This window comes from Collimonas arenae (assembly GCF_001584165.1).
Lineage (GTDB): Bacteria > Pseudomonadota > Gammaproteobacteria > Burkholderiales > Burkholderiaceae_D > Collimonas > Collimonas arenae.
The window spans coordinates 4,488,483-4,544,605 of the sequence record NZ_CP013233.1; the positions used below are offsets into that span (position 1 = coordinate 4,488,483).

55 protein-coding genes, 3 pseudogenes and 1 riboswitch (1 of these 59 only partly in view) are annotated in these 56,123 nt (G+C 58.9%); of the genes and pseudogenes, 30 read left to right on the forward strand and 28 right to left on the reverse strand.

All coding sequences use genetic code 11. The features are described 5' to 3' along the window. From CAter10_RS20540 to CAter10_RS20550, 3 genes are all read left to right on the forward strand, one after another. Positions 1-845, forward strand: the 3' portion of a protein-coding gene (locus CAter10_RS20540; RefSeq protein ID WP_061534911.1) for a DUF2891 domain-containing protein. Its footprint begins 166 nt before the window's first position; only the last 845 of its 1,011 coding nucleotides appear in the window; its start codon lies beyond the left edge, outside the window; its stop codon occupies positions 843-845. Positions 846-915: 70 nt separating this feature from the next. Then, positions 916-1,575 (forward strand): pyroglutamyl-peptidase I, encoded by a 660-nt coding sequence (pcp, locus tag CAter10_RS20545; RefSeq protein ID WP_061535485.1) that lies wholly within the window; start codon positions 916-918, stop codon positions 1,573-1,575. Between the two features lie 192 nt (positions 1,576-1,767). Further along, positions 1,768-2,184 (forward strand): F0F1 ATP synthase subunit epsilon, encoded by a 417-nt coding sequence (locus CAter10_RS20550; RefSeq protein ID WP_061534912.1) that lies wholly within the window; start codon positions 1,768-1,770, stop codon positions 2,182-2,184. A 70-nt stretch (positions 2,185-2,254) separates the two neighbouring features. On the opposite strand, the gene CAter10_RS24070 is transcribed toward CAter10_RS20550, so the two are convergent. After that, positions 2,255-2,737 (reverse strand): SH3 domain-containing protein, encoded by a 483-nt coding sequence (locus CAter10_RS24070; RefSeq protein ID WP_261340456.1) that lies wholly within the window; start codon positions 2,735-2,737, stop codon positions 2,255-2,257. Next, positions 2,728-2,892, reverse strand: a complete 165-nt coding sequence (locus CAter10_RS23840) for an SH3 domain-containing protein (RefSeq protein WP_236905422.1) — start codon at positions 2,890-2,892, stop codon at positions 2,728-2,730. Before CAter10_RS23840 ends, CAter10_RS24070 begins: the two co-directional genes overlap by 10 nt. A 111-nt stretch (positions 2,893-3,003) precedes the next feature. On the opposite strand from CAter10_RS23840, the gene CAter10_RS23845 reads away from it, so the two are divergent. After that, positions 3,004-3,669: a TVP38/TMEM64 family protein gene (locus CAter10_RS23845; RefSeq protein WP_231879081.1), complete on the forward strand. Its 666-nt coding sequence runs from the start codon at positions 3,004-3,006 to the stop codon at positions 3,667-3,669. Positions 3,670-3,762: 93 nt separating this feature from the next. Here CAter10_RS23845 and CAter10_RS20570 read toward each other — a convergent pair whose 3' ends face one another. The 8 genes from CAter10_RS20570 to CAter10_RS20605 all read right to left on the reverse strand — a co-directional run bounded on the left by CAter10_RS20570 (position 3,763) and on the right by CAter10_RS20605 (position 10,148). Further along, complete coding sequence (locus CAter10_RS20570; RefSeq protein WP_231879083.1) at positions 3,763-5,019, reverse strand: alkaline phosphatase family protein; 1,257 nt, start codon at positions 5,017-5,019, stop codon at positions 3,763-3,765. A gap of 305 nt (positions 5,020-5,324) precedes the next feature. Beyond that, positions 5,325-5,774 carry a cyanase gene (gene cynS, locus CAter10_RS20575; protein ID WP_061534916.1) on the reverse strand — a complete coding sequence of 150 codons (450 nt, stop codon included), beginning with the start codon at positions 5,772-5,774 and terminating at the stop codon, positions 5,325-5,327. A gap of 55 nt (positions 5,775-5,829) precedes the next feature. Beyond that, the gene (locus CAter10_RS20580; protein ID WP_061535487.1) at positions 5,830-6,309 is read right to left on the reverse strand and encodes a nuclear transport factor 2 family protein; all 480 of its coding nucleotides are present in this window, start codon (positions 6,307-6,309) and stop codon (positions 5,830-5,832) included. Positions 6,310-6,361: 52 nt separating this feature from the next. Further along, positions 6,362-6,925, reverse strand: a complete 564-nt coding sequence (locus CAter10_RS20585; RefSeq protein ID WP_061534917.1) for a TetR/AcrR family transcriptional regulator — start codon at positions 6,923-6,925, stop codon at positions 6,362-6,364. Positions 6,926-7,381: 456 nt separating this feature from the next. Then, positions 7,382-8,389, reverse strand: a complete 1,008-nt coding sequence (lipA, locus tag CAter10_RS20590; RefSeq protein WP_061534918.1) for a lipoyl synthase — start codon at positions 8,387-8,389, stop codon at positions 7,382-7,384. Between the two features lie 68 nt (positions 8,390-8,457). Next, on the reverse strand, positions 8,458-9,132 hold the full coding sequence (lipB, locus tag CAter10_RS20595) for a lipoyl(octanoyl) transferase LipB (RefSeq protein ID WP_061534919.1): 675 nt from the start codon (positions 9,130-9,132) through the stop codon (positions 8,458-8,460). Between the two features lie 52 nt (positions 9,133-9,184). Next, positions 9,185-9,826 (reverse strand): glutathione S-transferase family protein, encoded by a 642-nt coding sequence (locus CAter10_RS20600; protein ID WP_231879085.1) that lies wholly within the window; start codon positions 9,824-9,826, stop codon positions 9,185-9,187. A gap of 4 nt (positions 9,827-9,830) precedes the next feature. After that, complete coding sequence (locus CAter10_RS20605) at positions 9,831-10,148, reverse strand: DUF2917 domain-containing protein (protein WP_082798010.1); 318 nt, start codon at positions 10,146-10,148, stop codon at positions 9,831-9,833. A gap of 158 nt (positions 10,149-10,306) precedes the next feature. On the opposite strand from CAter10_RS20605, the gene gcvA reads away from it, so the two are divergent. Then, the gene (gene gcvA / locus CAter10_RS20610; protein ID WP_061534921.1) at positions 10,307-11,233 is read left to right on the forward strand and encodes a transcriptional regulator GcvA; all 927 of its coding nucleotides are present in this window, start codon (positions 10,307-10,309) and stop codon (positions 11,231-11,233) included. A 19-nt stretch (positions 11,234-11,252) separates the two neighbouring features. Here gcvA and CAter10_RS20615 read toward each other — a convergent pair whose 3' ends face one another. Together CAter10_RS20615 and CAter10_RS20620 are read right to left on the reverse strand one after the other, a co-directional pair. Beyond that, on the reverse strand, positions 11,253-11,540 hold the full coding sequence (locus tag CAter10_RS20615; RefSeq protein ID WP_061534922.1) for a DUF493 family protein: 288 nt from the start codon (positions 11,538-11,540) through the stop codon (positions 11,253-11,255). A gap of 167 nt (positions 11,541-11,707) precedes the next feature. Then, positions 11,708-12,556, reverse strand: coding sequence for a D-amino acid aminotransferase (locus tag CAter10_RS20620; protein ID WP_061534923.1), 849 nt, complete (start codon positions 12,554-12,556; stop codon positions 11,708-11,710). 305 nt (positions 12,557-12,861) lie between these two features. Here CAter10_RS20620 and CAter10_RS20625 point away from each other — a divergent pair, with 305 nt between their 5' ends. Both CAter10_RS20625 and ycaO read left to right on the forward strand, forming a co-directional pair. Then, complete coding sequence (locus CAter10_RS20625; protein WP_061534924.1) at positions 12,862-13,440, forward strand: DNA-3-methyladenine glycosylase I; 579 nt, start codon at positions 12,862-12,864, stop codon at positions 13,438-13,440. A gap of 187 nt (positions 13,441-13,627) precedes the next feature. Next, on the forward strand, positions 13,628-15,355 hold the full coding sequence (ycaO, locus tag CAter10_RS20630; RefSeq protein ID WP_061534925.1) for a 30S ribosomal protein S12 methylthiotransferase accessory factor YcaO: 1,728 nt from the start codon (positions 13,628-13,630) through the stop codon (positions 15,353-15,355). Between the two features lie 12 nt (positions 15,356-15,367). On the opposite strand, the gene CAter10_RS20635 is transcribed toward ycaO, so the two are convergent. After that, positions 15,368-15,715, reverse strand: a complete 348-nt coding sequence (locus tag CAter10_RS20635) for a low molecular weight protein tyrosine phosphatase family protein (RefSeq protein WP_061534926.1) — start codon at positions 15,713-15,715, stop codon at positions 15,368-15,370. Positions 15,716-15,854: 139 nt separating this feature from the next. Here CAter10_RS20635 and CAter10_RS20640 point away from each other — a divergent pair, with 139 nt between their 5' ends. After that, on the forward strand, positions 15,855-16,571 hold the full coding sequence (locus CAter10_RS20640) for a pseudouridine synthase (RefSeq protein ID WP_061534927.1): 717 nt from the start codon (positions 15,855-15,857) through the stop codon (positions 16,569-16,571). A 60-nt stretch (positions 16,572-16,631) separates the two neighbouring features. On the opposite strand, the gene argB is transcribed toward CAter10_RS20640, so the two are convergent. Next, positions 16,632-17,534 (reverse strand): acetylglutamate kinase, encoded by a 903-nt coding sequence (gene argB / locus CAter10_RS20645; RefSeq protein WP_061534928.1) that lies wholly within the window; start codon positions 17,532-17,534, stop codon positions 16,632-16,634. 560 nt (positions 17,535-18,094) lie between these two features. Between argB and CAter10_RS22195 the strand changes: the two genes are divergently transcribed. Next, positions 18,095-18,286: a cysteine-rich CWC family protein gene (locus CAter10_RS22195; RefSeq protein ID WP_082798011.1), complete on the forward strand. Its 192-nt coding sequence runs from the start codon at positions 18,095-18,097 to the stop codon at positions 18,284-18,286. On the opposite strand, the gene CAter10_RS23850 is transcribed toward CAter10_RS22195, so the two are convergent. The 4 genes from CAter10_RS23850 to CAter10_RS20665 are packed head-to-tail and all read right to left on the reverse strand — an operon-like array spanning position 18,283 to position 20,638. Next, positions 18,283-18,615: an SPOR domain-containing protein gene (locus CAter10_RS23850; protein ID WP_061534929.1), complete on the reverse strand. Its 333-nt coding sequence runs from the start codon at positions 18,613-18,615 to the stop codon at positions 18,283-18,285. The two genes, CAter10_RS22195 and CAter10_RS23850, sit on opposite strands and share 4 nt — an antisense overlap. Positions 18,616-18,665: 50 nt before the next feature. Then, positions 18,666-18,980 carry a hypothetical protein gene (locus CAter10_RS23855; RefSeq protein WP_061534930.1) on the reverse strand — a complete coding sequence of 105 codons (315 nt, stop codon included), beginning with the start codon at positions 18,978-18,980 and terminating at the stop codon, positions 18,666-18,668. After that, positions 18,974-19,762 carry a type III pantothenate kinase gene (locus CAter10_RS20660; RefSeq protein ID WP_061534931.1) on the reverse strand — a complete coding sequence of 263 codons (789 nt, stop codon included), beginning with the start codon at positions 19,760-19,762 and terminating at the stop codon, positions 18,974-18,976. Before CAter10_RS20660 ends, CAter10_RS23855 begins: the two co-directional genes overlap by 7 nt. Positions 19,763-19,765: 3 nt before the next feature. Next, positions 19,766-20,638, reverse strand: coding sequence for a biotin--[acetyl-CoA-carboxylase] ligase (locus tag CAter10_RS20665; RefSeq protein WP_061535489.1), 873 nt, complete (start codon positions 20,636-20,638; stop codon positions 19,766-19,768). Positions 20,639-20,823: 185 nt separating this feature from the next. Between CAter10_RS20665 and CAter10_RS20670 the strand changes: the two are divergent. From CAter10_RS20670 to CAter10_RS20720, 11 genes and pseudogenes are all read left to right on the forward strand, one after another. Continuing rightward, a pseudogene (locus CAter10_RS20670) lies at positions 20,824-21,943 on the forward strand (MlaE family ABC transporter permease). After that, complete coding sequence (locus CAter10_RS20675) at positions 21,943-22,725, forward strand: ABC transporter ATP-binding protein (RefSeq protein WP_061534932.1); 783 nt, start codon at positions 21,943-21,945, stop codon at positions 22,723-22,725. Before CAter10_RS20670 ends, CAter10_RS20675 begins: the two are co-directional and overlap by 1 nt. Then, the gene (locus CAter10_RS20680; protein WP_335340173.1) at positions 22,700-23,737 is read left to right on the forward strand and encodes an MlaD family protein; all 1,038 of its coding nucleotides are present in this window, start codon (positions 22,700-22,702) and stop codon (positions 23,735-23,737) included. Before CAter10_RS20675 ends, CAter10_RS20680 begins: the two co-directional genes overlap by 26 nt. A 47-nt stretch (positions 23,738-23,784) precedes the next feature. After that, complete coding sequence (locus CAter10_RS20685) at positions 23,785-24,390, forward strand: ABC-type transport auxiliary lipoprotein family protein (RefSeq protein WP_061534933.1); 606 nt, start codon at positions 23,785-23,787, stop codon at positions 24,388-24,390. Then, the gene (locus tag CAter10_RS20690) at positions 24,387-25,556 is read left to right on the forward strand and encodes a VanZ family protein (RefSeq protein ID WP_061534934.1); all 1,170 of its coding nucleotides are present in this window, start codon (positions 24,387-24,389) and stop codon (positions 25,554-25,556) included. The genes CAter10_RS20685 and CAter10_RS20690 overlap by 4 nt, the downstream gene beginning before the upstream one ends. A 119-nt stretch (positions 25,557-25,675) precedes the next feature. After that, positions 25,676-25,995 (forward strand): annotated as a pseudogene (locus tag CAter10_RS20695) ((2Fe-2S) ferredoxin domain-containing protein). 121 nt (positions 25,996-26,116) lie between these two features. Beyond that, positions 26,117-26,752 (forward strand): alpha/beta hydrolase, encoded by a 636-nt coding sequence (locus tag CAter10_RS20700; RefSeq protein ID WP_061534935.1) that lies wholly within the window; start codon positions 26,117-26,119, stop codon positions 26,750-26,752. Positions 26,753-26,971: 219 nt separating this feature from the next. After that, positions 26,972-28,117, forward strand: a complete 1,146-nt coding sequence (locus CAter10_RS20705; RefSeq protein ID WP_061534936.1) for a D-alanyl-D-alanine carboxypeptidase family protein — start codon at positions 26,972-26,974, stop codon at positions 28,115-28,117. Between the two features lie 595 nt (positions 28,118-28,712). Beyond that, complete coding sequence (locus CAter10_RS20710; protein ID WP_061534937.1) at positions 28,713-29,642, forward strand: hypothetical protein; 930 nt, start codon at positions 28,713-28,715, stop codon at positions 29,640-29,642. Positions 29,643-29,743: 101 nt separating this feature from the next. Then, positions 29,744-30,271 (forward strand): nuclear transport factor 2 family protein, encoded by a 528-nt coding sequence (locus tag CAter10_RS20715; RefSeq protein ID WP_061534938.1) that lies wholly within the window; start codon positions 29,744-29,746, stop codon positions 30,269-30,271. Between the two features lie 37 nt (positions 30,272-30,308). Next, positions 30,309-31,022, forward strand: coding sequence for a DsbC family protein (locus CAter10_RS20720; RefSeq protein WP_061534939.1), 714 nt, complete (start codon positions 30,309-30,311; stop codon positions 31,020-31,022). 39 nt (positions 31,023-31,061) lie between these two features. Here CAter10_RS20720 and CAter10_RS20725 read toward each other — a convergent pair whose 3' ends face one another. The 6 genes from CAter10_RS20725 to CAter10_RS20750 all read right to left on the reverse strand — a co-directional run bounded on the left by CAter10_RS20725 (position 31,062) and on the right by CAter10_RS20750 (position 39,207). Next, positions 31,062-32,126, reverse strand: coding sequence for a 5'-methylthioadenosine/S-adenosylhomocysteine nucleosidase family protein (locus CAter10_RS20725; RefSeq protein WP_231879087.1), 1,065 nt, complete (start codon positions 32,124-32,126; stop codon positions 31,062-31,064). A gap of 67 nt (positions 32,127-32,193) precedes the next feature. Then, a complete protein-coding gene (locus CAter10_RS20730) occupies positions 32,194-32,745 on the reverse strand; it encodes a CcdC protein domain-containing protein (RefSeq protein WP_061534940.1) in 552 nt (183 codons plus the stop codon). A 17-nt stretch (positions 32,746-32,762) separates the two neighbouring features. Beyond that, complete coding sequence (locus CAter10_RS20735) at positions 32,763-33,359, reverse strand: transglutaminase-like domain-containing protein (protein ID WP_061534941.1); 597 nt, start codon at positions 33,357-33,359, stop codon at positions 32,763-32,765. A gap of 40 nt (positions 33,360-33,399) precedes the next feature. Beyond that, the gene (locus CAter10_RS20740) at positions 33,400-37,020 is read right to left on the reverse strand and encodes an ATP-binding protein (protein ID WP_061534942.1); all 3,621 of its coding nucleotides are present in this window, start codon (positions 37,018-37,020) and stop codon (positions 33,400-33,402) included. After that, positions 37,017-37,781, reverse strand: a complete 765-nt coding sequence (locus tag CAter10_RS20745) for a DUF4194 domain-containing protein (protein ID WP_082798013.1) — start codon at positions 37,779-37,781, stop codon at positions 37,017-37,019. The genes CAter10_RS20740 and CAter10_RS20745 overlap by 4 nt, the downstream gene beginning before the upstream one ends. Then, a complete protein-coding gene (locus CAter10_RS20750) occupies positions 37,768-39,207 on the reverse strand; it encodes a Wadjet anti-phage system protein JetA family protein (protein WP_061534943.1) in 1,440 nt (479 codons plus the stop codon). Before CAter10_RS20750 ends, CAter10_RS20745 begins: the two co-directional genes overlap by 14 nt. 415 nt (positions 39,208-39,622) lie before the next feature. On the opposite strand from CAter10_RS20750, the gene CAter10_RS20760 reads away from it, so the two are divergent. Next, a complete protein-coding gene (locus CAter10_RS20760; RefSeq protein WP_061534945.1) occupies positions 39,623-40,654 on the forward strand; it encodes a DUF2804 domain-containing protein in 1,032 nt (343 codons plus the stop codon). A 129-nt stretch (positions 40,655-40,783) separates the two neighbouring features. Further along, positions 40,784-42,034: an Hsp70 family protein gene (locus tag CAter10_RS20765; RefSeq protein ID WP_061534946.1), complete on the forward strand. Its 1,251-nt coding sequence runs from the start codon at positions 40,784-40,786 to the stop codon at positions 42,032-42,034. A 9-nt stretch (positions 42,035-42,043) separates the two neighbouring features. Here the strand turns inward: CAter10_RS20765 and CAter10_RS20770 are convergent, their stop codons facing one another. Continuing rightward, positions 42,044-43,360, reverse strand: coding sequence for a voltage-gated chloride channel family protein (locus CAter10_RS20770; RefSeq protein WP_061534947.1), 1,317 nt, complete (start codon positions 43,358-43,360; stop codon positions 42,044-42,046). 88 nt (positions 43,361-43,448) lie between these two features. Then, positions 43,449-43,547: riboswitch (Fluoride riboswitch) on the reverse strand. A 62-nt stretch (positions 43,548-43,609) separates the two neighbouring features. Continuing rightward, positions 43,610-44,521 (reverse strand): LysR family transcriptional regulator, encoded by a 912-nt coding sequence (locus tag CAter10_RS20775; protein WP_061534948.1) that lies wholly within the window; start codon positions 44,519-44,521, stop codon positions 43,610-43,612. A gap of 193 nt (positions 44,522-44,714) precedes the next feature. On the opposite strand from CAter10_RS20775, the gene CAter10_RS20780 reads away from it, so the two are divergent. Then, positions 44,715-45,098 (forward strand): DoxX family protein, encoded by a 384-nt coding sequence (locus CAter10_RS20780; RefSeq protein WP_061534949.1) that lies wholly within the window; start codon positions 44,715-44,717, stop codon positions 45,096-45,098. Between the two features lie 42 nt (positions 45,099-45,140). Continuing rightward, positions 45,141-46,001 carry a pirin family protein gene (locus CAter10_RS20785; protein ID WP_061534950.1) on the forward strand — a complete coding sequence of 287 codons (861 nt, stop codon included), beginning with the start codon at positions 45,141-45,143 and terminating at the stop codon, positions 45,999-46,001. Positions 46,002-46,055: 54 nt separating this feature from the next. On the opposite strand, the gene CAter10_RS20790 is transcribed toward CAter10_RS20785, so the two are convergent. Then, positions 46,056-47,441 (reverse strand): amidohydrolase family protein, encoded by a 1,386-nt coding sequence (locus CAter10_RS20790; RefSeq protein WP_061534951.1) that lies wholly within the window; start codon positions 47,439-47,441, stop codon positions 46,056-46,058. 220 nt (positions 47,442-47,661) lie between these two features. Between CAter10_RS20790 and CAter10_RS20795 the strand changes: the two genes are divergently transcribed. Further along, on the forward strand, positions 47,662-48,303 hold the full coding sequence (locus CAter10_RS20795) for an alanyl-tRNA editing protein (RefSeq protein ID WP_061534952.1): 642 nt from the start codon (positions 47,662-47,664) through the stop codon (positions 48,301-48,303). A gap of 554 nt (positions 48,304-48,857) precedes the next feature. On the opposite strand, the pseudogene CAter10_RS20800 reads toward CAter10_RS20795, so the two are convergent. Then, positions 48,858-49,348 (reverse strand): annotated as a pseudogene (locus CAter10_RS20800) (Lrp/AsnC ligand binding domain-containing protein). Positions 49,349-49,573: 225 nt separating this feature from the next. Here CAter10_RS20800 and CAter10_RS20805 point away from each other — a divergent pair. The 5 genes from CAter10_RS20805 (at position 49,574) to CAter10_RS20825 (ending at position 55,896) form a co-directional block, all read left to right on the forward strand. Then, on the forward strand, positions 49,574-50,860 hold the full coding sequence (locus CAter10_RS20805; protein WP_061534953.1) for a D-amino acid dehydrogenase: 1,287 nt from the start codon (positions 49,574-49,576) through the stop codon (positions 50,858-50,860). A gap of 74 nt (positions 50,861-50,934) precedes the next feature. Then, a complete protein-coding gene (gene alr / locus CAter10_RS20810) occupies positions 50,935-52,041 on the forward strand; it encodes an alanine racemase (RefSeq protein WP_061534954.1) in 1,107 nt (368 codons plus the stop codon). Between the two features lie 94 nt (positions 52,042-52,135). After that, the gene (locus tag CAter10_RS20815; protein ID WP_061534955.1) at positions 52,136-53,374 is read left to right on the forward strand and encodes an ArgE/DapE family deacylase; all 1,239 of its coding nucleotides are present in this window, start codon (positions 52,136-52,138) and stop codon (positions 53,372-53,374) included. A gap of 437 nt (positions 53,375-53,811) precedes the next feature. Beyond that, entirely contained in the window at positions 53,812-54,363 is a 552-nt protein-coding gene (locus CAter10_RS20820; protein ID WP_061534956.1) for a sterol desaturase family protein, read from the forward strand. Between the two features lie 294 nt (positions 54,364-54,657). Next, entirely contained in the window at positions 54,658-55,896 is a 1,239-nt protein-coding gene (locus CAter10_RS20825; RefSeq protein ID WP_061534957.1) for a Bcr/CflA family multidrug efflux MFS transporter, read from the forward strand. Positions 55,897-56,123: the final 227 nt, after the last annotated feature.

Sequence of the window (56,123 nt, forward strand, 5' to 3'; positions counted from 1 at the left end):
CAGTACACGGCTACTGGTTGCTGGCGCGTTGCGCGCGCCAGTATCCGGCGCTGCCGCAGCAAGCGGAAATCGCGACGCTGTTCGAGGAACATTTCACCGCCGCCAACATGCAACAGGAACTGGCGTATTTCACGGCGCCCGGCCGCACTTCTTTTGAACGTCCATATGGCTGGGCCTGGCTGTTGGCGCTAGCGCAAGAACTGGAAAGCTGGCCGCATCCACGCGCGGCAGCCTGGCTGGCGGCGATGGAGCCGCTGGTGGCAGATATACGCAACCGGGTGCTGAATTTCTTCCCACTGCTGAGTTACGCAATCCGCGTCGGCACGCACTACAACAGCGCCTTCGCACTCAGGCTGATATTGGATTTTGCCCGCCACCGCAAAGACGCCGAACTGGAAAGCGCTGTAGTCGCAGCCGCTTGCCGCTACTTCATTGCCGACAGCAATTACCCCGCACACTACGAGCCGGGCGGCGATGAATTCCTGTCGGCAGCGCTGACCGAAGCACTGTTGATGGCCGATGTGCTGGAGCCGGATGTCTACGTCGACTGGTTCGCGCAGTTCCTGCCATCCCTGCCCGATGTCGACCGGCTGATGAACCCGGCCGAAGTCAGCGATCGGAGCGACCCCAAGATCGCCCACCTGGACGGGCTCAACCTGAGCCGCGCCTGGTGCATGAAGCGGATCGCGCGGCGCCTGCCGGAACATGATGCAGCAGCGGCCACCTTGACGGCGGCAGCACAACGCCATATCCAAGCCAGCCTGCCGCATGTCGCCAGCGGTCACTATGCCGGCGAACATTGGCTGGCGACGTTTGCCATGCTGGCAATGGAAGCACCGGCTTAAACACCGTAGGAGGATGGCGGAATTCATGCCGCCATCAATCTTTGCTGCATTTCCCATTCGCAGGAATCCCATGGAAAAAACTTCACAGAACATTTTGCTGACCGGCTTCGAGCCCTTCGAACGAGAGCCGCTGAATCCCTCCTGGGAAGCGGTACGAACGCTGGACGGCTGGCAATGCGACGCTGCTCGTGTGGTCGCACGCCAGTTGCCGTGCGTGTTTGGCGAAGCGCTGCAAGTGCTGGATCAACTGATCGCCGAACTCAAACCAGTGCTGGTGATCTGCGTCGGGCAGGCCGGTGGACGCAGCCAGATGTCGCTGGAGCGGGTAGCGATTAATGTCGACGATGCACGGATTGCCGACAACGCCGGCCGTCAGCCGATCGACCAGCCGATAGTCGACGACGGTCCCGTGGCGTATTTTTCAACGCTGCCGATCAAGGGCATGGTAAAGGCGATGCGCGACGCCGGCGTACCAGCGGAAGTATCACAAACCGCCGGCACTTTCGTTTGCAACCACGTGTTCTACGGCTTGATGCATCGGCTTGCCACACAGGCGCCGAACGTGCGCGGCGGCTTCATTCACATCCCCTATATTCCATCGCAGGCGGCGCGCCATCCCGGCCAGCCTAGCCTGGCGCTGGAAACCGTGGTCGAAGGTTTGCGCAGCGCGTTGCAAAGCGCAATGAATCTGCAAAAGGATGTCAAGGAAGGTGGCGGCCAGTTGCACTAATGGTGCGTTAAATGCCGGCCCATTTTTGTAATCCGTTGGACCAGCCTTTTAAATTCCTGATCTTCCTGAAGCCGATCTTGTATGATGGACGAGACTCAAGGACGTCTGTACCGATTCCGCCAGCGGCATGTGCAGGACTTCCTTGGCAGGGTGAAAATGCCCTGATAACGCAGTCTTGCCACAGGAACCTGTATGTCGGAAACCAAAGTCGTCGTCGTCAGCCCGGAAGGCGAGTTGTACGCCGGTAGTGCCGGATTGGTCACCCTGCCGGGCATCGCCGGCTCATTGGGCATCCTGCCGGGTCATACCCCGCTGCTCACACGCCTGAAACCAGGCGCCGTCCATATCAAACGCGTATCCGGCGAAGACGACTTCATCTATGTCGCCGGCGGCTACGCCGAAATCCAGCCGTACTCGGTCACCATTCTGGCCGACACCGCTATCCGCGGCAAGGACCTCGACGAAGCCAAGGCCACCCTGGCCAGGCAACAAGCCGAGGAACGCCTGCACAACCAGACATCGAATATCGATTACGCACTGGCGCAGGCCGAACTGGCCGAAGCGGTGGCGCAATTGTCCACGCTGGCGCAGATGCGGCGCGGTAAATAGTTTGGTTTGGATTATCCGGCGTAGGCTCGTTGATCCTCCTACGCCGCTTGCTGCAAAAAACGCGCTCGAATTACCGCGGTTGCGGTCGCGCTCCGCCATGCGGCCTGCCGCCGCCGTGGTTGCCGCCATTTGGCGGTCTGACGTGACCGCCGCCAGGTGGTTTGCCGCCACCCGGTGGCCTGACGTGCCCGCCACCTGGCGGCCTGGTATGTCCACCGCCAGGCGGTCTGACGCCTATCGGCGGACGGGCGCCATGTCCGGGAGGAGGCCTTACACCGGGGCGATGTCCACCGCCAAATCCAGGCCGGATATGCGACCAATGCGCCTGATTACGGTACCATGGACGGCCACGATAATATTGTCCCCAATAGGCGCCAATGGTGAATGCCACAATCGGCAATCCGATCGCACTACCGTAACTCATCAACGGCACCTGGCTGCCCTGGTACGGATAATTCAGATTCTGCGCATAGACCCAGCCGCGATTACCGTCCGGCAGGTACACATCGCACCAGGTATAACCGTTGATACAGCCCGCCACCGTCACAGACATGCCGGGAGGTAACTGGCCACAAGCGGGTAGTCGCGCGCCGGGCCGGCGCGCAGGTTGACAGGCTTGCTGGTAAAAGCCTGCTGTTGCGCAGATGCGGCAACAGGAAGGATGAGGCAGGCAGCTGCGATCAACGGAAACAGCCTGGTGCGGATCATGAGCATCTCCAGTAGGTTGGCGACCGATACCGCGTCCTGCACAGTCTGCAATTCCGGTCTACATTGTCGTATCAAAAAGCCGAGTCAAGCATACCCCTAAACAAATACCCCGTGGCCGCTTTACAACACACTGCCGTATCATTCCAGCAGAATACTATTGGCGCACCGCCCAGAAGGTGGGATGCCGTCAGCCACAATCATTTACGAGATCCCACCATGCGCCCTTACAAACGGCTATTGATCGTTGTTCTGTTTCTGGCGGCACTGCTGGCCTTATTTCAATTTTCCGGGTTGCGGGAACATTTCAATTTGGCGTTTCTTCGTCAACAGATCATCGACAATAAAATCAGCGGCCTGCTGATCTTTGTTCTGCTGTTTTGCCTGGGTAACATGATCCAGATACCGGGCTGGATATTTCTCGCTGCCGCGGTACTCTCTCTGGGAAAAATCTGGGGTGGCCTGGCGACCTATATCGCGGCAGTCATCTCTTGCGGCTTCACTTTCCTGACAATACGCTTCATCGGCGGTGATGCGATGCGAGGGTTGAAGAACCCTTATGCACTGAAAATGCTCCGCGGTCTCGATGCGCACCCAATCAAAAGCATCGCGTTGTTGAGGGTGCTGTTTCAGACCGTCCCCGCCCTGAATTACGCGCTGGCGTTATCTGGCGTGAAATTCTATAAGTACCTGATCGGCACCATGCTCGGTTTGCCATTGCCTATCATGCTGTATTGCCTGTTTTTTGATTATATTGGCAAGCTGCTACATCTGTATTGAGCCGCCGCGTGGCCTGAGGCCAATGCCATATTTCCTTCACAAGCGCGCGATGGTTCGCCAAAAAATCGCACCGCGCTCATGTCAATCACAGAATTAATTCAAGGTAGACATCAATGTCGGGCCGCCATCCGACGGCAGCGGCTTTAGACCAATCAACCGCATCACAAGAGGATAAACGTCAACGTTGTCGAATGGCGCCACCACGATGTCTGATTTAAATGACGGCCCTGCAGCGATAAAGATCGCCTGCATTTCCGGAGCCTGGTTGTCGTAGCCATGTCCGCCGGCCGGCGTGTGTTCTGCGGCCTTGTCGCTGGCGGCAATTTGCCAGCCGACTTCCGCAAGGCAGATGAAGCGCGGTACGCGCGCATTGCTGCCATAGTGAAAGCGTGCCGGTATCTCTTCCTTGCGCCAGCACTGCATGTGATCGTGCGGTTTCAACAGTGCGAGCGCCAGCGTATTTTCTTGCCCCGGCTCGGCTTCCAATCCGGCATAGGTGCCGCTCGTGATCAGCCGATAGCTTGATTTTTCTGCGATCTGGTCCAGCCGGATGACACGCTGCCTGCTCATTGCCGCCATGCCATGATCAGACACAATGACGATGTTGGCCTTCATGTTGCGTGCCTTCAGTCCAGCCATCAGACGCCCGATCGCCGCATCGACGTGAGCCGCCGCCTGGGTAGTTTGCGGCGCGTCAGGACCATACTCATGTCCGGAGTGATCGACTTCGTCAAAATAGAGCGTCAGGAAAGCGGGGCGGGACGAGATCGGTTGATCCAGCCACCCAAGTACGGTGTCCACGCGATCATTCGCAGGCACCTTGCTATCGAAGCGGCGCCATTGGCCAGGGCGGACACCTTGGATTGCTGTCTCGGATCCAGGCCAGAACATGGTCGCTGTACGCACGCCGTTTTTCTCCGCTGTACTCCACACCGGCTCAGCTTCATCCCACCAGCGGCGATCCGCCAAAGCTTCTCGATTGCCGAGGCTAAAACGCACGTTCGGTATCTCTTTATCCTCCATCGTATTGCCGACAACGCCGTTGCGGTCCGGCCTCAAACCCGTTACCAGCGCGTAGTGGTTAGGAAACGTGATGGAGGGAAAAGACGGCAGCATCGCCTCTGCGCGGGCGCCCTGCTCCGCCAAGCTATTGAGATGCGGCGTGACCCCGCGTTTAAGATAATCCGGTTTGAAGCCATCGATCGACACCAGAATCACCGGGACAGGCTGCGGCGTTTTATCGTCTTGCGCGACCGGCTTGGGCGCAATCTGCGCGCAACCAGTAATCAAGACAACCAACACTACGCAGAACAATTCGCGCAAGGACAGATCGGCAATAATATTTTTCACGGCATTTTCTGTAAAAAAGGAGCGATGACAGAAGATAGCAACAATTTATTACCGTGACATGAACCAGCTGGACGGATCGACGCGGCATTGCTCGACGCCGGCGCACTTGACCGATGCGTTTTCAATCTTTTGAAAAAAAGCCTCCGAAGAGGCTCTCAATACATTCGAGATATTAACGTTCATCGAAACCATGCTGGAACTGGCGACTGAGGCCTGGACCGCCCCATTCAGCTTGAAAATTGTTCAGGCCGAAGGCCGACGACGCATTCGGCCCCCTCGCCAAATGATCAGGAGGGGCCGCACCGTCAATAGCTCTTGTAGGGAAGGAATTTTCCCGACAACACGACATTGACGCGATCGCCTTTGGGGTCGGCTTCACGCTGGATGTCCATTGAAAAATCGATTGCACTCATGATGCCGTCACCGAATTCTTCGTGGATCAATTCCTTGATCGTGGTGCCGTAGACGCTGACAATCTCGTACCAGCGATACAACAGCGGGTCGGTCGGTACCGCCGTCGGCAGCGAGCCTTTGTAGGGCACCACCTGTAGCCAGGCAACCGCCTCGTCGGACAAGCCGAAAATCTCGCCGACTCGTTCGGCTTGGGCCCTGTTGAAGGTCATCTGGCCCAGGCAGCCGGCCGTTGTCCATTCCTTGCTCATGCCAATGGCCTCAGCCACTTGGTGCCATTTGATGCCTTTGCTGACTTTCGCTGACAGGATCATGCTGGTTACTTCATTGCGATCGGAAATCATAGATACCTCAAGAAATGTTCAAGGAAAAAAGACCCACTGGCGATGACACTGAAAGTTAAAGGCCTAGCTCGGACAAACCCGGATGATCGTCGGGACGCCTTCCCAATGCCCAACGAAACTTGCGCTCCGCTTCCTTGATCGGCATATCGTTGATGCACGCGTAACGTTTTTGCATCAGGCCATCTTCGCCGAACTCCCAGTTTTCGTTACCGTACGAGCGAAACCAGTTGCCGGAATCATCATGCCATTCGTACGCGTAGCGCACCGCAATCCGATTGCCTCCAAAGGCCCACAATTCTTTGATCAACCGGTAGTCCAGCTCTTTCTTCCACTTTCGATCAAGGAACGCTTGCGCTTCGTCGCGATTGTTCGCGAATTCCGCGCGGTTGCGCCACCTGGTGTCGAGTGAATAAGCCAGCGCTACCTTGGCAGCATCTCGCGAATTCCAACCGTCCTCGGCAAGGCGTACCTTTTTGATGGCCGTCTCAAGTGTGAACGGCGGAAGTGGCGGACGAAGATTGCTATCGGATGACATGAAAACCTCCAGATCGTGAGTGAGTTGATTGAAATTCGACTCCGGCGAAAGATCAAAGACCCAGCAATTTGCGAGCAACATTTTGCGCGCTCCGAGCCGACTCCTTATTGCCGGTTACTAACGCTACCGTAATTGCACCATCGACCAGGACGAGAAGCTCCGAGGCCAGTTCTGCCGGATCTTCAACACGGCATTCTTCTGCAAGCTGCCGCAAGAAATTGAGCAACTTGATCTTATGTTCCTTCGCAACCGCGCGAATCGGGTCGTCTGCATCGCCTATTTCGCCCGCGGCATTGATGAATGCACAGCCCCTGAAATCAGCAGAGACAAACCACTTTTCAAGCACAGAAAACATCGAAAGCAGGCGCTCGGTGGGCGTGTTGGCTCGATTGGTCTCGTCGGTAAACCACTGCATCCAGCGTTCGTCGCGTCTTCTCAGCACTTCTGCGACCAATTCATCCTTGTTGAGGAAATACCGATAAATGCTTTTCCTCGCCACGCCCGAAGTCTTGACGATTAAATCCATTCCCGTCGCACAAATCCCGCCTGCGTAAATCAGGCGTTCAGTCGCTTCCAAGATTTTTTTCTGGGTTTCATTTGGGGAGATATCGTTCATGTGTTGAATGGTAGAACGAACGTTCTACCATCGTCAAGCGTTTTCATCGCACAAAGACGACAATCCGGCAGTACGAGCCCTCGCAGCCCCACGCACAAAATCAGCATGGATCGCTTGCAAGCTATGGCGCAGCTTGCGGGATTTGATTGCTTCGTCTTTGAGTCAGGAGAAAGTTTGAGGGCGCACTGATCCGGCGCATTGGAGTGCGTCAATCGGATAGGCTGGCTCCAGGACATCAGAGCGCACATAGTGTCTGACGGTATTTGTGGAGATGCCAAGCACCTGGCGATCTCCCTCATGGAGACTTGATCACGAAGATGCCACGTCGATCAAGCCAAATACCTGACAATTGCAAAAGCAGGGAGGACTGCTTGCGGCGAATTAATCGGCTTGCGAATGAGACATCGCCAAACCAATCAATCCGCCAGGATTTTTCACCCGTGGGAAAGGCAAAAGTTACTGATTTTTCACAGCCATGCCGGCATCATGTGCCTGCTGGTCTGCATGGTAGGAACTACGCACCATCGCGCCTACGGCGGCATGGGCAAAGCCCATCTTGTAGGCTTCTTCTTCGTACATCTTGAAGACGTCCGGATGCACGTAGCGCCGTACCGGCAGGTGATTCCCGCTTGGCATCAGGTACTGCCCAATTGTCAGCATGTCGACGTCATGAGCGCGCATGTCACGCATCACTTGCAGCACTTCTTCATCGGTTTCGCCGAGGCCGACCATGATGCCGGATTTGGTCGGGGTGTTCGGATGCAGGGCCTTGAAGCGTTTCAGCAGGTTCAGCGAATATTCGTAATCCGAACCCGGGCGCGCCTCCTTGTACAGGCGCGGCGCAGTTTCCAGGTTGTGGTTCATCACGTCAGGCGGCGCCAGGTTGAGGATTTCCAGAGCACGGTCCATGCGGCCGCGGAAATCCGGCACCAGGATTTCGATGCGGGTGTTTGGCGACAGCGCACGCACGTGGCGGATGCATTCGGCGAAATGGCCGGCGCCGCCGTCGCGCAGATCGTCGCGGTCGACGCTGGTGATGACAACGTAGTTCAATTTCAGCGCAGCGATGGTCTTGGCCAGGTTTTCCGGTTCGTTGACGTCGAGCGGATCAGGACGACCATGGCCGACATCGCAGAACGGACAGCGACGGGTACACTTGTCGCCCATGATCATGAAGGTTGCAGTGCCTTTGCCGAAGCATTCGCCGATGTTCGGGCAACTGGCTTCTTCGCATACCGTCACCAGGTTGTTGGCGCGCAGGATGTCCTTGATTTCGTAGAAGCGCGACGACGGCGATGCCGCCTTGACGCGGATCCAGTCCGGCTTTTGCAGGCGCTCGATTGGAACGATCTTGATCGGAATGCGCGAAGTCTTGTTGGCGCCTTTCTGCTTTTCGGACGGGTTGTAGCCGGCAGCAGCAACGCCAGTTTCGGTTGGCAGCGACGAGTTGGTTTCGGTTGTCATGAAGGCATTTCCTTGCTGTGGCTTAATTGCGCCCGGGCGCACTCAGTTATTCAGTTGATTCGATTAATTCAGTTAAAGCGGTCCATCAATTTGTGAGCAAGCGCTGACTGCACCTCTGAGAGAGCAGCATCAACACCCAGTGTTTTCATATCGACCGTCGCCAGGCCTTCGTAGCCGCATGGATTGATCCACGAAAACGGCGTCAGGTCCATGGCCACATTAAGCGATACACCGTGGTAGGTGCAGCCGCTGGCTCTGACTTTCAAGCCAAGGGCGGCGATTTTCGCACCTTGCCAGGCGCCGTCGGCGACATAGATCCCGGGCGCGCCGGGCTTGCGTTCACCGGCCAGATTATACGCTGCCAGCGTGTCGATCACCGCCTGCTCGATGCCTTGGACGAATTCGCGCACGAATAAACGCGCCGCCGGGCGCTGGCGACGCAGGTCGAGCAGCAGGTAAATCACCACCTGGCCAGGGCCGTGAAAGGTCACCTCGCCGCCGCGATCTGTCTGGATAACGGGAATGTCGTGTGGCGCCAGTACGTGGCTGCGATCGGCCCCCAGGCCTAGCGTAAATACCGGCGGATGCTCGACGATCCACAACTGATCGGGCGTATCGGCGCTACGCGCGTCGGTAAAGGCGCGCATCGCGTCGAAACTGGCTTGGTACGATTCAAGACCACGTTGAATAATCTGGGGGCGTTGCCGAAGATCGAGGGAAATGGGTTGCTGCGCGCTGGACATAGACGCCAGTGTACCGAAAATCAGCGCCCGGCGTGCAGAACCGGGCGCGTCATCAGGCTGCAGGCGAGGTCAGCAAAGCCTCTGGAGATTGCCATCCTGGCAATTTACTGATGCGTTTCAGCCAAGCGGCGACATGCGGCGGCAGCGTGACTTTTGCGTCGTCAGCCCAGAACAGGTAGCCACACAGGGAAAAATCGGCGATGGTTGGCTGCTCGTCCAGAATGAAGCTGCGGCCGTCGGACAATTCCGTCTCCAGCCGGGCGATATCAAGATCGAAACGCTGTTGCAGCCACGCCACGGCGCCGGGCGGGAATTCACCTGGGGCGGCAAAGCTGCGCGCATAGCGCAACTGCGGCAGGCACATGCCTAGCCGGTTGGCCTCCCAGAACAGCCATTCGCGCACGCGCGCCATGCGTGACACCGATTCGGCACCAAAACGGCCGGTGTGCTCGGCCAAATGGTAGAGAATCGCATCCGATTGCACATATGGCTGGCCGTCGTGCACTAGCAAAGGCACTTCGCCGAAGCGCGACAAGCTACGGAACGGTTCCGGCCGCAGGTGGCGCGGCTGGTCGATATCGATTGCCTGATACCTATGCTGAATACCGCCGACCGCCAGCATCAGGGCGACTTTGTAGACGTGCCCGGAACTGGCGTTGCCGTAGAACACGATACTGTCTTGCATATCCGGCATCTAATCAGCAGGTAACCGGAGCGCCGCGGTTGCTTGTCCCAGGCTTGCTGAAACCGGCGCGGGCGCTGGATGACGGCAGGCGGGTCGACAGTTGCTGCACCTGCACCAGGCTGCTGCTCTTGTCGGCTTCGATGACGATGTGGCTATCGGCAGCCACGGTCAGGAACTGACCTGCGGACAGCCAATAGTCATCGCCCTGTCCAGCTACCGTCACCCACACGCGGCCGCGCATGATTTGCAGCGTTTGCGCCACTGGGGCGATCACCGACATGGCCTGGCCGGCGCCGATGGTCAACGATTCGTTAGCTAATAATTTTCTCATGATGTCACTCCTTGGAACTGCTGGTATATTGATGGCTATATCTTCTTCAAAGCCCTTGATATAGACATTTCTCGTTTCTATGTGGCTATTTTAGGCAGTCGGTGAGGATTAACAAAACGAGTAATTTTCTCTCCTCTTGATAGTTTTTTTCATAGAAGATGGCCGATCTCCGTAAACTCCCGAACCTCTCTGCCCTACGCGCCTTCGAAGCAGCGGCGCGCAGTGAAAGTTTTTCCCGCGCGGCCGAGGAAATCTTCGTGACGCCGGGCGCTATCAGTCATCAGATCCGGGCGCTGGAACTGGAACTGGGAGTGCCGTTGTTCATGCGCCACGGCAAGCGCATCACCATCACCGCCCAGGGTCAGCGCTTTGCAGGCATCATCCGCAAATCGCTGAATGAAATCGCGGTTGCCGCCGAAGCACTGAAACTCGACGCCAAGCAAAAGCGCCTGACGATCTCGGCGCTGCCCTCCTTCGCGGCGCGCTGGCTGGCGCCACGGCTGTGGAAGTTCATCGACCTGCATCCCGATACCGAAGTCGTGCTGCAATCGAGCAGCCACCTCAATGACCTTGAACGCGAACCGATCGACGTCGGCCTGCGCTACGGCCTGGGCAACTATCCCGGCCTGGTGGTGGAAAAACTCATGGATGATTTTTATTATCCGGTGGCCAGCCCGCACTACCGCGGCGGCAAGTTGCCGAAAACACCGCAGGAATTGGAGCAATGCAGCTTGCTGCGGATGGATACCGAATCATCCTGGCTACCCTGGTTTGAGGCTGCAGGTATTGATCTGGTGGAGCCGACCGGCGGGCTACTGATCGAAGATGCCTCGATGCTGCTGCGTTCGGCTTCGGATGGTTTGGGAATCGCGCTGACGCGACATGCGCTGGCGCTGCAGGAAATCGCTTCGGGGGAGCTGGTGCGGTTGTTCGACGTCGTCGCGCGCTGCCCCTTATCCTATTATTTCGCCTGCACCAAAGAAGCGCTGGACAAGCCGCAGGTACAGGCTTTTCATCACTGGCTGAAGGCTGAAATCCGTAATTTCAAGGCGCAGAGCGAATGGCCCGGGGGACCCGAGCCTTGACGCAAGATATAAGCTGAATTTACAGCACCATCTTGACCATCGGATGGGAAGACAAGGCGCGGTACAGATTGTCCAGCTGCTCACGGTGGACGGCATACACATTCGCTGTCAGGCCGGTGTAATTGCCCTTGGACGACGGCCGCACCTCCAGCTTGTCGATGTGAAAAGTAGGGTCGTGCTGCTTCACTACGCCAACGATGGTCTCGACGAAAGCATCATGCGTCGGTCCCATGATCTTGATGGGAAACACGCTTGGATATTCGATCAGGCTGTCTGCGGGATCGATAGGCTTGGTCAGGTCGGTCATGGTCTTTTACTCTTTAGTGATGTTGCAAGCAGGTAGTTTACTCTCCTAGCTTATCAGCGGCGCGGCATTCTGCAAGAGCGGCTTGCCAAAACAGAAACAGGGTGGAAAGGCAATACTGCCCCCACCCTGCCGTTTTGCTTGCTGTGCGACCTGATAATTTCTTGCGGTCAGGCTGCCTTGGCTTGCTGATAGGCTTCGTATAACTGCTTGTATATGGGGCCTGGCTCGCCATTTCCAATAGCTTTGCCGTCGATCGAGACCACTGGCAACACTTCCTTGGTAGCCGACGACAGCAGCACTTCATCGGCGCTGAATACCTCGTCGCGGGAAATCCGGCGCGCTTCGAATGGAATGCCGCCGGCAGCGCACAACTCCTCGATCAAACGGTAGCGGATGCCTTCCAGGATCAAATTATCCTTAGGCGGCGCCATCAGTTTGCCGTTCTTGACGATCCAGACATTCGACGAGGAGGCCTCAGTCAACCAGCCATCGCGGAACTGGATCGCTTCCACCACGCCGTGCTGGGCGGCGTTCTGAGCTGCCAGCACGTTACCGAGCAGCGAAATCGACTTGATTTCGCAATGCAGCCAGCGCTGGTCTTCCATCGACACGCACGGTACGCCGCTGGCGCGCAGGGCCGTACTTGGCAGCACCAGCGGATTGGTCATGATGAACACGGTCGGCGTCAGCGGTTCTTTCGGGAACGCGTGGGCGCGCTTGGCGACGCCGCGCGTGACATGGATGTAGACCATCTGGTCGTCTGCCGGATGAGCATCAATCACGCCCTGGATCAGCTTCATCCACTGTTCTTTGTCATGCGGATTTGGAATACTGATTTTCGCCAGGCTGCGGAACAGGCGCGCCAGATGATGCTCGGCGCGGAATAATTTGCGTGCATAGATAGGAATCACTTCATACACGCCGTCGCCGAAAATGAAGCCGCGGTCAAGGACGGGGATGCGCGCTTCGGACAGCGGAGTCATGCTGCCATTGAGATAGACCAGCGGGTCTTGCATGATCGGATTCCTAAAAAAGTAGAGAGGTCAATTCTGGCACAGCGATGGCGCGCCCGGTATGCAAAAAAAGTATGTACAACAACCGTTGTTAGGGCTTTTCCGGTCGTTCAAGCAGCCGGCTGCGGCAATCTTTCGCATGGGCGGCGATGGCGGCGTTCGGCCTGAACCGCAAGCTGAGCAACAATTCGAGCCTGGCCAACTACCTGCGCATCGACACCAGTCGCGCCAGATGATTTCGGCGCGATGCGGTAGCATGTGCGTACTTCAACTTCGAGGACCGGCAACGCTCCTCCTAAGCATCGACCATGACCACTGAACTTACCCGCTGCGCCTGGGCCAATCCCGCCAATCCGCGCTACTTGGCCTATCACGACCAGGAATGGGGCCAGCCCTGCCACGATGAAGTACAACTGTTCGAAATGCTGAACCTGGAAGGGGCGCAGGCCGGCCTCAGCTGGGAGACCATCCTCAACAAGCGCGACAACTACCGGCGCGCGTTCGACAACTGGGACGCCAGGAAAATCGCCCGCTACGACCAGGACAAGATGGCTGCGCTACTGGCCGATGCCGGCATTGTCCGCAATCGCCTGAAAGTCGCCGCAACCATCACCAATGCCCAGGCTTATCTGCGCCTGAAAGCGGAGTTGGGCGGCCTGGATGCCTATCTATGGGCTTTCGTTGACGGTGAACCGATCCAGAACCAGTGGACATTGCTGGGAGGCAACCCCGCCAAGACACCTTTGTCGGACCGGATTTCCAAGGATCTGTCGAAGCGCGGCTTCAAATTCGTCGGTTCCACCATCATCTACGCCTACATGCAGGCGATCGGCATGGTCAACGACCATTGTGTCGAGTGTTTCAGGCACCAGGCTGTCAAGGAATAGCTGCGGGAGCCGTTCCCGGAGTAATTGTGCATTGAAGCGGTTGTGAGCGGTCACACAGAGTATCATCGCGCCATTCCGCGGCGCTAACGGGGTTGTTATGCGATTGTTGCCACCAGGCCCAATCGCAGCCACCCCACCCTCCTGCTTCGCTCGCGTCCACTTCAGTACCCTCACCCCAGGAATCCCCATGACCACCGAAAGTTTCATTGCGGGCAAAGATGCCTCGCTCGAATCGTCCATCAGTGCGATGCAATCCAGGCTGGACAAGCTCGGCTTCCATATTGAAGAACGCTCGTGGCTGCATCCTGTGGATGGCGTCTGGTCGGTGCATATCCGCGACCGCGACTGTCCGCTGCTGTTCACCAACGGCAAAGGCGCGTCGGAACAAGCTTCGCGCGCCAGCGCGCTGGGCGAATTCCTTGAACGCCTGTCCTGCAATTATTTCTGGAACCACTACTACCTGGGCGAAAAGAACGCCGACGCCGCGTTTGTACATTACCCGCGCGAAAAATGGTTCAAGCTCAACGACGACAACGAAAGCTGGCCTGACGGCCTGCTGACGCCGGAGCTGCAAAAGTTCTACAACCCCGAAGGCACGGTCGAGGCCACCACCCTGGTCGATTACAACTCGGGCAATGAAGAACGCGGCATTTGCGCGATCCCGTACGTGCGCGAGCGCGACGGCGCCACGGTCTGGTTCCCGGTCAACATTATCGGCAACCTGTATGTCAGCAACGGCATGTCGGCCGGGAATACGCCTGCCGAAGCGCGCACCCAGGCAATCTCGGAAATCTTCGAGCGCGCCGTCAAGTTCCGCATCATCAAGGAAGGCCTGTGCCTGCCGGATGTGCCACAAGAAGTGATCGCCCGCTACCCGCGCATCGCCGCCGGCGTCCGCGACCTGCGCGCCGCCGGTTTCGGCATCCTGGTGAAAGATGCATCGCTGGGCGGCAAGTACCCGGTCATGAACGTGACCCTGCTCAATCCGCGCGACCAGGGTTGCTTCTCCAGCTTCGGCGCCCACCCGCGTTTCGAGATCGCGCTGGAACGTGCGCTGACCGAACTGTTGCAAGGCCGCGCGCTGGATGCGCTGGACGGTTTCCCTGAACCGTGCTTCGACCTGGAAGAAATCGCGCATTCGCAAAACCTGGAAATCCACTTCGTCGATTCCAGCGGTATCATCGGCTGGAATTTCCTGCGCGCCACGCCGGATTTCGAATTCCGCGACTGGAATTTCAGCAGCACCACGGCCGAAGACTATGTCTGGTCGGTGGCCGCCATCCACGCTACCGGCCACGATATCTACATCGCCGATTTCGACCATCTGGGCGTGTACGCCTGCCGCATCCTGGTGCCTGGCATGTCCGAAATCTATCCGGTGGAAGACCTGGAATGGGATAACAGCAGCGCCGGCAACGACATCCGTGAGCCGATCCTTTACCTGTCCGACCTGGACGACGACGAGTGCGTCGACTTGCTGGAAACCTTGAATGAACTGGGCCTGGCCGACCAACGTCCGGTCGCCGCGCTGATTGGCCTGGCCGCCGATGCCGGCTCGTTGTGGAAAGAGTTGCGCGTCGGCGAACTGAAAACCTTGCTGGCGCTGGCCATCGGCGATCTCGATGCGGTACGCGAAGGCTGCGACTGGATCCGTCATTTCAACCAGATCAGCGTCGAGCGCCAACTGGTGTATCGCTGCATCGAAAGCCTGATTGGCTTGGGCGATGCCTCCGCTTATGTCGGATCGCTGCAACACCTGTACAGTGCAGCCACACTGCAGCAAGCCAGGGCCCTGTTGAACCGCGAACAACGCTTCTTCAGCTTGAATGCACCTGGCCTGAACCTGGAAGGCTGCGACATGCACCAACGCCTGCTGGCTGCCTATGCCAAGCTGAACGCCGCCAAACTGGCATAATCCGGCAGCGAACTACAATCCCGGTTCGGGCTCGTTGTCGGCCAGTATCTGGGCCACGGCGCCGGTCAGTTGCTCGACCAGTTCCGGATCCATGTATTGGTATTCATCCGGAATATCCAGCACATGGATCGGTTTGTGTTCCAATAGGCGTCCAAATTCTGCCTTGATCCGGTTTTTGTGTTTGCTCTCCATGACCAGGATCAGGTCCGCCCAGGCAATATCGGCGGCGCTGATCTTGTGGCGCGCATTCGGGCTGGTTCCCGCCGAACGGGCCTGAATGCCCGGCTGGCGTCGCCAGACCTGCTCACCGGTGGGGCTGCGCCACTGGTTACGGCTGCAGACAAAGAGTAATTTGGTCATTGATCCCGGTCGTTGATCTTGCTCATTTTTCGATTTGCCGTTGCAGGCAATTCATTTGTTTTGATTTAATTTGATTTAACAACATGCTGCATGGGACGCCGCTCTTTTCGTCCTTGTACCATTCTGCTACATTTCCGCCATGCCTAAACTGACCCTAGACCGAATCCTGCAATCGCAAGGCTTCGGCAGCCGCAAATATTGCCGCGAATTAATTGAAGATGGCGAAGTCGCCATCAACGGCGAAGTCGTGACCGACTACAAAGCCATGCCCGATACCGAGGGCTTGGTGTTCACGCTGTTCGACGAAGAATGGACCTATCGCGAGCACGTCTATATCGTGCTCAACAAACCTTCCGACATCGAATGTTCACGCAAACCGAGCCATCATCCCGGCGTGCTGAGCATCCTGCCCGAACAGTTCAGCTGGCGCGATGTGCAGCCGGTTGGCCGGCTCGACCACGACACCACCGGCCTGCTGCTGATGTCGGACGACGGCAGCTTCATCCACGCCCAATCGTCGCCGAAGCGCCATGTGCCGAAGCTGTATGTCGCCACTACGCATGATCCGGTGACGGAGGAACTGGTGCAAAGCCTGCTGGCCGGCGTCAAATTGCACGATGAGCCACAGCCCCTGGCCGCCGTCAGCTGCCGCAAGGTGGGCGAACATGAAGTCGAAATCGTGCTGGAACAGGGCAAATACCATCAGGTAAAGCGCATGCTGGTCGCCGCCGGCAACCATTGCACCGCCTTGCGCCGCACTGCGATTGGCGGCCTGACGCTGGATTCATTGGAACTGGAATTAGGCGAATGGATTTACCTGGAGCCGGAGCACCTGGCGTTGCTGGTACCGACTTAAGATATAAAAAAAGCGCAAGGCCCGAACCTTGCGCTTTTTGTTTCCAGTCCTCGCAGCAGCTTAGTGCGAGCGGATCATGGTGCCGAAAGCCTGCTCGGTCAACACTTCCAGCAACAGCGAGTGCTCGATGCGCCCATCGATGATGTGGACGGTGTTGACGCCCGACTTGGCGGCATCCAGTGCCGACGAAATCTTCGGCAGCATGCCGCCGGAGATGGTGCCGTCCTTGAACATTTCGTCGATCTCGCGTGCCGACAGGTCGGTCACCAGATTGCCCTGCTTGTCTTGCACGCCGGCGATGTTGGTCATCATGATCAACTTTTCGGCATGCAGGATTTCGGCGATCTTGCCGGCCACGACGTCGGCATTGATGTTGTAGGCCTGGCCGTCGGCGCCAAAGCCGATCGGCGAGATGATCGGGATGAAGGCATCGTCCTGCAGCGCCTTGACCACCGCCGGATTGATCGCTTCGATTTCACCGACGTAGCCGATGTCGAGGAATTCGCCCGGCTTTTCCCGGTCCGGCATGCGGTATTTGCGGGCGCGGATCAAGCCGCCGTCCTTGCCGGTCAGGCCCACTGCCTGGCCGCCGTAATGGTTGATCAGCATCACGATATCCTGCTGCACTTCGCCGCCCAGCACCCACTCCACCACTTCCATGGTTTCTTCGTCGGTAATCCGCATGCCTTGCACGAAGGTGCCTTGCTTGCCGATTTTCTTCAGCGCGTTGTCGATTTGCGGACCGCCGCCATGCACCACCACCGGGTTCATGCCGACCAGCTTCAGCAAAATCACGTCGCGCGCGAAACCGTGTTTCAGGCGTTCTTCAGTCATTGCATTGCCGCCGTATTTGACGACGATGGTTTTTCCGTGGAATTGACGGATGTATGGTAACGCCTCGGCCAGAATTTCTGCTTTGATTCCTGGGGCAACGTTGGCAAGATTGTTGGTCAAATCGGCCATGAACAGTCCTACAAGAGATTTCTGATCGGCTGCCTGAGGGGAATCGCGGCCCGGCAGGATACCGGCGGCTAACGACCCGTGGCGGAGGCTGGGACCTGAGACAGCTTGTCAGAAGAAAGTAAAAGGGTGCAAAGACTGCAACTCGGTGGAGTCATAAATCGCTGCGCAATGGATCAGCGCGATTTTACATGGAAATGCGCCAAATTAGGTGCGACAACCCGGCCATTCCTTGCATGTTGTTGCGTAAGCATATGCTAGGGTCTGTTAACATTTAATTTAGGAGTGCGAACGTGCGGCAGGCGTTGCGTGCCTAGCGCGACGACGCGACGTAGCGGTGCTACGGCAAGGAGCGGAGGCCGCCCCGAGCAACAACGGCATGCGACACTTGCCGCCTTTCCCGAAGGGTTCAAGTCAAAGAGTGCGCTGGCTGCGTTGCATGGTGCAAATAATAGCCGCGCCACTGCAACATTTCGGGAGTTTGTTTTTTACCTTAATAACAACACCCCCCGATCAAACCCAGTCAATTTCCAGACATCAACTTACGCTAAAGGATCAACGTAATGGCGCAATGCCCCATCTGTCGTCGGGAATTTTCCTGCGGCGCCGCTCAACACTCCGAGCAGCCGTGCTGGTGCAGCCAGTTGCCGCCGCTCCCGAGCGTCACTGCCGCGACTACCGCCCAGTGCTATTGTCCCGACTGCCTGCAGCGCCTGCTGCAATCGTCCAGGCCAAAGGATGGCCAGCAGGCTTAGTGACAGCTGCGTACTTCCTGAGCGGGAAAATCCGCCTTGATCTTGTCGAAGGCGGATTTCGATGCGCCGCCGAGGTCACGTAGCTGGAACGCCACCTTGGTCGAACTGGCGTTGCGGCTGCCGACCTTGGCGCCGGTCAGGCCACGCTTGGCCAGGTTGGCCACCTGCTTCTGGGCTGCTTCGTCGGTCTTGAAGATCCCCAGTGAAATGCCGAAGCGCAAAGGGCTGCTGTCCTGGATCACGAAAAAATCGCTGATTCCGAGCCGGCGCAGATCGTCTGCCTTCTTGTCGGCCGCTTCCTTGCTGCCCAGGGATGGCAGGTACACCATGTGGCTTGCCACTTCCTGAACGTCACGCCGGGCGAATTTGATGCTCGGCGTCAGCTCAGCCAGTTGACTCGAAAGCGGCGTGCCTCGGCAGCATTGAAATTGCCGATTTCGGTACAGGCCACCGGTGCAACATCGGCAACCTGAGGTGGCGCGCTGTCGTTGCTCGCGGCGGCAGCCGGCGTGGAAGCCGCTGCGGCGACAGGGACGGCGTCCGCCGTCAGCAGCTTGATCTTGTCGGCCTGCAGTTGTTTGCCTACGCGGGCCGGCTCGCGGCCGTCGCTGTAGAGCGCACCGAGATAGCCGCGCTCGGCGGCAAACAAGGCGGCATTCGCCAGTAACAGCAGCCAGAAGATGAGTTTCAGCATAATTGGGTCGAAAGATGTGTCGCCGCGGTTTGCAGGCCGATTAGTACCAGATTATCAACTGTTTCGTGCTCTATCGACAGATATGGTGCAATCAATGCCGCCGAGCCGCCCGCCACGATACAGCGTATTTTGCCGTCCGGATACTGCCGCGCCTGCATCGCCACCGCACGTTCGATGGCGCCGACCTGGGCGTTGATGCAGCCGCTGATGATAGCGTCGTCGGTATTGTCGGCAAACAGTGCAGTCACCTCTACGTGCTCGCGGATGTGCGGCAGCTGAGCGGTGCTGCGCGCTAGCGACGTAGCCATCAAACCCAGGCCCGGCAGGATCATGCCACCGGCAAACAAGCCGTCGGCGCTGACGGCATCGATAGTGGTAGCAGTACCGCAGGTGGCGACGATCAATGCCTGCTGTGGGAACAGGCGTTGCGCGCCAAGCGCTGCGGCAAAACGGTCGCAACCGAGCTGCGCCGGTTGTCGATAGCCGTTGCGCAGCGCGCCCAGTTGCAGCGGCGAGGCAAACCAGTTGACCGGCGCTTGCGCACCAACGCTCGCCTCAAGCACAGCCTGCAGCCGTTCGTGCAATTGCGCGCCGGCTACGTTGGAGACCAACACGCGGGACACCGCCAAGCGGCTCCAGCGCGCGCCCAGTTCCATGAGTTCAGAATGCGCGGCCGAACCGCTCTCCAGCCATACCCCGGGCGCTTGTGCCTCAGTTGAAGGAAGCGGCGCGCTGGCCCATTTGATGCGGGTGTTACCAACATCGATCAAGAGCATCGTCATGGTTCAGTCTTCTTTCGGGCGCAGGGAAATGTCGCCGGCCATGATGGCAATCGGCGCGCTGCCGTGGTCGGTCTGCAGCAATAGCCTGCCGATATGATCGATGCCCAGCGCCTGGCCTTCATGCAGGGTCTGGCCCTGATCCAGGATCACTACCTGCTGGCCGGCAAAGGCATGCAGGCGATTCCAGCGCTCGACAAAGGCTGCCAGGCCTTCGCTCTCGAATTGCTGCATGTTGCGGGCCAACGCCGTCAGCAACGAAGCCAGCAGCAAGTCGCGGTCCTGCGCCGCCGCCGATGGCAGGTTGGCGGTGCTGCGGCCTATCTGTTGCTGCAACTGTTCGGAAATCGCGATATTGAGGCCGATGCCGATCACCGCCCACACCTGCTTGTCCTGCGTGGGCGCGGTTGCGGTTTCGATCAGGATTCCAGCCAGTTTGCGGCCGCCCTGCAACACATCGTTCGGCCATTTCAATTGCACCGTGACGCCGAAATCGGCCAAGGTCTCGGCAATCGTCACGCCGACCGCCAGCGGCAGCCCAACCAGCGCCTGCAACGGACAGGAAAACGGCCAGGCCAGCGAAAACGTCAGCGCCGCCGACGGTGCACTCAGCCAAGGCCGGCCGGCACGACCGCGGCCGGCGGTTTGCATCTCGGCCGCCAGCAGGGTCGGCGCCGTTAGCGCCGGCGACGATTTGCCGCCGGCATTGTCGAACGCATTGTTGATCGAAACCCGCGCCAGCAGATCGGCATTGGTGGAACCGGTTTCGGCCACCACTTCAATCCGGCAATGCTCGGCATGATGGCCGGCAAATGCGGCAATGCGCGCTGCCGACAATGGCGTCGCGAAAGAATATGGGACAAAAGATTGGGCGGTCATGCCGCGCATTGTAGCGGGATGCGGGTTGCGATGAAATGGGTTAGCCTGACGTCAGGCGTAAGTTAGCGGTCACTACAGCGATTTTCGCCGGTAAATTGACAATCCGGCTGCCGGATTTCACCTTCCCTGCTGTTTTTGCACCGCCCGCAATAGTGCGAATGGTAATTCTCCCTTAAACTGATGCGATGCCGAATTCCGATTCCTCGACTCCCATTCTCGACCTGACCGATGGCAACCTGATCGCCGCGCGCGGCAACTGGCAGGTACACGCGCTGACGCAACCAGGCGTGATCAAGGCGATCCAGGGCAAACTGAAGAGCCTGGCGGGCCGTGACGGCTTGCGCTGGGACTTGTCGCACATCGGCACCCTGGACCATATCGGCGCCCAACTGCTGTGGAACGCCTGGGGCAAGGCGCGGCCGCCGCAATTGATCGTGGCGCCGCAGCACCGCGATTTCTTCCAGCGCCTGGACGCCGCAGGTGCGCTGGCGTTACCGCCCAGGCCGCCGCGACAACGTCTATTCAACCGCATCTATGACATCGGCAGCACGATGCTTGACCACGTGTCCGGCTTCATCACGCTGCTCGGTCAACTGATGCTGGATTTCCTGCGCATGCTGCAAATCCCGCACCGGGCGCCGTGGAAAGAGATTTCCGCCAATATCTATCATGTCGGCTACCAGGCTTTGGCATTACCGCACTGGTGGGTTTCCTGATCGGCGTGGTGCTGTCTTTCCTGTCGGCGCAACAGCTGCATACTTTCGGCGGTGACATCTACCTGGTCAACATTCTCGGCATGAGCATCATCCGCGAACTGGGGCCGTTGCTGGCGGCGATCCTGGTGGCCGGCCGTTCCGGTTCGGCGATTACTGCGCAGCTGGGCGTGATGCGCGTCACGGAAGAACTCGATGCGATGCTGGTGATGGGCCTGCCGCACGGCTTCCGGCTGATCCTGCCACGCGTGCTGGCGTTGCTGGTGGCGATGCCGCTGCTGGTGATCTGGACCGATGCGATTGCACTGATCGGCGGCATGGTGGCGGCCCAGTTGCAACTGGGCTTGTCGCCGACCTATTTCCTGCAGCAGTTGCCGAATGCGGTGCCGCTGCCCAACTACCTGATCGGACTCGGCAAGGGGCGGTGTTCGGCGGCCTGATCGCGATGGTTGCCTGCTACTTCGGCCTGCGCATCGAACCGAATACCGAGAGCCTCGGCCATGGCACCACGACATCAGTGGTCAGCGCGATTACCATTGTCATCGTCGCCGATGCGGTGTTTGCAATCATTTTCAGCGGTGTGGGATTCTGATGGATAACACACAGGCGAACGTGCAACCCATTATCGAAATCGACAAGCTGTGGACCCAGTTCGGCCAGACCGTGATTCACCAGGATCTCGACCTGAGCATCAATGCCGGCGAAATCGTCGGCCTGGTAGGCGGCTCCGGCTCCGGCAAGACCACGCTGGTGCGCCAGGTTTTGGGACTGAACCGGCCCACCAAAGGCACCGTCAAAGTATTCGGCGTCGACGTCAGCAAGGCCGATGTCGATCAAATGTACTCGCTGCAAAATCGCTGGGGCATGTTGTTCCAGCAAGGCGCTTTGTTTTCGGCGCTGACGGTGCTGGACAACGTAGCGTTGCCGATGCGCGAACTGCGCGCGCTGCCGGACAGCCTGATCCGCGATGCAGCGCTGCTGAAGCTGCAGATGGCGGGTATCGGTCCTGAACATGCGTTGAAGATGCCATCCGATCTGTCGGGAGGCATGATCAAACGGGTGGCATTGGCGCGAGCGTTGTCGCTGGAACCAGAACTGCTGTTCCTGGATGAACCGACCGCGGGACTCGATCCGGCATCGTCGGCGGCATTCATCGAGTTGATCCGTTCGCTGCACAAGGACATGCACCTGACCGTCGTGATGATCACGCACGACCTGGAACCATTGCTGGCGCTATCGACCAAGATTGCCGTGCTGGCCGACAAGCACGTGATCGCCTACGACACGCCGGAAAAGGTGATGAAAGTGCATCATCCGTTTATTACTTCATTTTTTCTCACAGCCCGCAATGTCGAACACGATACATGCGGCTGACAACTTGCCGCCAGCCTTGGCAGTAGTGCATTGCCGCTGGTGCAACGATAGGAAGTCTTATGGAAAACAAATCGCATGCCCTGATCGCCGGCTCTTCACCGTGGTCCTGCTGGTCGCGGCCATTTTCGGCGTGATGTGGTTCAACAGCGACCGCGTCGAGCGCGTGCCCTACGAGATCGCCACCAAGCTGTCGGTGCCGGGCCTCAATCCGCAAGCCGATGTCCGCTATCGCGGTCTGGACGCCGGCAAGGTTGAGGCGATCACCTTCGATCCCAAGGTGCCGGGGCAGATCCTGATCCAGATCAAAGTCAATCCGGATACGCCGATGACGCAATCCACTTTCGGCACGCTGGGCTACCAGGGCGTGACCGGTATCGCCTACGTCCAGCTCGACGATGACGGCAGCCAGCCAGTCCGGCTGGTCAGCAGCAAGGCCAATCCGGCGCGGATCGAGCTGCGCCCGAGCCTGTTCGACAACCTGCAAAGCAAGGGCGCGGTGATCCTGGCGCGCGCCGACGAGATGGTCAGTAAGCTCAATAACCTGCTCGATCCGGCCAACCAGAAAACCATGGTCAAGGCCTTCAGCGACATCAGCAACACCGCCAATGAGTTCCAGTCCATTCCGCAACAAATGGCGCCGACCTTGCGCCAACTGCCGGCACTGACCGGCCAGATGAACCAGGCCTTGAAATCCATCACCGCGCTGTCCGACAACATGACCGTACTGAGCAAGAGCCTCAATACCCTGACCGCCAGTTTGCAAGGACCGGACGGCGCAGTAACGAACTTGTCGGGCGCTGCGCAACACATCGGTTCGGTGGTCAACGGCTTGCAATACGATACGCTGCCGCGTTTCAATACCCTGGCTGACGAAGCGCGCTCATCGATGCGCACGCTGAACCAGACGATGGACCATTTCAACCAGCAGCCGCAAAGCATCCTGTTCGGCAGCAAGGGGCTGCCGCCGGGGCCGGGAGAGGTCGGCTTTGCCGCACCTGCACCTGGCCGCTAACCTGCCAGCGCTCATCACAACTCCAGATCCCATCCAGAAGGTACGCCATGACCACTATGCCAAGAATCCTGTCGTCACTTGCCGCCATCGTCCTCGTCGCCGGCTGCGCCAGCAGGGCCGAGACGCCGACCCAATACGACCTGGGCCGCCTGCCGACAGTCGCGGCGACAACGGCCAGCACCTTGCCGCCGATCAGCGTGGCCGACGTCAATGCACCAGCCTGGCTCGATAACAACATGATGTTCTTCCGTCTGGCCTACGCCAACGAGCAGCAGCCACGTCCCTACGCCAACAGCCGCTGGACCATGCCGCCGGCGCAGCTGTTCCAGCAGCGCCTGAAATCGCGCCTGGCGCAAGCCGGCGGCACGGTGCTGGCGATGTCGGATGCGGCGCTCAACGTGCCGCTGCTGCGCATTGACCTGGATGACTTCACGCAAACCTTCGACACGCCGGACCGTAGCCAGGCCACGATCCAGGTGCGGGCGTCACTGTTCAACGGCCGCCAGCTGCTGGCGCAAAAGAGTTTCAGCGGCCAGGCGCCGACACCCAGCGCCGATGCTGCCGGTGCGGCACGCGCCTTCGTCGCCGCTAATGATGCCGTGATCGATAGCCTGATGAACTGGCTGGCAACCGTGGCGCCAAAGAAACAATGACAGAAAAGGTTGAACAGCAGGCGGAGCGATCCGCCGTCGCATCCTCGTTTTCCCGCATCAGCCTGGTGATCTACCTGCTGCTGATCATGTATGCCAGCTGGTACCCGTTCGCCGGCTGGCGCGATCTCGGACTGTCGGCGTTTGCCTATCTGAAAGCGCCGCTGCCGCACTACTGGACTGTGTTCGATGTCTGGACCAACGTCGCCGGCTATCTGCCGTTCGGCATGCTGGTGGTGCTGGCGTTACCTCGGTCGCGCCGCTGGTCGGTGTATTGGGCGATCCTGCCGGCGACTCTGGCCGGCATCCTGTTTTCCGGCACCATGGAAGCGGTGCAGACCTTCCTGCCAACGCGAGTCGCTTCCAACCTGGATTTGATGACAAATAGCGCCGGCGCCCTGCTCGGCGCCGTGCTTGGCGCCTTCTTGCGGCCACGCTTCGGCCCCGACAGTCGGCTGCTGCAGCTGCGCGAACAATGGTTCAACCGCGAAGCCAGCCAGGGCATGGTGGTAGTCGCATTGTGGCCGCTGGCGCAAATCTACCCGCTCAGCCACCTGTTCGGTTTTGGTCAGTTCACCTCGATGCTGTCCACCTGGCTATCTGACCTGCTGGAACAACCGGTCGATCTGCAGGGCTGGATTACCAACGACGTGCAATTTACCGCCGCCCAATACTGGCTGACCGAAACCATCATCACCGCCTGCGGCCTGACCGGCGCGGCGCTGACCTTCCTTATCCTGCTGCGCAAACAGGCGCCGAAAGTACAGCTGACGCTGCTGCTGATCTTTATCACGCTGATGACCAAGGCGCTCGCCACTGCGCTGCTGTTTGCACCTGACAACGCCTTCGTCTGGCTGACTCCGGGTTCCTTCGGCGGCCTGCTGATCGGCGGCCTGATGCTGGGCGGACTCGCGTTCGCACCGCAACTGGCGCAGCGGCGGCTGGCCGGACTATGCCTGGTCATCACCTTGTTGCTGGTGAATATCATGCCGGACAATCCGTATTACGTTGAAACCCAACAGACCTGGACCCAAGGGAAATTCCTGAATTTCAACGGCGTGGCGCAATTCCTGGCCCTGCTGTGGCCGTTTTGCACCCTCTGGTTCCTGTTTCATCCTTTACATCGTCGGCGTGCCGCCAGCAAGAATTCGCCGCAAGATTCCAGATAGGAAGCACGGCGGCCCTGAAACGAAAATGATGCGGGTGTATGATTCCTGCCTATGAGCTTGCCACACCTTCTGCTTGATGCACGCATCCGAGCCAACCACCCCAACACCCAGATTCCGTCATGAGCGATAAACCCTACTACGAACACCACGTATTCTTTTGCCTGAACCAGCGCGCCCCGGCGAGCGGGTCTGCTGCGCCAACAGCGGCGCGCAGGCCGCGCAGGAACATGCCAAACGCCGCGTCAAGGAGCTTGGCCTGGCCGGCGAAGGCAAGGTCCGGATCAACAAGGCCGGCTGCCTGGAACGCTGCGAAGAAGGCCCGGCGCTGGTGATCTACCCGCAAGGCACCTGGTATACCTACGTCGACAACGACGATATCGATGAAATCATCGATGTGCATCTGGTTGGCGGAAAGATTGTCGAGCGCCTGAAAATCTGACTTCAAGTCAAGATTCGCCGTGGGGTGGGCAAGTCGTTTTGCCACCCGACCAGACTATTCAAATGCCGCAGCAATCCAGCAGCAACGGCATCATCCATCACAGTCCAATCAAAGCAATCCAATGAACGCCCAAACCCAACCTTTCTTCATCAGCGGCGCCGTCGGCCAACTCGAATGCGCACTCGACCTGCCTGATCCCGATACCTTTGCCGCGCCACGCGGATTGGCGCTGGTGGCGCATCCGCATCCGCTGTTCGGCGGCACCATGGACAACAAGGTCGCGCACACGCTGGCGCGCGGTTTCCTCGCGCTCGGCTACGCGACAGTGCGCATGAATTTCCGCGGCGTCGGCAAATCCGAAGGAGTACATGACGAAGGCCGCGGCGAAACCGACGACATGGCGCTGCTGCTGACCCACATGCGCCAGCAATATCCCGATTTGCCGCTGGCGCTTGGCGGCTTTTCCTTCGGCACCTTCGTGCAATCGCAATTGCAGCAGCGCCTGATCGAAGCCGGCACGCCGGCCGAACGGCTGGTGCTGGTCGGTACTGCGGCCGGCAAATGGCCGTTGCCGACCGTGCCGGGCAACAGCATCCTGATCCACGGCGAACTGGACGAAACGATTCCGCTGGCCTGGGTGCTCGACTGGGCGCGTCCGCAAGACATCCCGGTGATCGTGATTCCTGGCGCCGATCATTTTTTTCATCGTCGCCTGCAACATATCAAGACTCTCATGGTCGAAATGTGGCATCGCTGACAAGTGGTCGGAACAGCATGCTTCCAGTGCGGTTACACGCTTCTTGAAGCGTGTAAATGCCGGCCGGGCAAACGGTAAGGCTATAATTCCGTTGTGAGGTTGTTTGCCCGCCGTCTCCACCCACTCATTTTTTCAACCATTCACGCTAATAAAGTTGCTCAATATCCACATTGGCAATTGCATAATTTTGTTGGTACTGATTTCATTACTCGATACTCCATGAAAAAAATACTCGCGGCGCTTGCTGCAACCGTCCTTTCCATCTCCGCTGCCTTCGCGCAGACACTGCCGCCGCCGACAGTCGCCGCCAAATCGTGGCTGCTGCTCGACACCACCAGCAATCAAGTAGTTGCCGCCCAAGATCCCGACATGCGCATCGAGCCTGCTTCGCTGGCCAAGATCATGACTGCGTACGTGGTGTTCGGCGCATTGCGCGACAAGAAGATCAGCCTCGATCAAATGGTGAATGTGTCGGTGCGCGCCTGGAAAGTCGATCCGAGCAGCTCGAAGATGTTTATCGATCCGGCCACACCGGTCTCGGTCAACGACCTGCTGTACGGCCTGATGGTGGTATCGGGTAACGACGCCGCGGTAGCGCTGGCGGAAGCCGTGGCCGGCACCGAAGATTCGTTCGTGGCGCTGATGAACCACGAAGCCGAACGCATGGGCATGAAGTCGACCCATTTCGGGAATCCACACGGCCTGCCAAGCGCCGATACTTACTCGACCGCGCGCGACCTGTCGACGCTGGCGGCGCACGTGATTGTCGATTTCCCCGAGTTCTACAAGATCGACTCGACCAAGAAATACACTTACAACAAGATCACCCAGCCTAACCGCAACCGCCTGCTGTGGCTCGACCCAACCGTTGACGGTATGAAGACCGGCCACACCAGCAGCGCTGGCTATTCGATCATCGCCAGCGCCAAGCGTCCGAATGCAGGCGGCGATCGCCGTCTGCTGGCCGTCGTGATTGGCACCGATTCCGACAGCATCCGCACCCAGGAAGCACAAAAACTGTTGAACTGGGGCTTCCAGAACTTTGACGCAGTCAAGCTGTACAGCAAGGGTCAGGCAGTCGACACGCCGCAAGTCTGGAAAGGCGCCAAGAGCCAGATCAAGATCGGCTTCAACCATGACGTCTACGTGACCGTACCGAAGGGCATCGCCGACAAGATCAAGCCAGTGCTGGAACGCACCGATCCGCTGATCGCACCGATCCAGCAGAACGCCAAGGTCGGCACCCTGAAAGTCAACGCCGACGGCAAGACCATCGCCGAATTCCCGGTACTGGCGCTGGAAGGCGTGAACCAGGCTTCGATCTTCGGCCGCGCCTGGGATTCGATTCGTTTGATGTTCAAATAAATGCAGTGAACCCGGGGCTTTCCGCCCTGCCGGTACCATCAAAAAATGACAGCCGCGGCTGTCATTTTTTTTACCAATAATCATTCGCATGCAATGGCTGGACAACTGTATCACTCTGTATCATCTAGTTACAATTTTGTTTCCACGTAACAATTAAATAGATTGTCCGAGAGCAAAATGTGGGGATACACTGCAGTCCCGTGACCAACCCCGGCCACGACAAAATGATGCGGCGCCCACCACAATGCGGCGCTAGCACATGGCGGTACAACAGGAGGAATAACATGATGCTCAGCTTCATTGGTTTCCAGCCGTACACCTATCGCGCCACGTCAAGGCCGCTCGCCCCGCCTCTTCGCTTCTAGCTTCTAGCTTCTAGCTTCTAGCTTCCAATTTTTTCGCTTTACCGAATTTCAATCCTGGCGCTCTGCACGCCCGGGTTGTCTTAGACGCAGCCGTCGTTCCGCCATGGCAGGTGGCGGCACGCCTGTGCGTCGGCCTGCAGCGGGACGCAATCTCGCCGCAGATGCGGTAACCGGACGCTCCCGATCGGACGTCCGGCTATGTCAATTCACATCAACTATGGAGAGATGCAATGAAATTGAATCGCAAATTAGTCGTGCTGGCACTGTCTTGTGCTTATGCCAGCGTTGCACTTGCAGGTGCTGTCAAAGAATCCAGCGACTCGGTCTACAAGCCAACCGGCAAGGGCTGGGGCGAGCTGGACCTGGATGCGCAGACCCATGCGCAAAAGGCGGCAACCCTGAAAGCGCAGCGCAGCGCCAACCTGACTAATCAGGGTGGTCCCGTAATGACCGCGCCAAAGAACGTCTACTATATCTGGTACGGTACTTGGGATAGTGCTTCGCAAAACGTGCTGACCAATCTCGGCAACCACATCGGCGGTTCACCTTATTTCAACATCAACACCACTTACACCGACAAGTCCGGTACGCATGTGCAAAACGTCGTCAACTATGCCGGCACCACTACCGACAGCGGCTCGCTCGGCACCAAGCTGTCCGACGCCAACATCGAAACCATCGTCGCCAACAAGATCAATTCCGGCGCGCTGCCGCTGGATGCGAATGGCGTCTACTTCGTGCTGACCGACAAGAACACCACCGCCACCTCGGGCTTTTGCACCCAGTATTGCGGCTGGCACACCAACGCCACGATCAACGGCAAGGATATCAAGTACGCCTTCATCGGCAATCCTGAAACCCAATGTGCCAGCTCATGCGGCGCCAATACACCGAGCCCGAACAACACGCCGGGCGCGGATGCAATGGCCAGCATCATTTCGCATGAGCTCGAAGAAACCACGACCGATCCAGACGGCAACGCCTGGTACGCGCTGTCCAACGGCATGGAGAACGGCGACAAATGTGCATGGAATTTCGGCACAACGTCAACCGCTTCCAATGGTGCTGCCTACAACCAGACCTTCGGCACCATGAAGTATCTGATCCAGCAGAACTGGACGCTGCTGCCGAGCCAGGCTTGCGCCCAGCACTATCCATGATGGCAAGATGGCCCTGATGTAACATGGAATTCCGCCGCGGAGCGCTCTGCGGCGGAGCTTCATCTGACACTTCTTCCAATTCAACTGCCCGAGTCCATGCCATGAAAAAATTTCCTCTTCTGCTGGCGCTGCTGCTGGCAAATCCGCTATCCGGCTTCGCACAGCAAGCCACCGCTCCGCTTCAGAGAACCATACCGACCGTCACCCGCACGGTGCAGATTTTCAGCACATTGGAAAATGAATTGAATGACGCGGTCCAGCAGCGCAACAGCGGCGTCATCGATAAGCGCCTTGCCGACGATTATGAACTGCGCACCGCTGCCGCACCCGCCCAACCGACGCCGCGTGCGGAATGGATCGCCAGCGCCCTGAAGCAGGCACCGTTTGCGTCGCAGGTGCAACAGATGGCAGTTCATGAATACGGCAACCTGATGGTCGTCAGCTTCCTGTGGTCGTTGGATGTTCCCGCCGCCAGCCAGCTGGCAAAGAACATCTTTGTCGTCGATACCTGGAAACAGGTCGACGGCGACTGGAAACTGGCGGTCCGCTACGCTGCGCCGGCCGACGCGCAGCACAAGAAAGTGCCGGGAGCAGATCCGTCCGGCATCGACACCAAGAAAAAAATCTGACACTGAACCCTGTCTCTTTCTTAGCAACGGAAACACCATGATCCGCTTCAAGAATACTATGCCCTTGCTGTTCGCCCTGGCGGCCGCCAACGCCACCGCCGAAACCGCACAGGAAGCCCGCATCAAACAACTGATCGAGCCGCGCATGGGCGTCGGCATCAAGGTCGATTCGATCACCAAGACGCCTTATGCTGGCTTGTATGAAGTGCGCACCAACGGCGATATCTTCTACACCGATGAAAACGCCGACTACATCGTGGTCGGCAAAGTCATCGATACACACACCTACAAGGACCTGACCAAAGAGAGAGTGGACCAGCTCGCAGCGATCAATTTCGCCGACCTGCCGCTCGACGCCGCGGTCAAGACTGTCAAGGGCAATGGCAAACGGGTGATGGCAATATTCGAAGATCCGAACTGTCCCTATTGCAAGAAACTGCACCAGACATTGCAGGAAATTGACAATGTAACGATCTACACCTTCCTGCTCAACATCCTGTCCGATGATTCGGTGGTGAAATCACGCGATATCTGGTGCTCGGGAGACCGCAGCAAGGCGTGGAACGACTGGATGGCAAACGGCAAAGCTGCAGCGGCGGCTACTTGCCCGACGCCAAATGACAAAGTGCTGGCGCTAGGCAAGAAACTGCGCATCGTCGGCACGCCCACCGTGTATTTTTCGGATGGCAGCCGCACCGGCAGTGCGCTTGACGCCAAGGCCCTGGAACAGAAACTGGCTTCCATGAAGTAGCCGGGGGAGCCGACCGTAAGCGCCGCCGGCTGGTGCAGGTCAGCGCCGGCGGCGGCTCCAGGCTTCCAGAAAGGCCAGCGTTACATTAGCCTCGTTGGTCTCCGCCAGGCCGCTGCCGAAGAACGCGCCGACATCCTTGAAATCATTGCCGCCGGCCAGATCGGACAAGCTGCGGAACGCAATGAAAGGAACACGGTTGGCATACGCCACCTGGGCAAAGGCGCCGGTTTCCATGTCCACCACCTGCGCCTGCAGGTTATCGAACAGATAGGCACGATAGCCGGGATTGGCCAGGAAAGCGCTGCCGGAAACACCATGACCGCCGACCCGCAATTCCGGCTGGACGCTAACGCACAGGGATGGGTTCTTCGGTCCGCATTTCGCCAGCGCTGGTTTCAGGTTGCGGGCCAGCGCCAGCATCTCGGGATCGGCGTGGAATTCAAAACGGAATTCTCCTTGCGGCGCATTAGTCGCATTCATCACGAAATTGTCGCGCATGAACAAGCCGCTGCTGACCGGGCCATTCGGCGTATCGATCTTGAAATCCGGGCGCGGCTTGCCATTTTCAGAAGCCAGCTTGACACCAAGGCAGCTGGTGTCGCCGGCAGCGCCGCACGGGGATGGCAGAGTGCCGTCGCCATTCCAATAAACTTCCATCGGCATTGCCCAACTCTCCGGCACAGTCACATCGCCGACATGGTTGGCCGGATTGACGCCACCGGCGATGCCGCTCATCAGCAAGCGCTCGACATGGAAATGATCCATCATCAGTTGCGTCACCATGGTGGCATTGACCACGCTGACGCCGCTCAATACGATCACAACCGGATTGCCGCGCAATTCGCCAGTCGTAAAGCGGTTGCCGTTGATCAGCCACTCGCGCTTTTTCTGCGTCTGTTCGATCAGGATATCGGCTTCGGCGCCGAACGCCGAAACGATGCCGATGCGCGGCTTGCATTCAGTCAGGCAGTGCTTCTGCGCCACCGGCGCGGCGCTGGCGCTCGATGTCAACGCAAATGTCGACGTGAATGTCAGCGCAGCACCGGCCAGCAAGCCGAACGTGGTCCGGCGCAAGGTTTTCAATACGGGGATTTGAGCAAACAAAGGACTTCCTTTCGCAAAGGGATTCAGCGGCGGTCAATTCGTCTGCCGCCACACGCGGATAAATGAATCAGGTATTGTCCGGACCTTGTGCAATTCCCGTGCCATGCGCGCGGGTGCTGTAGCGCCAGTGCAGCAAGCCGATTGCATAGGTGACGTAATAACCGGCCAGGATGCCGAAGATCAGCAACGTCAACGGACTGCCGGAAAGATTGGCCGATGGCCAGACAACTGGCTCGGACGAGAAATAGAAAAGTTGAATCGCCCGATAGCCGATACGCACGATGAACAACAGCGACAGCGCGATCCCCAAATGCAAGCTAGGCGTATAAAACATGCCTTCCGACGTCTTCTCGAATTTGGTCAAGCGATGTCCGAAGACACCCAGTCCCGCGCCCAGCAGCACACCGCCGGCGATGGCAGCAGCGTGGGCGGTATTGGTGATGGAGCCGAGCAGCAGCATGCCGACCAGCCAGGTAAAGAAACAGATGGTGATCCAAGGCCGCACGTTGGACAATTTCTGCCGCCCGACCGTGCGTCGAATACGCGAATACAGGCGCCAGACAATCAACGCGGCAATGCCGGCGGAAACCACGAACGAAGGATGCGCGGGAATTGCCATGTCGTTATCTCCGAAGACTAATCGCCGATTGAGTGAGTCGAGATCAATTCAATATCAGGAAGATTTTCCGCCACTTCCCGGACCGAAGAATACCGCATTAATGCATCAACCACCTGCGGCAAAGGTTCAGGCCAGATTTCAGGAAGATCCCTTTCCTGTTCAGCCAGGATCGGGAACGCCAACCTCTCCTGCGGCGGCATGAACTGAGCATCGACACCAGGCTTGTTGCCTCGCGCATCAATGCGGTACCAACCATGTTGTTTCAAGTAGATCGCGTTCAAGCCATGCAAACAAAACGGCGGGCCTTCCATTCCTACTGACAGCCGCTGGTAACACAACCCGGTAGGAATACCGTTATAGCGTAACAGCGCCGCCAGCAGATGGCTCTTGGCATAGCAATATCCGGTGCCGTGCCGCAGCACATCGGAAGCGCGGCAAGTCACCGGGTCCAGTTTGAAATCCCAGCTGTGCTTGATGTCGTCGCGCACGAATTCGAAGCAAGCCTTGACCACCTCTTCTTCCGACGCGCAGCCGGCCGCCAGCGCACTCGCCTTGGCGGCGACGTCGGGATGGTCGCCGTCGATGTAAGTGCTAAATGCCAAATATTGATTCATGTATTCGGTCCGAAATCTGTCTCGCGCAATCGTTGTCGATTTACGCCGCCTGCTCGGCAGCTTCAAAATTGATCTGCGCCTGCTCGCGCACCTGGGCGCGCCGCAATTCCCACAGTTCGCGCAGCTTGTCCGAACGCAGCTCGCGCTCATCCGATTCCGACACGAAGCCGACTTCGCCATTGCCGTCGGCGACAGTGCGGCTGAAACTCCATTCACGCGAGAATTCCGGCTTGATGGCGCCGGCGTGTTTGGTTGGCATGGCGCAGATCAATTGCATACCGAGGTTATCGCGCAAGAATTTCAGGACGTCGCGTGCGCGGCCTTCATCCATCTTGGCGAACGATTCGTCATTGACCAGCAGATGCAGGCTGGTGCCTTTCTCGAAACGCTTGAGACGGTTGGTGACTACTGCCGAGTGGATGATGTAGGCTGGCGTCTCTAGCTGGCCACCGGAGCCGGTGCCCCATTCCGACAGGCGCACGTGGGAACCGGTATCGGATTCCTTGTAGATTTCATAGCGCCGGTAGTTGCGGTAGTCGGCGACCCGCTGCAACTCCTTGACGGCCTTGTCTTCATCATCCGATAACAGCAATTGCACCAGGCGATCGCGCACCTGGCAGTTTTCTGCGCTCAGTCCAGGGCCGGAGAACAGGCTGCTGTTTTCCTGCGTATCCGACATTTCCGAGGTAGCGCAGAAGAAGTCGTAATAAGCCTTGAATTCCGGTATCCATTCCGACCAGTCGATGCGGAACTTGTCGGTGCCGAACTTGAGCTTATCGAGTTCGATGTTCAGCGTTTTCAAGGTGCGTACGCCGGTGTCGACGGCGTTGCGGATTTCGTAGCAGAACTGTTTGGTGAACACATCGTTGAACGACGACTCGGCAGTGCGCAACTGCTCCAGGTTCTTGATCAGGCCGATATCTTTCTGGCGCGTCAGCTGGCCGCGGGTGCGCTCCTGCAAGGTCACCATCATGGCGTACAGCGGCGCGAAGTCGCCGTCGCGCAAATCGTCGCCGTGCGCCACTTCGAAGCGTTCATCAATCCGTGCGTGCGCATGGTATTCGCCAAGCGCGTTGCGCGCGTCGCCGTACAGTTGCCAGCTGAGCGCAGTTTGCTTGGCGACGTTGCTGGAAGCCTGGAAAGGCGTATAGCTGCCGTCATTGACCCAGCCGGCGACTTCGTCGGTGAGCGCGGTGAACGACAGGCTGCCGTTGACGATGCACAGGTCACGCAGTTTTGCGGTATCGCTATCGACTCGCGCTTGCTTGCTGCCCATGCCCAGATTCAGCTTGGTGATCGCAGCCTGATGGCCTTGGATGGCTTTTTCATGGCCGCCGATGTTTTTACTGCAAGCGGTCTTGCGTGCTTCCAGATTGGCGATTTCGACGCTCAATGCTTCGGCCTCGTCTTCCAGCTTGCTAACTTGGGTCAGATCCAGCCGGCTCAAATCCTGACGCGCGGCATCGAGATCCCGCACCAGGCTACCGAGCTCGTCAATCGCCGCAAACGACGGACACTGCAGTTGCCCCATCAACGCCAGCGCACCTTGCAGCTCACGCAACTGGGCGCGCACCTGCAACAGTTCCTGTTCTGCCTGCGCATGTTCCTGTTCGGCTCTTTGCTTGGCGAGGCGCTTGGCTTCCTGGCCGAACACCAGCAGATCGGTATCCGCGGTAAACATCGTGCGCGAGCCGCTGCCCTTGCCGTCCTTGGTCAGGCCGCGCGATGTGTGGCGCAGCGCTTCGGTATCGCTCACCTTCACCACCTGGCCGAACTGGTCGTGCAGGTAGGCATGTGCGATCGGATGTTCGGTGCTGAGTTCATGCACGATCGAATCGCTCGGCGTTCTTTCGATCTTCAGATTCTTCAAACAAAAGCTGCCCTGGATCACATTGGCGCGCAACCGCTTCTGGCGCACGAAATCGATGGCCTTGCCTTCCCAGGCCTGATCCACCACCAGGTTGAAACGGGCGCCGCCGAGATAGCCTTCGATGGCAGCCTGCCACTCTTCCGACAAGGGCTCGACCAGATCGCACAAGACTTGCGCGCGCGCCGCGCCTAGCTCACTACGGAATTCCTTCAACGCGTGGCGGATGTGTGCCGGATAGTCGGCGCCGCCTTCAGCCAGGTTGGCTTTACGCGAAGCTGCGTCTTTCTCGCGACGCAATGCTTCATGTTCGGCGTTGCGCAACTGCGCAATCTGCGTGTGCAGGGCCGAAACGAAACTGTGTTCGGTACCTGCCAGCGCCCCATGCAGCTTGCCCAGTGCGGCATCGACACCTTCAAAGTCGTTGACCAGCATCAGCGATTTCAGCACATCCACTTCGTCGGCCTCGGCCAGCTCGCCGATGCTGCGCAGATGCGTGGCGAGATCGAGCGTGCCGGCGGCCGACAAAGCCAGCACCACCTGGCGCGCGGCGTCGGCAATCTCTTTCTGTTCCAGCGGAATCTGCATGCCGGCCACGCTGCGCGCCGCGGTTTCCAGTTGTTGGGCGATCAATGCATTGTGTTGCAGAGAATTGAAAACGGCCTTGATCTTGCCGTCACATTGCTCGATGCGGTTCTGGATGCGTGTCTTTTGTTCGGCCGCCGGAATACCCATCATCTGCGCATGAATCTGCGTCAGGCTGCGGTTCTTGGCGTTGCGGTCCTGCTCCAGCTGATCGACAGTTTCGGCTTCGTCATCGATCAAGGCCTGCAGACTCTCGATGGCCGTCGCGGCGGTTTCCAGCTGGCGTTGATCTTCGCGCAGCGCCAGCGACGACACCAGCAACTGCGACTGGCAGGCCGCCTGGTGCGCACGCGCCGTATCGCCGACCGTCTTGCTCAACAACTCCAGTCGTTTTACGTTATCGCTCAGGCGCTCACCTTCCTTGCGCAGCTCATTGACCTGGCGCATCAGCTTGCTGATCTGGCCGATGCGTTGTGACAGTTGCGTGGTATCGAGTTCCAGGATCTGGTGCTTGACCAGATCGTCGACGCTACCGATCGGTTTGTGCGCGATCGACTGGCTCCAGGCGCGCGCCGCGCTTTCGGCTTCGGCAAAGGAAACGGTTTTCTGGCCGCGGAAACGGCCGTACAGCTGGCACAGGTACTCGCGCTTGCTGTCGCGGAAATTGGTGACGCCGCGGTATTTTCCGGACAGATGGCGCTCGATCTTTTCCACCGCCACTACCGCCATGCCGCCGTCGATTTCGGTCGAGGTCAGGTCGCCCAACTGCAATGCGACGCCATCGATGATCAATAGCGCCAACCGTTCCGATACCGCTTGCCGTCGTTCACCGGCGCCATCCACGCGCGCCGAAGCCGCCACCAGCGCAGTGAACTCGCTCCCTTCTTCGCCTTCGCTTGGCTTGAACACCGCAGCGACATAGCCGTGTGCGCCGTTCGGGCGCGCAAACAGGTTATCTTCGGCGCCAACAATGTAAGACCACAGGCTGCGCTTGGTCTTGCCGTTGCGCGCGCCTTGGGTGGTTTCATCCTGGCCCGGGTTGTAGCTGAAAATATTCTGGTACACCGCCGTCATCACGGTTTGCAGCGCATCCAGCATGGTCGATTTGCCGGAACCGGTCGGCCCGGTCAGCAGCGTCATGTTGCCCATCGGGTATTCCTGCGAGCGCAACGCGCCCCAATTCACCAGGATCAGTTTGTCCAGCTTCATTCGATGCTTCCTTCTTTATGTGCTGCTTCCAGGCTGTCTTCCAACGCATCTTCCGGCATCTCATCCAAAGTGCCTTGCAGATCACCCTGTTCTTCGTCTGCTGCGGCCTCGCTGCCGACCGCCAGCGGTTCGGATTCCAGCGCGGCTTCCAGCATGTCGTCGCTGATGATGCCGAGAATGGTCGGACGGATCGCCAACAGCGCGTCTTCGTCGTCCATCGAAAAATTGGCGGCCAGGCGGATCAGGCGATGGCGCTTGAGTTCATTCAGCAGGCGTTGCCGTTCGACGCTGGTCGGCGGCAGAGCGCGTTTCAGTTGCGTCTGCAAGGTAGCGGATAGTTCTTCGAAGCGGGTCAGCACCTCGCCGCTGTCGGTCAATCGGCTGCCGCCTTCGGCCAGGCCCTGCTGATACTGGAAGCGCAGAGCCAATGCAGCCGCCACGAAATCCGGCGACAGCCGCGCGCGCAAACCTGGCACTGGTTCCAGGCCGTCTTCCGGCAATCCCGGCACTTCGGCGCCGGGCGCATACAGGCGAAAGAATTCGCCTTTCAAATTGTGCTCCAGGCGAAAACCGCCGAGCTGGAAATAATCGCCCAGGCAGGCCTCGATACGGCGCGCATCGTCGTACAGGCGCTGCTCGACGCCGTCTTCCTCACGCATCACGATGCCAACCGCGAACAGGCGCGCGACGATTTCGCGGAAGCGTTCCAGCGACAGAGCGTGCAAGCTCAGTTGGGCGTGCAATGTTTCATTCAGTGTCATGTTTCATCTCAATCTGATAATCGTCGCCGGCATAGAACTCGTTCCAAAGCTTGCTCGATAATTTTTGTACGGTCAGGCGCGGATCGCGCGCGCCGCGCACCGCTTCCACCACCTGCATGTTGTTGAGGACATCGGTAGTGGTCGCCACCGGCAGCGTCGACAGGCGGATCGGCCGGTCGCGCAAGCGCAGTTCGGCACGTAGGCGGTGCACGATGTCGTCATTAGAGAGTGCGAAGGCGTCAGCTTCGGCGCGGTACATGGCCGCAGCCAGACGCGCATCGCGCGTCACTTTCGGCTGCGCGGTGACGGTCAGCGCCTTGCGCCGCTGCGACGCGCTGCGTAACTTGAACGCGGCCGGATCAAGCAAGCGGATCTCCGCCGGCGCGATGGCGCCGCCGATCCGTACCAGCAACGCATCCTGCTCCGCACCACTTAGGCTGGCAGTCCTGCTGATCGCCACGCTATATGCCTGGCGGGTCTGGCCGCCGCGCAGCATCAACGCTTGCTGCACGATGCTGGCGGCGCGCTGCATGTACACACTCATCGCCTTGATCAGTTCCGGATGCTTGGTGGTGCAGGCCGCTTCCACCATTTCCTCGATGCGGTCCAGCATCCAGTCCAGGGTCGACGGCCCTTGCCGTTCCTGGGTGGCCCAGCGGGCGATGTCATTCAGCTGTAACTCCAGCGCCTGTGCCTGTTCCGCCTCCAGGCTATGCAAACGCGCGATGACATCGCGGATCGCCTGGCGGTGCCGTTCGATGCTATCGGCGGTCAGCTGCTTCTTGAATTCCTTTTCGAAACGGTCGAGGAATTCCATGAATCCGTCCCACGGCGTTTGCGAAGCTTCCAGCATCAGCCGCCGCACCAGTTCCTGAAAATAGTCGACGCCTTCCGATAAGTCGCTGATGACTTTTTCGGCGTAGTCGTAGGCGTCGATCAGATCGTAGGCATCAACATTGCGCAGCGCGGCGTTGAGGGCGTTGCGGCAGCTGCGCACATTGCGCTGGCGGGTGCGAGCGCTGCGCCGCTCAAGCGACCAGAACGCTTCGGCGAACAGCTTGCCGGCGCGGGTGAAGCGATAGGCGGTGACCAGCCCGGCGCGATCGCCAAAGGTTTCCAGCCAGCCATCCCGGAGCAACGTACGCAGCAGCGCGCTGCTGCTTTGCTGGTCGTCGCCGCCGTCGGCAATGAAATCATCGTCGGGCAAGCTGGCGGCGGCATCTTCCTGCTGCTGCAGGACCTGGCGCGACTCCTGGATCACCGGCAGCAACAGGTCGCGCAAGCCGTCGCGCGTCAGGTTCTGGCCGTAATCGGCGCTAGGGCCGTGCAGCCGCTCATACAGCGCGCGCACGCAAGCCACCACCACGCTGCGGTGCTTGCCGGCCAAGGGCCGGAAAAAATTAAGTCGTTCTGGTTCAAAAAACAATGCAATTCGCCTGCGATAATGGCCAAGGCGCGGATAATATTGCCTTGACACTGTCCATACGGAATATTCTGACCGCCATTGTAAAGGCTGATGCCCGGCTGCGAGCATCCATATTCGCCTGTGGACAGAACCCTGACGGGTCCGTAACATGCTTTCCCACCATTGGCTTATCCTGTGTGTCTGAGGATAAGCCAACCGCAGCCACGCAACCGCCGGTGCTGCCGGGAAAATCAATGCCAACAACAGGACTTCCCCAGGCCAGCCGCCAGGAGACAAACATGCTTGCATCCAGCCGCCAACTCAGTATTGCCATTGCCTGCCCGTTAGCGGACGCCTTGATGAACGACCTGACGACGTTGAAACAGCTGCTTGAGGCCAGCTAAGGCCCACCCGCATCCATCCAAGGCCCACTCCCATGACATCCGCACAGCCGCCACTGCAAAAACTGCCCGCCGCTCCTGACAACGTTATCGATGGCAGCGGCCAGCCGCGCATGGGACGTTATGCCGGCCAGACCGGCGCCATCGACTGGTCACAGCTGACCGCGCCGTTTTCCCGCAGCAAGGTATGGCGCCGTTTTCATCACAAACGCTGGCAATACGTGGCTTTGTCTACGCCCGAGCTGCTGTGCGGCATTGCCATCGTTGACGTCGGCTGGACCAACACTGCATTTGCTTACGTCTTCGACCGCCAGCAAGGCAAACAGATCGCCAGCTTCTCGCAGGATGGCATCCCGGGGATGAGCGCCAGCGTCAGCCATCATCCGGGCGGCGCCAGCAGGTTCCGCTTCTTCGGCAGCCGCATCGATTACCTGCCGCCCGCCGTCGGTGCTACTGCCGACAACAAGTACCGGCTCAGCTTGCAATGCGACGAATTCAGCATCGATGCCGAATTCGACGCCGAAAACACGGCCCCGCAGCTGTTGGCGGTGGGGCCGATTGTCCACGGTTCGGTACATGCAACGCAAAAGTCGCCCGGCATGCCGCTCACTGGCGAAGTGCATGTCGACGGCCAGCGCTTCGACCTGCAGGGAGGAGTCGCCAGCTTCGATTATTCGAACGGCTTGCTGGCGCGCAATACCGAGTGGCGCTGGGCGTCCGCGCACGGCCTGGATATCGGCTTCAACCTGCAGGCTGGCTACTTCGGCAACCAGGAAAACGTGCTGTGGCTGGACGGCCAGTTGCACGCGCTCGGGCATGTACGCTTCGATTACGACCTGAAAGCGCCGCTGGCGCCGTGGCACATCTATACCGACGATGGCTTGCTTGATCTGCAGTTCATGCCGGAAGGCGCGCGCCGTGAGAATAAGAACATGTTGATTGCCGCCACCCGCTATATCCAGCCAATCGGCAGTTTCAGCGGCTGGGTCAAGCCGGACCGGCAAGCGCCGCCGCGCCCAGTGGAACATCTGGTGGGCGTGACCGAGGAACACTTCTCACGCTGGTAATTTCCGCGCAAAATTGCCAGGAATCAATGCCGAGATTCGCAAATTTCCAACACCGGCAGCATTTCCGCTGCGCCCGGAATACGTTTGGTATACCATTGCCGACCCATTTTTTGTTTGCGAGGTATTCGAATGTCTTTCGCTTGTGGCGTAGATTTCGGCACGTCTAATTCGACGGTTGGCTGGAGCAGGCCGGGACACGACGCCTTGCTGCCGCTGGAAGACGGCAAGGTCACCTTGCCGTCGGTGGTGTTCTTCAACGCCGAGGATGAAGCCTTCAGTTTTGGCCGCGCCGCGCTCAGCGGCTACCTGACCGGCTACGAGGGACGCCTGATGCGTTCGCTGAAGAGCCTGCTCGGCTCCAGTCTGATCGATGCCCAGACCGAAGTCGGTGGCCGCGCTCTGCCGTTCCGTGCTTTGCTCACCCATTTCATCGGCGAACTGAAAGCCCGCGCCGAAACTGCGGCCGGCAAGGAATTCGGCAGCGTGGTGCTGGGCCGTCCGGTCTTCTTTGTCGACGACAATCCGACCGCCGATCAACGCGCCGAAGACACGCTGGCGGAAATCGCCCGCTCGGTCGGCTTCAAGGACATCGCTTTCCAATTCGAACCGATTGCCGCCGCCTTCGATTATGAATCCACCATTGAGCGTGAAGAACTGGTACTGATTGCCGACATCGGCGGCGGCACCTCGGACTTTTCGCTGGTACGGCTATCTCCGCAACGCGCCGCCAACAGCGAACGGCGCGACGACATCCTGGCCACCGGCGGCGTCCATATCGGCGGCACCGATTTCGATAAATACCTGAGCCTGTCGAGCGTGATGCCGATGCTGGGCCTGGGCAGCCGCCTGCGTAACAACAGTGAAGTGCCATCCAGCTATTACTTCAACCTGGCGACCTGGCACACCATCAACCAGATCTATACCCGCAAGGCCTGGCAGCAACTGAAGGATGTGCATCGCGAAACCGTCGAACGTGACAAGTTCGGCCGCCTGCTCGACCTGGTCGAACAACGCGCCGGCCACTGGCTGGCATTGCAGGTGGAACAGGGCAAGATCGGCTTGTCGGATGCCGAAACGGTGCAACTGGGGCTGGATCGTATCGCCCCCGAGCAGATGCTGCAACTGACGCGCCAGCAGTTCAACGACAGCATCGCGCACCTGGTTGGTTCGGTCGAAGATACCGTCACTAACCTGCTACGCGACGCCGGCGTGAGCGCCGAACAAGTCGACACGGTGTTCTTTACCGGCGGCTCCAGCGGCGTGCAGCTCTTACGCCACAAGATCGCTGCGCTGGTGCCTTCGGCAAAAGCGGTGGAAGGCGATCTGTTCGGCAGCATCGGCGCCGGCCTGGCGCTGGATGCGGTGCGCAAGTTCGGCTAAACGGCCGCTCTATTTGCGGTCGGCATCCGCTTTGTCGGTGTCATCCCGGCTACGCTTGCGGAAGCCGGCAATGTCCGACAAGCGCATGCCTTCGGGAATCGTCAGGCGCTTGGCATGGCCGACGCGCTGTGCATGATAGATGCCGCTGTGCCCGGAAAACAGATAGCTGACCACGCAGGCGATACCGGCCAGCACGCCAATCTCGGGCCCGAATAATTCAATCGCCATCACGGTCGAGGCAATCGGCGTATTGGCCGCGCCGGCAAACACTGCGACGAATCCCAAGCCCGCCAGCACCGGAATCGGCATCGACAGCACTTGCGCCAGCGCGTTGCCGAGCGTGGCGCCGATATAGAACAGCGGCGTCACCTCGCCACCCTTGAAGCCGGACGCCAACGTCACCACAGTGAAGACGATCTTGTCGGCAAAGTCATATACCGGCAGCGGCTTTTCAAAGGCCTCGACGATGGTCGGGATTCCCAATCCCAGATATTTGTCGGTGTTCGGCAGCTGCGCCAGCAGCAGCACAACCACCCCGCCCGCAAACGGCCGCAGCGGCGGAAAAGCAATCACGCGTTTGACCAGCCGCGACAGGCCGTGGGTCGCCTCCGCAAACAGCATGCCGACCAGGCCGAATACGATGCCGGCCAGTAGCGTGGCGCCAAAGATGCCGATGCTGAAATGCGGCACGAAAGGAATCACGTAGTGCGTGTGATGAACGCCGAGCAGCTCTGGAATCTGGTCGCTGATGATCGCGGCGATGAAGCAAGGCAGGATTGCGTCGTAGCGCAAGCGGCCGATGGCCAGCACTTCCAGTCCAAAGATGGCGCCAGCCAGCGGCGTGCCGAACACCGACGCGAAGCCGGCGCTGATTCCGGCCATCAGCAGGATGCGGCGCTCATCCGGTTCCAGGCGGGTGATGCGGGTAATCATGTCGGCCAGCGCGCCGCCCATCTGCACCGCCGTCCCCTCGCGACCGGCCGAGCCGCCGAACAAGTGGGTGATCACGGTGCCGAGCAGGATCAGCGGCGCCATGCGCTTGGGCACAATTTTCTTCGGATCGTGGATTTCATCGATCAACAGATTGTTGCCGCCCTCGACCGATTTGCCCATCAGGTGATACAGCAAACCAACCGCAAACCCGGCCAACGGCAGTAACCACAATAGCCAGCGATGTGCATTGCGCGTATCCGTCGCCCACTCCAACGACAGCAGCAATGCCGATGATGCCAGACCGGCCAAAGCGCCTACCGCGGACGCCAAGACCAGCCAGCGCGCCAGATACACCAGCATCGACAGCTGTTCAGGATATTTTGTTTTTTTCATATATAACTGGAATTGGATTTGAAGAACTCAAACCCGGATGGCAAGGCAACGTCAATCGGGACACGCGCGCCTACAACTTCCCATCCAGGAACTTGTAGGCATCATCAGCTGCCGTTGACCGTGTGACCCTTGTCGGTCCAAAGCACAAAGCAGCGGTTCGAGGAGGAATGCCATCTCCGATTGCTGCCGCCATTGTGCCGGACAGCAAGGCCTGATGCAACCGCCAAGCGTGGCGTACAGCCAACAGCGCTACACCGGATCGAAGGTGGTCAGCCTGGCCAGCGCATCCAGCCACCAGCTCAGCGCCGGGCCGACATGGCGATCGGGACGGTACACGCATTGCATCGGCAACGCCGCGCCCTGCGGCGGATGGCCGGCGGTCTGGATCTGCACCAGGCGGCCGCTGGCCAAATCGTCGGCCACCACATGGCGCGGCATATAGCCCCAGCCCATGCCGGCCCGCAGCAACGCGTGCTTGGTGCCGAGATCGCTCATGCGCCAGGACAGCGAGGAATGCACCGAGAAATCCTGGTTGGCGGTCAGCGCACTGCGGTCGCTCAGGACCAGTTGCACCTGCTGCTTCAGCACATGGGCGGGAATGCGGCCGCTGATTTGCGCCAGCGCATGGGTCGGCGCCACCACGCCGACCAGCAGCACGGTCGGCAGGCTGACGTGCAACAGATTCGGCGGAATGATCGGCAGGGTTCCCAATATGCCGAGCATTGCCTCGCCATCGATAACGCGCTCGGCGACCGAACCCAGTGCTTCGATTTCCAGCCGCAGCGTGACGCCGGGAAATGCCGCGCGAAATTCGCCCAGCAAACCCACCAGCGTCGAAGTCGGGAAAAAGACATCGAGCGCCAACGTGACCTCCAGTTCCTGTCCTTGCGAGTAGGCGGCGGCGCGCGCTTGCAAGGCATCGACCTGATCGAGCACCTGACGCGCATCGCGCAGCAACTCGATCCCAGCCGCAGTCAATTGCGGCCGATAACTGCTGCGGTCGAACAGGGCGACGTCGAGCTGGCCTTCCAGCGTGGTAATGGCATAGCTGACTGCCGACTGCGCGCGCGCCAAAGCCCGCGCCGCAGCCAGGAAACTGCCGCTATCGGCGACTTGGGCAAACACCCGCAATTGATCCAGTGACAGCCGTTCGATATTCATGGCGATTCAACATTATCTAATAATTAGATATTGATTATCGCAAGATAATCAATATCCTGCCGGCTGCAACAGGATTAATATGGCTTCACTCGCTGCACGAAATACCTATTCGGCACATGCGCAATCAGTAAATGCGGCGATGTGAAAGCAATTGCTTACTTACACCACAACCCTTTTAAAGATTGGATCTATCATGCAAACTTCGCCAAACCTGTATCGCATCGGCCGCGTCCTGTTGGCTTCGCTGTTCGTCATTTCCGGCATCCTGAAAATCACAGCCTTCTCGGGCGTGGTCGGCTACATGACCAGTATCGGTGTGCCGTTTGCGGCTCTCGCCGTGCCAGCCACGATCGTGGTTGAACTTGGCGGCGGATTGGCGCTCATGGCTGGCTGGAACGTGCGTCCGATTGCCATCATCGTGGCGCTGTTCACGGTAGTTGCAACCCTGACGGCCCACCGCTTCTGGGAAGCAGATCCGGCCAACGCACAGAACCAGTTGAATAATTTCCTGAAAAACATCTCGATCATCGGTGCGTTGCTGATGCTGGCTGCTACCAGCACAGAATCAAAAAAGTAAGCGCACACCATTTGCCCAGTTATCACGGAACGGAGAATTTTTATGAACAACCCAACTTTCAATCGCCAACTTGAACGTCTGGTCACCGGCGTCGCCACCCAAGACGGCGCAGGCGTAAGCCTGGTGCGGGTATTGACACACGATCTGCAACGTCGCCTCGATCCGTTCCTGATGCTGGACAATTTCCACTCGGACAAGCCGGAGGATTATCTGGCCGGCTTTCCCGACCATCCGCACCGCGGCTTCGAAACCGTGACCTACATGCTGGCAGGCCGCATGCGCCATCGCGACAATGCCGGCAACGAGGGCTTGCTGCAACCGGGCGGCGTGCAGTGGATGACTGCCGGCAGCGGGCTGGTGCATTCGGAATTGCCGGAACAGGAAGACGGCTTGATGAGCGGTTTCCAGCTGTGGCTGAACCTGGCTTCGGGCGACAAGATGGTCACGCCGAGCTACCGCGACCTGCAAGCCGACGAGATCCCGCAAGTGTCGCCACAGCCCGGCGTGAAGGTGAAAGTCATCGCCGGCAACGCCTTCGGCACCGCTGGCGCGATGCAACGGCCGACCACCGAACCACTGTACCTGGATGTGCAACTGGAAGCCGGCCAGCAGCTCGACCTGCCGATCCCGGCAACCCACAACGCCTTCCTGTACGTGTTTGAAGGCGCACTGCAGATCGGCGAGGATGCGCGCAGTGCACCGGCAGGCCGCATGGCGATCCTGAGCAATAGCGCCGATGCCGCCGGCGTCAACGTAACGGCACAGGGCAAGAGCCGCTTCCTGCTGATCGCCGGACGGCCGCTGAACGAGCCGATTGCACAATGGGGTCCGTTTGTGATGAACACCCGCGAGCAGGTCGAACAAGCAATCCAGGATTTCCGGGATGGCAAGTTCCAAGGTTGAAGGCAGAGCAAGTAAAAAGAAAAAGGCGAGCGTTGAACTCGCCTTTTTTTATGCTTACGGCTTGAAGAGGCTGTCATATCTGCTGGCGACCTGATCCAGCAATGCGTGCAACGCCGGCTCTGCATACCAGTGGCCATTCGCCATGACCCCCAGCGGCGCGCGCAGCGTTGACAGATTCTCCAGTGGATTTTTTTCCGAAAGAAGCAAATCGGCGCGACTGCCAATCTTGATCGTCCCGAACGGCTCCCCGTCCGGCACCGAACGCTGGATGAATTCACCCGCCGTCCGGGTGGCAGCGGAGAGCACCTGATAGCGGCTGAGGCCGGCTTCTTCAAGAGCTTGCAAGTCATCATGCAATGAAAAGCCAGGCACCAGACCTGGGATGGTCGGCGCATCGGTGCCGACAATCAGGGAAACTTTGGCGTCCGACATCTTTTTGATAAAGCGCTTCAGGAACTCAACCCTGCCGTCCAGATCGCCCTGGCGCAGGCTATAACCTTCGTCGCGCCATGCCAGGCGCCGGCTGGGCGCGAGGTAACGCGTTTCCGGCATATGCATATAACGCTCGAGCACCGCCGGCTTGCCCCACTGGCGGGCAATGGTTGCATAAGTGTTCAGATCAGCGGTGACGAAAGCGTGGTTGCGTTTGACGAAGGCGATCGCAGCCGGAATTTCATCCAGGTTTGGCGCGCTATCCATCTGTCCTGAACCGCCCGGATTTTGATCGTCGGGATGAGAGAAGGTTGTATAAAAAAATTCTTCAGAATGGGCCACCATGAGCTGGCCGGCATCAAGCTGTCGCTCCAGGCCAACTCGGGTAACGCCGTGGCCGATGACAGCCATATGCTGGCTGCGCGCCTCCTCCATGAGTGCCTCGAAACTGGCCGGCGACAGATTGTTGTAGACCTTGATGAAATCGTAGCCGTTGGTCTTGGCCAGGCCGACAATGGCGCGCGCCTGTTCTGGCGTCGCCACGACAAAGTGACCATACTGCGGCGAGCCGTCAATCAGGAAGCCGGCATACACATGCGGCCCCGCAATCTTGCCACGGTTGATCGCGGGCCTCAGTTGGGCATTGAAGGCATTCGAGGCTTCTCCCATATTCAGCACGCTGGTGACACCGTTGGCCAGGTAAACCTTCATGTCGCCGGTGGTGTCTGAATGCACATGCATATCGGCCAATCCAGGTGAAAGGAAGTTGACGCCGTGGCCGTCGACGATATGCGCTCCCGCCGGAATCGCCACGGTGGACCCAATCGCGACAATTTTGCCGTGCTCCACCACCACGCTCTGGTTACGCACGATTCGATCAGTGTCCATTGGCAGCAGGTTAACCCTGGTGAAGACGGTAGCCGCATCGGCGTCCCATTGCGACGGCTGGGCACTAGCGACAGCACAGCAGAACGACACAACGGCCGTGATCAAGGCAAGTATTTTCAATTACGGTCTCCATTGAGATTATTATTTGCATGCCTGCGACAAATGCCACCTGATCGCCAATGGCATAGCGCGTGTTAATGTAAATCAAAAACAATGCATTTGCCGGAGCGATGCGTCCAGGACCGGGCTAATCTTCAGCAATAAATTAGAACTAAATTGTCCAAGCCTGATTCGGCAAAGCGATTTATCCTTAACGCATCTTCGATGATCCAAAACAGCCATGACCAGCAAGCTTTTCTGGCAAGACCCTTACCGCACCACACTCACAACCCGCGTGACGGCCGTCGATAACCGGCGCGTCCACCTGGCGGAAACCATTTTCTTCGCCTTCTCCGGCGGCCAGGAAAGCGATGCCGGCACGATTGGCGGGCAGCCGGTGCTGGCGGCGGAAAAAGATGGCCTGGAGATTGTCTATACGCTGGCGGACGGACATGGATTGCAGGTCGGCAGTGAAGTAGAAATCCACATCGACTGGGAGCGCCGCTATCGCCTGATGCGGCTGCATTTCGCCGCCGAAATGGTGCTGCAGATGGTGTACCGGCTGTGTCCCGGGATCGAACGCATCGGCGCCCACATCTCGGCCGACAAGGCACGTGTGGATTTTGCCCATGAGGGCAGCATCGCCGCGCTGTTCCCACAGATCGAACAGGAAGCAGCGGCGCTGTCGCAGGCAGACCTGCCGATCGTGACAGCCTTTACTGACGAAGCCGCGCAGCGACGCTATTGGGAAGTCGCCGGTTTCGCCCGCATGGCGTGCGGCGGCACCCACCCACGCTCGACCGCGGAAATCGGTTTGCTCAAATTGAAGCGAAAAAATACTGGTAAGGGCAAGGAACGCATCGAGATCAGCCTGGTTGAATAAAGCCTGGCGAATGCAAAGGCATGTGCTCCGTGGTCCGTTAAAAGGGGTCAGAGTAATTTTCGCACAGAACCGCGAAAAAAAACTCCGACCCCATTTAACTGCGTGGGGTTGGTTTTGACGTTGCTGTTGGTTTTGACGTTGCCGCTGCTTTTGACTTTTCGCATGCTGACGTTGCCAAATGGGACGGGGGACAGTCGGGAATGATGGGACACATGTTTGAGCGCAGCGAGTTTGTGTCCCATCCGACTGGCGCACGGCTCATTTGGGGACCCGCCAACGGCGGGCAACGACTGTGCGATCGCCTTCTTTTGGTTACTTTTTTTGCGCCCGGCTAGTGTCCACGAAGTGGTAACCATTTTAAGTAGCACCGGACGAACACCACTGATGCACCGCAGCACTTACTCCGTGGCCCGTTAAAAGGGGTCAGAGTAATTTTCGGCAAAACCCCGCCGAAAAAAAACTCCGACCCCATTTAACTACGCTGGGTTGGTTTTGATGTTGCCGTTGCTTTTGACTTTTCGCATGTTGACGTTCCCGCCAGTCGTCAACCGCAACTACTTGACCTCCATCGACAACGCCAGCGTCTCCTTGATCTCCTCCATCACCACATAACTCTTCGATTGCGCCGCCCCGGCAACTGCAGCAACATGTCCCCCAACAGCTTGCGATACTCCGCCATCTCCCGGATACGCGCCTTGATCAGGTAATCGAAATCACCCGACACCAGATGACATTCCAGCACTTCCGGAATACGCAGCACTTCACGCCGAAACTGTTCGAAAGCATTCGCCGATTTCTGGTTCAGCGTAATTTCAACAAACACCAGCAGCTTGGCGCCGACCGCCGCCGGATTGATGCGCGCGTAATAGCCATCAATGACGCCGTCGCGCTCCATCCGTTTGACGCGCTCGATACAGGGCGTGATCGACAAGCCGACCTGCTCGCCCAGGTCCTTCATCGACATGCGGCCATCCTGCTGCAACAAACGCAGGATGTGGCGGTCCAGCTTGTCCAGCGCGCGGCTCGATTCCTTGTAAATTCTCATGATGGGATACGGGCAGGTTTTTGATCAAATTTTCAGGCACATTTTCAGCATTAATTCCTGAATTAGTGAATTTATACAGTAACAAATGCTACCGAATAGCTAATAGCATAGCGCTTATTACTGTAAATCAAAAACAATTCATTTGCTGGCGTTCGGCATCCTGGAACAAGCGAATCTTGAACGTGCAGTAGCATATCAACCAAGCAGGTGTGACGGAGATTCCAGATGCGAGTTCTTATCCTTGGCAGTGGCGTAGTTGGGGTCACCAGCGCCTATTATCTGGCGCGCGCCGGTCATGAAGTGACCGTCATCGACCGCCTGCCCGGACCAGCGCAGGAAACCAGTTTCGCCAACGCCGGCCAGATTTCTCCTGGCTATGCCTCGCCTTGGGCCGCGCCCGGCATCCCGCTGAAGGCGATGAAATGGATGCTGCAGGAACACGCACCACTCTCCATCACCCCCGATGGCACGCTGTTCCAGCTGCGTTGGATGTGGCAAATGCTGCGCAATTGCAGCTCGGCGCGCTACGCAGTCAACAAGGAACGTATGGTGCGCCTGGCAGAATACAGCCGCGACTGCTTCAAGGTCTTGCGCGCCGATACCGGCATCGCCTATGAAGGCCGCCAGCTCGGCACCATGCAGGTGTTCCGCAGCCAGCAGCAACTCGACGATGCAGCCAAGGATATCGACGTATTGAAAGAAACCGGCGTGCCGTTCGAACTGCTGACGCCGGATCAGCTGGCGCAAGCCGAGCCGGCACTGGAAGCGGTCAAGCACAAGCTCAGCGGCGCCCTCCGCCTGCCGAACGATGAAACTGGCGATTGCCAAATGTTCACGACCAAACTGGCGAAGATGGCAGAAGATCTGGGGGTGCGCTTCCGCTACAACGTGCAGATCGATGCCCTGACCTTGTCCAACGGCGAAATCGCCGGCGTCCAATGCGGTTCCGAGCATCTGCAGGCCGACAACTATGTGGTGGCGCTGGGCGCCTACTCCACCGGCTTCCTCGGTTCGTTGCTGGATATTCCGGTATATCCGCTGAAGGGCTATTCGATCACGGTGCCGATTGTCGATGCGGAAGCAGCGCCGGTCTCCACCATCCTCGACGAAACCTACAAGATCGCCATCACCCGTTTCGACGACCGCATCCGCGTCGGCGGCATGGCCGAGATCGTCGGTTTCAACAAGACGCTCAAGCCGAAACGCCGCGCCACGCTGGAAATGGTGGTCAACGACCTGTTCCCCGGTGCCGGCAACACTGCCGCAGCCAGCTTCTGGACCGGCTTGCGGCCGATGACGCCGGACGGCACGCCGATCGTCGGCGCTACCCATATCCGCAACCTGTTCCTCAACACCGGCCACGGCACGCTCGGCTGGACCATGTCTTGCGGCTCGGCGCAATTGCTGTCGGACCTGATTTCCGGCAGGCGGCCGGCGATTGCTTCGGACGATTTGTCTGTTAGCCGCTACAGCAAGGATTTCGGGCAAACGGCGCATCCTGCCTACGCCTGAAACGCCGTCGACCGGCGCGCAGCAAGTGTGAAATGTGATCCACCCGTTTTTGAGCGATATTTGAGCGACCCAAGATGAACCCACAAGCAGCGCACGCCGGCGCAATCCTCACGATCGATCTGGATGCCATCCGCAGCAACTATCGCCTGCTCAGGCAGCAGGCTGGCAAGGCCAGCGTTGCCGCCGCCGTCAAGGCCAATGCCTACGGCCTCGGCGCCGACCAGGTCGGACCGGCGCTGGCGGCGGAAGGTTGCCGTCACTTTTTCGTGGCGCATCTGGATGAAGGCATCGCACTACGTCCGCACCTGCCGGCCACCGCCGAGATTTTCGTGCTGCATGGCGCGCCACCCGGCACCGAGCGCGAACTGATTGCCCATGGCCTGACCCCGGTACTTAACAGCCTGCAGCAGATCGAAGCCTGGCATGCGCTGTCGCAAACCCTTGAACGTCCGTTGCCAGCGATCTTCCAGGTCGATACCGGCATGTCGCGCATGGGCTTGCCTGCGGCCGAAGCAGAAGCATGGCTGGCCAATCCGGCTTTCATGAAAAGCATTCCGCCGCTGTTCCTGATGAGCCATCTGGCCTGCGCCGAGCACCAGGGCCATCCGATGAACGCCAGCCAGCTGGCGCGTTTCCAAAGCTGGCGTCAGCGCTTGCCGCATATCCCTGCCAGCCTGGCCAATTCCTCCGGCATCTTTCTCGGTCCCGATTTCCAGTTCGATCTGGTGCGTCCCGGCGCGGCGCTGTACGGCATCGCACCGGTGGCCGGCGCCGCCAACCCCTTGCGGCCAGTGGTGGCGCTGCACGGCCGCATCATTCAGTGCCGCACCATCCAGCGCGGCGACCATGTCGGCTACGGCATCAGCTATAGCGCCACCGAAGAGCGACGCATTGCCACTGTCGGCGTCGGCTATGCCGATGGCTGGCTGCGCAGCATGAGCAACCGCGGCGTCGCCTTCATCGACGGCCGGCCGACGCCGATGGTTGGCACGGTGTCGATGGATTCGATCACGCTCGATGTCACCGGCATCGCCACCGAGCGCCTGCAGGCCGGCGCGACGGTAGAACTGATCGGTCCGCATCGTCCGCTTGACGACGTGGCGCGGCTGGCCGGCAGCATCGGCTATGAAATCCTGACCGACCTTGGACGCCGCTACCACCGCGAATATATCGGCGGCTAGCAACCGTGGGCAGAATCTGCCCACCCTGCGTTCTACCTCTTGCGGCGCCAAAGTCGTAGAATCAAACACTTCTGTCACTCTTTTCTTCGCCGCCATGACCAACACTGCGTTATCCGCACAGCTCGCCAACTGGATCGACAGTCACTTTGACGAAGAAGTCGAGTTCCTGCAACAGATCGTCCGTATTCCAACCGATACCCCGCCCGGCAACAACGCGCCGCATGCCGATGCGGTTGCCGCACTAATGAGCGCCTGGGGATGGCAAGCCGAGAAGCACCCGGTGCCGGCCGCCATGGTCAAGGATTACGGCATGGAGAGCATCACCAATCTGATCGTCCGCCGCAAATATGCCGGTGCGGGGCCAACCCTCGCGCTGAATGCGCATGGCGACGTGGTGCCGCCGGGCGAAGGCTGGAGCAAGCAACCGTATGGCGGCGAAATTGAAAACGGCCGCATCTACGGCCGCGCCACCACCGTCTCCAAAGGCGATTTCGCTACCTATATTTTTGCAGTGCGCGCGCTGGAAGCGCTGGGCGTGCCGCTCAAGGGCGCACTCGAATTGCACTTCACCTACGATGAAGAATTCGGTGGCTTGCTGGGACCGGCCTGGCTACTGGAAAATCAGTTGACCAAGCCGGACCTGGTAATCGGCCCCGGCTTCAGCTACAACGTCGTCACTGCACATAACGCTTGCCTGCAGTTTGAAGTTACTGTGCATGGCAAGGCCACCCACGGCTCGATGCCGGAAACCGGCCATGACGCCTTGCAAGCAGCTACCAAGGTGTTGCAAGCGATCTACGCCAAACTGCCGGATCTGAAAAAAATCAGTTCGGCGATTCCCGGCATTACCCATCCGACCATGATCGTCGGCCGCATCGACGGCGGCACCAACACCAATGTGGTGCCTGGCAAGGTCGTGCTGAAAATGGATCGCCGCATGATTCCGGAAGAAGATCCGGTCGCGGTCGAAGCAGAAGTGCGGGCCATGATCGAAACTGCTGTCGATGGCTTGCCCGGCATTCGCGTCGAAATCAAACGCCTGCTGCTGGCGCGCGCGTTGCGTCCGTTGCCAGGTCACGAAAAACTGCTGGCCAGTGTGCAGGCAAATGCGCTGGCGGTTCTCGGCGAAGCGATTCCGGCTAATGGCTCGGCGCTCTACACCGATGCCCGCTTGTACGGTGAACACGGGATTCCGGTGGTGCTGTACGGCGCCGGTCCGCGTACGCTGATGGAATCCAACGCCAAGCAAGCAGATGAAAACCTGACGCTGGACGATCTGCGCAAGGCGACCAAGGTCATCGCAATGACCTTGCTGGATTTTCTGGCAGCCTAAGATCTGCGCGGGAATCGCCCCGCGCTAGTCGCATATGGCCGTGACGGCAAAACCACCGTAACGGCCAGTCCCCTCTCATCTCCCCTGCCTTTCCCTGCACTGCTGCGCCACCCGCTGAAACGTTGCAGCCATCGCCCTTCCACGCAATAAATTTGCTTCGACTAGGTCGTTGTCTGATAGACATGTATTTAAACGTTTGATAACTTCCGATTCCTCTACTTTTAAGAGGAATCCATTTCCCGGGGACTGCGTCACTTCCCCCTGTCAAACGCTCATGCCAGGCCCACATCCTGCAAATTGTTCCCCAACTGACGATTCCACCGGATTTGTCTGGCGCCATGAGAACGATCGAGCTGCGGCTATCCGAGCATTGTCCCGAATCTTTTTCGGACATCGAACAAGCCCGCTCCCACATCCTTTTACCCAACTAGAAAACTATGGCTTTATCCAAACGATGGCAGCTGTCGGCTTTTGAATACCATGTCGATTTTATTACCGTGCCTGCACTGTTCGCTCTCGCGATCTGGCTCGGTCCGATTTCAATCTGGCAGATTGTTGCCGGCGCACTGTTATGGTCGCTGATGGAATACGGCATACACCGCTTTTTATTCCACAAATATTTCCGCCGCGATCATTGGGCCCACCACGTCAATCCGAGCGAATACATCGGCATTTCAGGACTTCAGGTTGCACTCGCCTACCTGGTCGCGCTGCTGCCGGCATACTGGCTCGGACTGACTTCGTTGTATGCCGGCGTCTTGATTGGTTACATGGCTTACATCACGATCCACTATGTGATGCATCGCCCGCAATCATGGCTGTATCGTTGCATCGGCATGCTGATCAAAAACCACGACATGCACCACCAAAAAGGCATCGAGAAAAATTTCGGTGTCACCTCGCCGCTGTGGGACTGGATATTTTTCAGCTATGCGGCGCCTTCAAGCGCAAGCGCCGGCAAGAATCCGGCCGACGACAAACAGAAATGAGATGCGGGCCGCGTGGTTCAATCCGCTAACACCCGACACACGACGCGACCCGGCCTGCACCAATTCCACTACCCTGCATTGGGGCGGCGACTCCCTTTCCCGTCCCCGCATCCTTCCCGCTCCCGGCAAGCTCGGCGATGTTCGTGTAACATGACCGCTTGTTGCCATACGCAAAATACGCAAGCAAACCCTGCGTTTGCAGCGCGTCCAGCTATTCCTGCCAGCGCACTCCTCGTCGTGCATATTTAACCAAGATTTAATCACGCACAGCCCTCTGTGCAACCTGAGTACCCAATGACAAACACACCCGCAACTTCAGCACCGGAGAAATTGCTCCCGGGCTGGCTCCTATTGCTTGGCGCACTGACCGCCATCGGCTCGCTGTCGATCGACATGTATTTGCCGAGCTTCCCCACCATCGCCCAGCAGTTCGGCGTCGGCAGCAATCTGGTGCAGCTGACGCTGGCCAGCTTCCTGGTCGGGCTGGCGGTGGGCCAGATGTTCTACGGTCCGCTGAGCGATCGCTTCGGCCGCAAGCCGCCGTTGTATGTCGGCATGACGCTGTATGTGCTGGGTTCGCTGGCTTGCATGTTGTCGCATGATGTGACGGCGCTGATCGTATTTCGCTTTCTGCAGGGCTTGGGCGGTTGCGCCGGCATGGTGATCGCCCGTGCGGTGATCCGCGACCGCCTTGGCACCACCGGCGCCGCCAGGGCGTTTTCATTGATGATGCTGGTAATGGGACTGGCGCCGATCCTGGCGCCGCTGATCGGCGGCGCGGTGCTCAAGCTGTGGGGCTGGCGCGTAATTTTCGGCGGCCTGACCGGCTTCGGTTTGTTCTGCCTGATCGCGATCCATTACACGATGCAGGAAACACTCGATCGCCACAAAGCCGAACCGCTGCATCTGGGCCGCACCATCAAACAATACGGCCGGCTGCTGCTGGACCGCCAGTTCGTCGCCTATAGCCTGGTTGGGGGCCTGATTCAGGGCGGCATGTTCGCCTACATTACCGGCTCTTCGTTCGTGTTGATCGAACTGCATGGCATCAAGCCGGAAAATTTCGGCTTCGTATTCGGCACCAATGCAATCGGCCTGATCGCCGCCTCGCAGATCAATGCACGCCTGGTCGGCAAATTTACACTCGACACCATTCTCGGCCGCGCGCTGTGGATACCTGCGATGCTGAGCCTGTTGGTGGCGCTGCTGGTCGCCTGCGGCGTCAACAACCTGCCGATCCTGTTGATCGGCTTCTTCGGCTTCCTCGCCAGCTACGGTTTCATCAGCCCGAATGCGTCGGCGATTGCCTTGTCGCAGCAGGGCAAGCAAGCCGGCACCGCATCGGCCTTGATGGGCACCTTGCAATTCGGTATCGGCATCACTTCCGGCGTGGCGATGAGCCTGTGGCATGACGGCACGGCGCTGCCGCTGATGGTGGTGATGGCAACTTGCGGCCTGGCCGGGTTGCTGTTGCACCACTTCGTTGCGCGGCCGGAACATCGGCGCCTGTTGCGATTGACGATGCAGGCATGAGCGGCTGAGTCGAAGTCAACAATCCACACCTCCTGCAGCGTCGTTCCCGCGTGCGCGGGAATGACGGGGCGCCGAGCTGGGGCGCCGAGCCGGGGGTGCCGAGTCAGGCCACCTGAACCGCGATTTCAAAATCTTGCTTTATTCGTTCCTGCTTGAGGCACGAACGCCGCTTATGCGTAAAATGCAGAATGTTGCTCTGGAATACGCCATTAAAAACATAATGACCA

Excerpts from the sequence above, each read along its gene's own strand:
- CAter10_RS20600 (WP_231879085.1), bottom strand. The coding sequence starts at position 9,826 with ATGCCGGATATGCAAGACAGTATCGTGTTCTACGGCAACGCCAGTTCC.
- CAter10_RS20680 (WP_335340173.1), top strand. The coding sequence starts at position 22,700 with ATGTCGAACACGATACATGCGGCTGACAACTTGCCGCCAGCCTTGGCA.
- CAter10_RS20815 (WP_061534955.1), top strand. The coding sequence starts at position 52,136 with ATGACCAACACTGCGTTATCCGCACAGCTCGCCAACTGGATCGACAGT.
- CAter10_RS20745 (WP_082798013.1), bottom strand. The coding sequence starts at position 37,781 with ATGACACTGAATGAAACATTGCACGCCCAACTGAGCTTGCACGCTCTG.
- CAter10_RS20705 (WP_061534936.1), top strand. The coding sequence starts at position 26,972 with ATGAAAAAAATACTCGCGGCGCTTGCTGCAACCGTCCTTTCCATCTCC.
- CAter10_RS20805 (WP_061534953.1), top strand. The coding sequence starts at position 49,574 with ATGCGAGTTCTTATCCTTGGCAGTGGCGTAGTTGGGGTCACCAGCGCC.
- CAter10_RS20585 (WP_061534917.1), bottom strand. The coding sequence starts at position 6,925 with ATGAACGATATCTCCCCAAATGAAACCCAGAAAAAAATCTTGGAAGCG.
- CAter10_RS23840 (WP_236905422.1), bottom strand. The coding sequence starts at position 2,892 with ATGATCCGCACCAGGCTGTTTCCGTTGATCGCAGCTGCCTGCCTCATC.
- CAter10_RS24070 (WP_261340456.1), bottom strand. The coding sequence starts at position 2,737 with ATGTCTGTGACGGTGGCGGGCTGTATCAACGGTTATACCTGGTGCGAT.
- CAter10_RS20635 (WP_061534926.1), bottom strand. The coding sequence starts at position 15,715 with ATGACCAAATTACTCTTTGTCTGCAGCCGTAACCAGTGGCGCAGCCCC.
- CAter10_RS20615 (WP_061534922.1), bottom strand. The coding sequence starts at position 11,540 with ATGACCGACCTGACCAAGCCTATCGATCCCGCAGACAGCCTGATCGAA.
- CAter10_RS20770 (WP_061534947.1), bottom strand. The coding sequence starts at position 43,360 with ATGAAAAAAACAAAATATCCTGAACAGCTGTCGATGCTGGTGTATCTG.
- CAter10_RS20820 (WP_061534956.1), top strand. The coding sequence starts at position 53,812 with ATGGCTTTATCCAAACGATGGCAGCTGTCGGCTTTTGAATACCATGTC.
- CAter10_RS20825 (WP_061534957.1), top strand. The coding sequence starts at position 54,658 with ATGACAAACACACCCGCAACTTCAGCACCGGAGAAATTGCTCCCGGGC.
- argB (WP_061534928.1), bottom strand. The coding sequence starts at position 17,534 with ATGGCCGATTTGACCAACAATCTTGCCAACGTTGCCCCAGGAATCAAA.
- CAter10_RS20620 (WP_061534923.1), bottom strand. The coding sequence starts at position 12,556 with ATGCAAGACCCGCTGGTCTATCTCAATGGCAGCATGACTCCGCTGTCC.
- alr (WP_061534954.1), top strand. The coding sequence starts at position 50,935 with ATGAACCCACAAGCAGCGCACGCCGGCGCAATCCTCACGATCGATCTG.
- CAter10_RS20690 (WP_061534934.1), top strand. The coding sequence starts at position 24,387 with ATGACAGAAAAGGTTGAACAGCAGGCGGAGCGATCCGCCGTCGCATCC.
- CAter10_RS20605 (WP_082798010.1), bottom strand. The coding sequence starts at position 10,148 with ATGAGAAAATTATTAGCTAACGAATCGTTGACCATCGGCGCCGGCCAG.
- CAter10_RS20685 (WP_061534933.1), top strand. The coding sequence starts at position 23,785 with ATGACCACTATGCCAAGAATCCTGTCGTCACTTGCCGCCATCGTCCTC.
- lipA (WP_061534918.1), bottom strand. The coding sequence starts at position 8,389 with ATGACAACCGAAACCAACTCGTCGCTGCCAACCGAAACTGGCGTTGCT.
- CAter10_RS20775 (WP_061534948.1), bottom strand. The coding sequence starts at position 44,521 with ATGAATATCGAACGGCTGTCACTGGATCAATTGCGGGTGTTTGCCCAA.
- lipB (WP_061534919.1), bottom strand. The coding sequence starts at position 9,132 with ATGTCCAGCGCGCAGCAACCCATTTCCCTCGATCTTCGGCAACGCCCC.
- CAter10_RS20765 (WP_061534946.1), top strand. The coding sequence starts at position 40,784 with ATGTCTTTCGCTTGTGGCGTAGATTTCGGCACGTCTAATTCGACGGTT.
- CAter10_RS20660 (WP_061534931.1), bottom strand. The coding sequence starts at position 19,762 with ATGACGATGCTCTTGATCGATGTTGGTAACACCCGCATCAAATGGGCC.
- CAter10_RS20715 (WP_061534938.1), top strand. The coding sequence starts at position 29,744 with ATGAAAAAATTTCCTCTTCTGCTGGCGCTGCTGCTGGCAAATCCGCTA.
- CAter10_RS20730 (WP_061534940.1), bottom strand. The coding sequence starts at position 32,745 with ATGGCAATTCCCGCGCATCCTTCGTTCGTGGTTTCCGCCGGCATTGCC.
- CAter10_RS20665 (WP_061535489.1), bottom strand. The coding sequence starts at position 20,638 with ATGACCGCCCAATCTTTTGTCCCATATTCTTTCGCGACGCCATTGTCG.
- pcp (WP_061535485.1), top strand. The coding sequence starts at position 916 with ATGGAAAAAACTTCACAGAACATTTTGCTGACCGGCTTCGAGCCCTTC.
- CAter10_RS20710 (WP_061534937.1), top strand. The coding sequence starts at position 28,713 with ATGAAATTGAATCGCAAATTAGTCGTGCTGGCACTGTCTTGTGCTTAT.
- CAter10_RS23855 (WP_061534930.1), bottom strand. The coding sequence starts at position 18,980 with ATGCTGAAACTCATCTTCTGGCTGCTGTTACTGGCGAATGCCGCCTTG.
- ycaO (WP_061534925.1), top strand. The coding sequence starts at position 13,628 with ATGACCACCGAAAGTTTCATTGCGGGCAAAGATGCCTCGCTCGAATCG.
- CAter10_RS20675 (WP_061534932.1), top strand. The coding sequence starts at position 21,943 with ATGGATAACACACAGGCGAACGTGCAACCCATTATCGAAATCGACAAG.
- CAter10_RS20720 (WP_061534939.1), top strand. The coding sequence starts at position 30,309 with ATGATCCGCTTCAAGAATACTATGCCCTTGCTGTTCGCCCTGGCGGCC.
- CAter10_RS20735 (WP_061534941.1), bottom strand. The coding sequence starts at position 33,359 with ATGAATCAATATTTGGCATTTAGCACTTACATCGACGGCGACCATCCC.
- cynS (WP_061534916.1), bottom strand. The coding sequence starts at position 5,774 with ATGATTTCCGATCGCAATGAAGTAACCAGCATGATCCTGTCAGCGAAA.
- CAter10_RS20740 (WP_061534942.1), bottom strand. The coding sequence starts at position 37,020 with ATGAAGCTGGACAAACTGATCCTGGTGAATTGGGGCGCGTTGCGCTCG.
- CAter10_RS23850 (WP_061534929.1), bottom strand. The coding sequence starts at position 18,615 with ATGGTGTACCTGCCATCCCTGGGCAGCAAGGAAGCGGCCGACAAGAAG.
- CAter10_RS20795 (WP_061534952.1), top strand. The coding sequence starts at position 47,662 with ATGACCAGCAAGCTTTTCTGGCAAGACCCTTACCGCACCACACTCACA.
- CAter10_RS22195 (WP_082798011.1), top strand. The coding sequence starts at position 18,095 with ATGGCGCAATGCCCCATCTGTCGTCGGGAATTTTCCTGCGGCGCCGCT.
- CAter10_RS20785 (WP_061534950.1), top strand. The coding sequence starts at position 45,141 with ATGAACAACCCAACTTTCAATCGCCAACTTGAACGTCTGGTCACCGGC.
- CAter10_RS20640 (WP_061534927.1), top strand. The coding sequence starts at position 15,855 with ATGCCTAAACTGACCCTAGACCGAATCCTGCAATCGCAAGGCTTCGGC.
- CAter10_RS20780 (WP_061534949.1), top strand. The coding sequence starts at position 44,715 with ATGCAAACTTCGCCAAACCTGTATCGCATCGGCCGCGTCCTGTTGGCT.
- CAter10_RS20625 (WP_061534924.1), top strand. The coding sequence starts at position 12,862 with ATGACCACTGAACTTACCCGCTGCGCCTGGGCCAATCCCGCCAATCCG.
- gcvA (WP_061534921.1), top strand. The coding sequence starts at position 10,307 with ATGGCCGATCTCCGTAAACTCCCGAACCTCTCTGCCCTACGCGCCTTC.
- CAter10_RS20550 (WP_061534912.1), top strand. The coding sequence starts at position 1,768 with ATGTCGGAAACCAAAGTCGTCGTCGTCAGCCCGGAAGGCGAGTTGTAC.
- CAter10_RS20700 (WP_061534935.1), top strand. The coding sequence starts at position 26,117 with ATGAACGCCCAAACCCAACCTTTCTTCATCAGCGGCGCCGTCGGCCAA.
- CAter10_RS20580 (WP_061535487.1), bottom strand. The coding sequence starts at position 6,309 with ATGTCATCCGATAGCAATCTTCGTCCGCCACTTCCGCCGTTCACACTT.
- CAter10_RS20760 (WP_061534945.1), top strand. The coding sequence starts at position 39,623 with ATGACATCCGCACAGCCGCCACTGCAAAAACTGCCCGCCGCTCCTGAC.